The following is a 57,671-nucleotide window of genomic DNA, read 5'->3' as shown; positions in this document are numbered from 1 at the left end:
CACGGGCACGGCCCACCCACCACTCATCCTGGGTGGAGCCGGCTGGGGGAACACCGTGTGCGGGGACCAGGCGCCAGCGTGACGGACGAGGAGGCCATCGAGGGTATCTCCCCGGAGCAGTCCCGCTTCTTCCTCGAAACGATGGTCGCGGGGGCGCCCGTGGGCCTGGCCTTCGTCGACCTGGAGCTGCGCTACATCCACATCAACGAGGCGCTCGCGGAGATGAACGGCCTGCCGCGCCACGCGCACCTGGGCCGCAAGGTCCGCGACGTGGTGCCGGACCTGTGGCCCGTCATCGAGCCGCACTACCGACAGGTGCTGGAGCACGGGCAGCCGGTGCGCAACCTGGAGATTGTCGGCGCCACGGCCAAGGCGCTCGGCGTCCCCCGCAGCTTCGTCGTCAACTACTTCCCCGTGCGAGACGCGGGGGGCGCGATGCAGGGCGTGGGCATCACCGTCGTGGAGACGACGGAGCACAAGCTCGCGCAGCAGGCCAACCGGCTGAATCAGGAGCGCTTCCGCTCGCTCGTGGAAGCCACGGCCCAGCCGGTGTGGACCACGGATGCGCAGGGGGAGCTGACCGAGGCGGCTCCCCGCTGGATGGCCTTCACCGGACAGTCGCGGGGTGCCCACCTGGGGCTCGGCTGGCTCGACGCCATCCACCCCGGGGACCGCGGGCGCTTCGTGGCGGAGTGGCGCTCCGCCTTGAAGACAAGCGAGCCGTACCGCGGGGAGGTGCGCCTGCAGCACCGCGACGGGACGTGGCGGGACGTCATCCTCCGGGGCGTGCCGGTGTTCGACGACGACGGCCTGGTGCGCGAGTGGATGTCCACGGCCGAGGACGTCAGCGAGCGCAAGCAGGCGGAGCAGGAGCTGCGGCAGACGACTCGCGCGCTCGAGGCGAGTGACGAGCGCTACCGGACCTTCCTGGCCCAGAGCACGGAGGGCATCTGGCGCATGGAGTTCGACGCGCCGCTGGACACGCGCCAGCCGGAGGACGCGCTGGTCGACGCCATCATCCGCACGGGCCACATCGCGGAGAGCAACGAGGTGATGGCGCGGATGAGCGGCTTCGACTCCGCTCGCGAGCTGGAGGGCGTGTCGCTGCGCGAGCTCATCCAGCGCGCGGGGGGCTCGGCCGACGCCATCCGCGCCTTCGTCCAGAAGGGCTTCCGGGTGCAGGACCTGGAGACGCGCCAGCGGGACAGGAAGGGCCTGGAGCGGGTGCGGCTGTCCAACTTCGTGGGCGTGGTGGAGGACGGCTGGCTCGTGCGGGTGTGGGGGACGCAGCGGGACGTGACGGAGCAGGCCCAGGCGCAGCGGGCGCTGGAGCAAAGCCGGATGCAGGCGCGCCAGCGGGAGCACCAGCTGCGCACCATCACCGACGCGCTGCCCGCACTGGTGGCCTACCTGGACCCGGAGGAGCGCTACCTGTTCTGCAACCGCGCCTTCGAGACCTGGTTCGGCGTGAAGCCCAGCAGCGTGGTGGGCAGGACGCTGCGCGAGGTGGGCGGGGAGCTGCTCTATCCCGTCTTCAAGGCCTGGGTGCGCCGCGCCTTGTCGGGAGAGCACGTGGCCCACGAGACGGCGCTCAGCCTGCGCGACGGCCGGCAGATCCATGTCCAGGCCACCTTCGTGCCCAGCGAGGACGCGCGCGGCCGCATCCAGGGCTGCGTGGTGCTCATCCACGACATCACGGACCGCAAGCGCACGGAGGCCGAGGTGGAGACCCAGCGCGCGCGGCTCTACGACGTGTTGATGAACGCGCCCGCGTCCATCGCCATCCTCTCCGGGCCGGAGCAGACCTTCACGCTGGTCAACCCGAACTTCCAGCGGCAGTCACAGAACGCGGAGCTGGTGGGCACGTCCCTGAGGGACCTCGCGCGGGAGAGCGAGCAGGGACAGGCGTACTCGCTGGCCATCGACGAGGTCTTCGCGTCGGGGCGCCCGATGAAGCTCACGGAGATGCCGCAGCTGTTGAACCTGAACGACAAGGGGCTGGAGCAGCACTACTTCAACATCGTCTACCAGCCGCTGCGGGACGCGCGGGGCGAGGTGGACTCGGTGCTGTCGTTCTCGCTGGACGTGACGGACCAGGTCCGGGCGCGCTATCAGGCCGAGGAGCTGGCCGCGCACCAGGCGAGCCAGCAGAAGTGGCTGGAGTCGCTGCTGCACCTGACGCCGATTGCCCTGCTCATGATGGAGCCGGGTACGGGGAAGGTGCTCTTCGCCAACCAGGCGGCCCATCAGCTCGCGGGCGGAGAGCTCGCGCTCGGCGTGCCGGTGGAGCACTACGGCACCGTCTACAACGTCATCGACGAGCACGACGCCACGCTGCCCAACGAGCGCATGCCGGGAGCACGCGCGGCGCGGGGTGAGACGCTGCGACGGGAGCCCATGCGCTGGCGGGTCGCCTCAGGACAGGTGCGCGACATCCTGGTGGACTCCGAGCTGTTGCCCGCGATGCACGGCCATCCGGCGACGGTGGTGCTGGCGCTCCAGGACGTGACGCGGCTGAAGGACACGGAGGTGCGGCTCCAGGAGGCGGTGCGCCTGCGCGACGAGTTCCTCACGGTGGCCTCGCACGAGCTCAAGACGCCGCTGACGCCGCTTCAAATCAAGCTCCAGGGGCTCGCGCGCGAGGCTGGCTCCTCCACGTCCGAGGAGCACCTGCGGCAGAGCGTGATGCGGGCGGCGGAGAGCACGTCGCTGCAGGTGCGCAAGCTGGCCGCGCTCATCAATGATTTGCTGGACGTGACGCAGCTCGCGGGCTCGCCCTTGCCGTTGGAGCTGGGGCGGGTGGACCTGTCCGCGGTGGCGCGCGAGGTGGCGGAGCAGCTCCGGGCGCAGGCGGCGCAGGCGGACAGCGTGCTCGAGGTCGAGGCGCCGGTGGCGGTGGTGGGACGGTGGGATGCGCGCAGATTGGAGCAGGTGGTGCGGGGGCTGGTGTCCAACGCCATCAAGTACGGGCCGGGAAGGCCCGTGCGCATCCGGGTGGAGGAGCGCGCGGGGCGGGGACGAATCCTGGTGAGCGACGAGGGCATCGGCATCGCGTCCGAGGACCTGGAGCGCATCTTCGAGAAGTTCGGCCGCGCCGTCCCCGCGCGCAACTACGGGGGACTGGGGTTGGGCCTCTTCATCAGCCGCCGGATTGTAGAGGCACACCAGGGCACCATCCGCGCGGAGAGCCGGCGGGGCCACGGCGCCACGCTCATCGTCGAGCTGCCGCTCACCGGGCCCGAGCCCACCTCGCCGCCGTCGATTCACTGAACGGCGCGAGCCTTGCGCTTCAACGACAGTTGAGCCGGGGGCCTGCGGGGGTCTGCCGACAGCCGCAGATGCCCAACTGGCCCGTCGACTGCCACACACACTCCAGCACGTTGAGACGACAGGACAATCCCTGAACCTCCTCGCACGCGGGCAGCGGGTCCAGGGAACTCGACGACGCCTCGGTCTCGTCGGCCGGCTCCATGCCACCGCCACACCCCGCGAGCATCGACACAGCCAGCAAGCCACGAATGACAAACGCCTTCATGCCACCTCCAGGGACCGCGCATCCGCCAACCCCCCAAGCCTATCCCGCGCGTTCGAACCCCTGACGAGCAATCTGGACGCCCCACCCCAACCATCGACTACCTGACACTTCACCAGGAGGTGTCTGCCTTCACCCGCCACCACGAACCACACCGAGGGTTTCACGCGAATCGGAGAAAGCATGCGAGGACTTCTCGGAGGACTGTCGCTGCTCGTCACCCTGACGCTGCTCGGCTGTGGAGGGGAGGATTTGAGGCACTCCCTCACCTGAGTCAGCTACGACCGAAGGCTTCGCGGAACACGGCGTGCTCGCGGCCCGTTTCCCTGCCCGAGCGCCAGTGTCGTCGTCCGCGGCGACCAAGTGGACGAATGCTGTTCACCTCGCGAGGTGAGGGGGGCCCTCGGGACGGCGGCCGATTTCCTACCAAGACAGCTCAGCCTTGGCCTTCAACATCTTCATGAATCTCGAGAACTCTGTCGCTGAAGCAAACTGCAGCTTGTTGCAAGAGACCTCCGCGCCGCTTTCAAGAATCTCATTCCATTCGGCTTTGCCGGTAAGCGAGGGCAGCACGTCAACAACGGCTCGAACGCCGCGAAACTCAATATCAGCATCTATCTTGCTTCGTCGAACGTGAAGCCGACCAATACTGGCTGCCTTTCGTCTGGCTGCGGCCGCGTTCACCGCCTTGATGAGGACGATATTCTCCCAGACATCCACGGCCGCCCGTCTGGCACGCGCCTTCGGGACGATCACCAAGACGATGTGGGCCGAAAACCACTTCTCTCGCGCACGCTTAGCCACGGTGGCCACGACAGGACTCCTTACATGCCCCGGCCAGTACCGCCATGACTCCCATCAACAGCGTCATTCGGTTCGTCACAGCGTCTCCAAGGCAAGACCTCAGGTGGAACTTCACCAACGTCGTCCACATGAGCGGCGTGGAGCGACCGTGTCGGAGGGGGCCCACGTCTCTGTCCGAGCGCCACCGTCTTCACACGCAAGAGCCTACCAGGCGCCTGCTGAGCCACTCACTCCATGAGGAAATCCTTCAGCCCGCTGACGTAAGCCGCCTGGAGTCAGACGGGAACCGTCCGAACGATGGGCAGATCCCTCACGCGCGTGCCCGTGAGGGCGAAGAGCGCATTGGCGATGGCGGGGGCCACCGGCGGCACGCCCGGCTCGCCCACGCCACCCGGGGGCGCGTCGCTCTGGATGATGTCCACGTGGATGGCCCGGGGCGCCTCGGCCATGCGCACCAGCTTGTAGTCGCGGAAGTTCGACTGCTCCGTCGCGCCGCCCTTCATCGTGATGGCGCCGTAGAACGCCAGGCTCATGCCGAAGATGACGGAGCCCTCCATCTGCGAGCGGACGCGGTCCGGGTTCACCACCAGCCCCGCGTCCACCGCCACCCACGCCTCGTCCACGCGCGCCCGTCCCGCCGCGTCCTTCTTCATCGACACCACCACGCCCACGTAGCTCAGGAAGCTGCGGTGCGCGGCGAGCCCCAGCGTGCGGCCGTTCTTCTCCCGCTCGCTCCAGCCCGACATCGCCGTGACGCGCTCGATGACCCCGCGCAGCCGCGCCGCGTTCACCGGATGAGCCTCCACCGGCGCGCCGTAGTTCGGCAGCGCGCTGACGCCCAGCTCCGCCACGGACACGAGCCGCGGAGGCCCAATCACCTCCAGCAGGTTCTCCCGCGGGTCCATCCCCCGCGCATGCGCCAGCTCGTCCATGAACGAGCCCACCGCGAAGCCGTGGAAGATGTTGTTCACCGAGCGCAGCCAGCCGATGCGCACCTTCGCCAGCGCCTCGCCCATCTCCGCTCGCACGTTCGGAATCGCCAGCGCCAGGTCCAGCACGCCCTGGTTCAAGTCCCTCGCCACCGGCCCCGTCACGTCCTCGGAGAACGTGGAGCGGATGGCCGGGAAGGACGTGCGATGCAGCCACGCCGTGGGCTTGCCCGCCGCGTCCAATCCACAGCTCAGCCGCTGCGCGCTGGCCGAGTGGTAGTAGTCATGGCGGATGTCGTCCTCGCGCGTCCACTGCACGCGCACCGGCACGCCCGCCATCTTCGCCAGGTGCACCGCCTCCGCGACGAAGTCCGCCTTCGACTTGCGCCCGAAGCCACCGCCCAGCAGCGTGACGTTCACCGTCACCTTGTCCTCGGGAAGCCCCGACGCCTGCGCCGCCTCGGTGCGCGCCGCCTGCGGATGCTGCGAAGGCGCCCACACCTCACAGACCCCATTCGCCACCCGCGCCAGCGCCACCGGCGGCTCCATGGGCGCGTGCGACAGGTGCGGCGCGTAGTACTCCGCCTCCACCACCCGCGCGGCGCTCGCGAGCGCCTTGTCCACGTCCCCCACCGTGCGCGCAGGCTTGCCCGGCACCCGCACCGACTCCAGCAGCGCCTCGCGATACTTCACCGAGTCATATTCGGCGTTGGGACCGTCCTCCCAGGTGATGTCCAGCGCCGCGCGGCCCCGCATCGCCGCCCACGTGTTCTCCGCCAGCACCGCCACCCCGCCCCAGCCCTGGAAGACATAGGGCCGCTTGGGCACGGGCAGCTCCAGCACCTGCTTCACGCCCGGAATCGCGAGCGCCTTCGCCGCGTCGAAGCGCACCACCTTCCCACCGACGACGGGAGGCCGCGCCACCACCGCGATGAGCATGCCCGGCAGCTTCACGTCCGCGCCGAAGACGGCCGTGCCCGTGACATAGGCCGGCCCATCCAACAGCGGCAGCTCCTTGCCCACGTAGCGCAGCTCCGACGAGGGCCGCAGCGCCACCGACTCCGCCTTGGGCACCGGCAGCTTCGCCGCGTCCGCCACCAGCTCCCCGAAGCCCAGCGAGCGGGAGCTCCGCTTGTGGAACACCGCGTGCTCCCTCGCCTCGCAGTCCGAGGCCGGCACCTTCCAGCGACGCGCCGCCGCGGCCACCAGCATCTCCCGCGCCGTGGCGCCCGTGCGGCGCAGCGACTGGTACACGCCCCGGATGCTGCTGGAGCCATCCGTGTTCTGGTCGCCGTACACGGCGTCACCCACGGCCTGCACCACCTTCACCCGCGCCATGTCCGCGCCCAGCTCGTCCGCCACCACCACCGGCATCGAGCTGCGGATGCCCTGCCCCATCTCCGAGCGGTGGCAGACGATGGTGACCTGCCCATCCGAGGCGATGTGCACGAAGACGTTGGGCTTGAGCTCCGCGGGCTTGCCCTTCGCGCCCGGGGCCGCGCCCGCCAGCGTCACGGTGGGCACCACGCCCAGCGCCAGCCCTCCCACCGAGAGGTTGAGCCCTTCGAGGAAGGAGCGCCGGGAAATCAACTCAGGCTGTTGGCTCATCGCGTCCTCGTCACTTCGCGTCGGGCGTGCCCGCGGCCTTCTTCACGGCCGCGCGGATGCGCGTGTACGTCCCACAGCGGCAGAGGTTGCCCGCGAGCGACTGGTCGATGTCCTGGTCCGTCGGCCGCGGCTTCTTCACCAGCAGCGCCGCCGCGCACATCAGCTGTCCCGACTGGCAGAACCCGCACTGCGGCACGCCCAGCTCCACCCACGCGCGCTGGAGCGGATGGCTGCCGTCCGGCGACAAACCCTCGATGGTGGTGACGCTGCGTCCGTCCGCGCGGCGGATGGGCGTCACGCACGCGCGCACCACCTGCCCGTCCAGGTGCACGCTGCACGCGCCGCACAGCGCCTCGCCGCAGCCGTACTTCGTCCCGGTCAGCCCGAGCACGTCGCGCAGCGCCCACAACAGCGGCATCTCCGGGTCCACGTCCAGCACCTGGTCCACGCCGTTGACCTTCACGCGAATGCTCATGGCCGCGCCTCCTCGCTGGGGCACTCCGCGCCCGTCTCCACCCACGCGCCCACCAGCGCGCCGAACTGTTCCTGGGTGCCCGGCGCGGGCTCCCGCCCGGAGCCCGGCGTCCAACCCCACGCCACCAGCTCGTCATGCGCGTTGTGCTCGACGATTTGCGCCAACGTCTTGCCTCCGTTCCTCGCGGGGTCCTTGAGCTGCTCGCACACCTGCCGGGGGCTCTTGCCCACCCAGGCCATGGACAGCGGCGCCAGGTGCCAGTTCGGCGCCCCCGGCACGCGCGTCAGCGCCTGGTTGCGGTCCTGGTGACAGCCCGCGCACTCCATGCCCACGACGCCGAAGCCCTCGGGGCCTCGCGTCACGGGCGGGTCATGCGGCTTGAAGCCCATCTCCTGGAAGGGGCTGTCCCCATCCGGATGGCAGTTCGCGCAGCGCGGATGCAGGAGCACGCGACTGGCTTCGAGGAACAGCGCCCGGGAGCGCTGCTTCGGGTCCTCGATGCGCTGGAACATGTCCAGGGAGCGCAGCTCGCGGGCGTCGACCCGCGGAAGCGGCTCCCACTGCGCAGCCTCGGTATCGGGCTGACGCCGACATCCTCCGGCGCCCGCGAGGAAGAACACGGAGGCCATGACCGGAAGGGCGAGCTTCATCGCGACAAGGTTCTGGCATGTCGCCCCCCTGCTCAAGCCGAATGTTCCACGGACTCCCGCCACTGAACGTGGAGGTGGGAGTCACACGCCCCTTTCCCGCTTCACCGTGTGGCGGGGTCGCGAGGTCGACGCGTCTTGCCCACAGGGCGTCGCGCGCGCCGTGCTGGAGGCGTGGGAGGCGCCTCGCCAGGCCCCTTCCGGGTCCGCTCCGACAGCACGGCCCTCGGCGCTCGCTTGAGGCTCGGCGCCCGGGGCACCGAGGGAGCCACCACGAACATCATCCAGAGGAAGTCATACATGGGCGAGGACCTCAGAAACCTCGAAACAGGGGACGACCCTGGGACAACCCGGCCCACGGGATGGCGCACGCGACCAGCCCCATCGCGACGAGCAGCCCCAGGGCCCAGGCACGGTGCCGCGTCACCGGCACTTCCGCGCGCTGGCTCAACGCGGACCCCATGTGCGCGGCGACCAACGCCAGCAGCATCAGGGTCGGGTGTTCGATGCCGAAGAAGCGCAGCGTCGGGTGGGACAGGCTCTCGCGCAGACCGCCTTGCAGCGAGAAGGGCGTGAACGGGCTCAGGCCCGAATAGAGCACCATTCCCAACAGCATCTGCGTGTCGAAGGCGGACACGCAGAACACCTGGAGCCGCCGGTCCCCGGGCGTCCACGCGCGCCCCCCGCGCCAGCCCCACAGCGCCCTGCCCAGCGCGAGCACGCCCAGCAGCACCACCGCCCAGCGCACCCACGAATGAAGCAAGAGCACCACCGGGTACGCGCTCACGCTCACCTCTCCGCCATGGCGGGCATGGACTCAATCCAGCGCTGGAGCAGCCCGAGCCCCTGCTCGTCCACCACATGGGTGCCGATGGGAGGCATCTGGACGGGAAGTCCGCGAGCGCTCATGCGGTGGAACAAGGTGCTGCGCTTCACGTCCCCCGGCGCGATGCGAGGCACGGCGTCTCCGAACAGGCCCGTGGTGCGGAAGATGGAGCGCACGCCCACCGCCGTCTTCCACGCATCCGTCAGGTGCACCGAGCCCAGCTCCGCGGCCTCCAGGCGCAACAGCAGCCCGCCACCTCCGCCCAGCGCCAGCGGGTTGGTGTTGTGACAGGACACGCCGCAGTTCATGTGCAGGTAGCCCAGCGCCGCGCGGTCCACCTCGCTCCCCGGGATTCGCGGCGGAGGCTCGGGGGGATGGGTGAGCAGGCCCTCCTCCACCAGCTTCGCCAGCGTCAGTCCCCGCGCCGCCTCGTGCCCGAGCGCCACGGCCTCGAAGCCGAGCACCTCGTCCTCGCGCCCGCCATGGCACGTCAGGCAGTCCACCTGGCTCGGGATTTCATGGCCCGGGGTCCCCGGCACGTTCTTCTCGCCGTCGGTGAGCTCGGTGGCCTGCTGGCCATCGTCGCTCCACCGGTACGTCGTCCGCAGCCACTTGCCCTCGGGCTTCTTCCACAAGAGCCGCGTCTCGATGGGCTTCCCCTTCCAGCGGAACTCCTTCCAGAGCTTCGTGCCGGGAGGAAAGCGCCACTCGTCCGGGCGCGACGTGTCGATGCGGGTGCCAGGCGGCAGTTGGATGAAGCGCGACTTCTCCAGGCCGTCGCTCCAGAGCTGGAGCCCAGGCTCGAAGGCGCGAATCCCGGCGGCCACCGCGCGCCTCTCCCAGCCCTTGCCACCCTCGCCGTACAGGCCCGTGCAGGCCAGGTGCTGCAGCCCTCCGCCCTCGCAGACGATGCCGCCGTCCACCGCCTTCCAGCCGGCGCTCCCGCGTGAGGAGCGACGCTCACACCCTGGAGCGAGGAGGACGAGGACGACGAGGCAGACGATTCGCACGCCGCCACACTAACGAAGGGCGCGGGCCGCATCGTGCGTCTTGGTGACGCACCCCGCGTCGCCCGCCGGCTGCCGCACAGGGTGCGTGGACAGCACCAACGAAGGGGCCGGCCGCGTCGCCCCGCCTCACTGCCGCACGGGGTGCTTGGACAGCTTGCGCTGGAGGCTGCGGCGTTGGATGCGCAGCAGGCGGGCGGCCTGGGAGATGTTCCCGCCACAGTCCGCGAGCACCCGCTGGATGTGCTCCCACTCCGCGCGCGCCAGCGAGGGCACCTGGTGTTCCAGGGCAGCGGCCTCTCCGGCGGGCAGCGTGGCGCCCGCGAAGGCCAGCAGGATGTCGTCCACGTCCACGGGCTTGGAGAGGTAGTGCGTGGCCCCACGGCGCACGGCCTCCACCGCCGTGGCGATGCTCCCGTAGCCGGTGAGGACCACCATCGTCGTGCGCGCATCCAGCGCCTTGAGCTCGCGCACCAGGTCGAGCCCCGAGCCATCCGGCAGCTTCAGGTCGATGACGGCATAGCCGGGACGCACCGACGGCGCCAGCTCGAGCGCCTCCTTCGCGCTGCCCACGCCGTGCGCGGTGAAGCCCTTGCGCCCGAAGGCGCGCACCAGTCGCTCGCGATAGGGCTCGTCGTCGTCGATGACGAGCACCACCGCGGAGGTCTCAGGCCGCTGCATGGACAGGCTCCCTCCGGCACGGCAGCACGAGCGTGGCGCGTGTGCCCCGCCCCTCTTCCGTGTCCAGCTCCAGTCGTCCGCCGCACAGCTCCGCGAACGTCTGCCCCAGGAACAGCCCCAGCCCCATGCCCTGCCCCGCCGGCTTGGTGGTGAAGAACGGCTCGCCCACGCGCTCCAGCACCTCGCGGGGGATGCCCGTGCCCAGGTCCTCCACCACGAAGGCGGTGCCCTCCGCGTCGCCGTGCACGCTCAACGTGACGGGCGCCTGCGACGCCTCGCTCGCGTGCAGCGCGTTGCGCACCAGGTTGGCCAGCACCTGCACCAGCCCGCGCGTGGGGAAGAAGAGCGACACGTCGGGCCCTTGCGTGAAGCGCAGCCGCGAGAGCTCCCCGGCCGAAAGCTGCTCGCGCAGCAGCCCGAGCACCGCGCCCGTCGTGGTGCGCTCGGGCACCTCGCCGTAGGTCTGCCCCGCGCGCGCGCTCATGCGCTCCAGGATGTCCCGGCAGCGCTCCACCTGGTCGCGGATGAGCCTGGCGTCCTCGAGCGCCTCGTTCGGCTCCTCCTGGATGAGCGCCTCCAGCTCGTTCGCCGCGATGGCGATGGTGCCCAACGGGGAGCCCAGCTCGTGCGCGGCGCCCGCCGCCAGGGTGCTCAGCGAGGCCAGCTTCTCCGCCCGCGCCGCGAGCAACTGGGCGCGCACCAGCGCCTCCTGTCTGTCCCGGAGCGCCGCCGACACCCGCGCCACCATCAGCGCGATGAGCATCACCGTCAGCGCGAAGGCGACCCACAGCCCCAGCACATGGCGAGAGTGCGGCGGCATGGGGCTGGCCACATGCGCCACCTCGACCAGCGGCACGTGCCATTGCATCAGCACCATGGGCCCCAGCACGGACAGCATGCACAGGCAGACAATCCAGCGCCGCCCCAGCACGAGCGCCGCCAGCGACACGTGCACCAGGTACAGCATGGCGAACGGGTTGTCCGGCCCCCCGGAGAGCGCGAGCATCGCCGTCAGCAGCATCGTGTCGAACGCGAGCACGCCGCCCAGGTGGTGCGTCTTCACCACCGGCCCCCGGCGCAGCCACAGCGTCAGGAGCAGGTTGGACACGCCCGTCGTCGCCACCAGCGCGAGCAGCGGCACCACCGGCAGGTCGAGCATCAGCACCCGCACGGCCACGATGATGGTGAGCCCCGTGCCCGCCACCGCGTGCCAGCGCAGGCGCGCGAGCCACCGCAGCGCAATCGCGCTGGACGACAGCAGGTCCACCATGTCCTGCGCGGAGCGGTGGAACGCGGAGCGAGGCGGAGGTTGTCTCGACGCCGGCGAGCCACGCGGGGCCGCCTGCGAGTCGGAGGGCGGGCGGAACACGCCTCCTTGTAACCCGTAAGCCCCCCGTCCGCGAGCGCGTCAAGTTGACGCAGGGGCACCGGGCCAGGGAGGAGGAACACGACGCCCCGCTTCCCTGGCCGGTGCGGGGCTTCGGTTAGATGTAGCCCATCAGCTCACCACGGTCCAAGGCCTCGCCCTTCGACGTGTACGAGGAGTACCAGGACGTGTTCTTGGTGCCGTACTGGTCCTTCTGGAAGTGGGAGTGGGGACCGGTGGCGTTGCCCGTGCCGCCCAGGTTGCCGACCTGGCAGCGGTTGCACGTGCGGTCATACGAGTCACTGGTCTTGATCCAATGCCACTGACGGAAGGACCAACCGCTGCCGAGGTTGAGCTTCGCCTCGTTCTGGTTGCCGCTGCCGTTGCCGTTGCACACCACGCCCGAGGTGCGCACCGTCACGTTCCAGTAGACGGTGGCGGACACGCCCGTCTGGGCCCCCCAGTAGTTGCAGCGCGAGTTCGCCACGTCCACGGCGCCGTGGTACGTGCCGCTCGAGTAGTACGTGGTGGCCGTCACGGTGCTCGGATAGGGCGCCACGGCGGTGTACGCGAGCGCGGCCGTGGGAAGTGAGACCAGGGCCGCCAGCGCCATCAGGCGCGACTTGGAGCTACGCATCGTTGTTCCTTTCGGGCCGACTGTGCGGCCCCCAGAAGGACTGCTGCTCAGCGAGCCTGACGCAACCGCTGCTTCTCCCTCAGGAGCAGGCTCCACTCCTGAAGACCGGTACTCAACGCGCCAATCCAGGCGTCGACCTCCGCCACCAGCCGAGGGTCGACACTGCGCAGCGCCCGAAGCTCCGGCACCGCGCCCTGGAACCCCAGCCGCGCGAGGCTCTGGAGGATGGCCGTCCGCACCCCCACGTCCTGTTCGGCGCGATACAGCGCGCCGAGCGTCTGACGCGCGCGCGCCATCTCCGACGCGGGCACCCCACCCAGCGCCGTCGCCGCCGACGCGCGCACCTGCGCGTCATCGCTACCCAGCAGCGTGTGCAGCGCCCCGGCGGAGCCCGCGCCGATGGCCGCGGTGGAGATGTTGCCCAGGATTCTCGCCGTCACCTTCGCGTCATGGGACGCCGCGGCCGCCGCCACCGCCAGGTCCGACGACGGCCCGTGCATGCCCGCGTAGACGAACTGGTTGTCCTCGATGAGGTTCGTGGCGGCCTCCTCGCGGACCTGGGGCGAGGCGTCCCGCACCAGCCGCGAGTACATGTCCCCGGTGTGCTCCTCCGCGCTCGTGCGCCGCAGCGCGCGCGTGGCGGCCGCTCGCACCGCCGGGTCCGCGTCCCCGAGCGCGCGCTTCGCCACGAGCTGGAGCGTGCCCGGACTCTCGCCCCGGTCCGTCTTCGCCGCCAGGGCCGCCGCCAGGTGCTCCACCATGACGGGCTCCGTCTCGCGCTCGAAGGCCGCGCGCAGCTGCGCCTCGGGCAGCGTGACGGCGGACTCCTTCAACAGCTCGCGCAGGTAGCGCCGATACGCGGGCGACTTCGACTGGAGCCCTCGACGGATGGAGTCCATCAGCCCCTCCACCGAGCACGTCTCCGGCTGGAGCTCGGGGGGCGGCGCGGCCGGGGCCGGGAGGGACAGCAGGAGCGACGACAGGGCCAGCAGGCCAAGGGCCCGGAGAGCAGGCGAGGTGCGCGTCATGGAGAGCTCAGTCGTGATGGAGACAGCCGAGGGGGTCCTGGTCCGCCAGCGCGTTCCACACGCGCTCGAAGTCCACGACGCCGCTGGCGTAGATGCGCTCGAAGTCCTGGTACAGCGGCTGGAAGCGCGGGTCGATGAGCGCCATCTTCGCCATGACGGGCAGCGCCTCCTGTCCCGCGGCGCGCGCGGAGAAGCGGAACAACGCCCATCTCACGCACACGTCCTGCTCCGGCTCGAAGGCGCGCGTGAAGGTGTCCAGCACCTTCGTCCGGTCCTCGGACAGGGCCAGGTTGTGCGCCGCGGCGCCGCGCGCGTCGGGGCTGCCCTCGGTGGTGAGCACCTTCGCGTAGCCGTCCGTGGCGTGCGCATCCAGCACCGGCGCCGTCTCCATCGGCGTGGAGAGCGCCATGTAGCGCACGTGCTCGTCGAGCGACTGCGTGCCGATGGTCAACAGCGAGTCCAGGTAGGGCGCCGCGTTCGCCGTGCGCTCGTAGTCGTTTTTCATCACCCGGGCGATGGTCCGCGCCGCCGCCCACCCCGCCTCACCCGAGGCCGGGTCCTTGGCGAAGTCCGAGAGCTTCGACAGCGCGTCGGGGGAGAGCTGCTTCTGCGTGTCCAACGCGGACAACACCCCCGCGCGCCGCTCGGGCGACAGCTCCACGTCCAGCCCCAGCTCCAGGATGCGTCGGGACACCTCCGGCAGGTGCACCGCGTCCGAGTCCTTCAACGCCATCGCGAAGACCTTGAACTCCTTCGGCCCCGCCTCGCGCGTCCACTCCAACACCTCGCGCGCCTTGCTCGCGTCTCCGCCGATGAGCTCCGTCAGCCGCTCCTTGAGGTACATCCGGACCAGCGGGTCTCTCGACGCGAGCAGCGGCGCCGCCCACTCGCGGAACGTCTCCACGCTCACACCGTCGTTGAAGCGCTCCAGCTCCCGCCAGCAGGTGGTGGCGTCGTACCGGGGCGCCGCCTCGACGGCCTCCTCCTCTTGAGCCGCCACCAGGGCCCGCCCACCCGCGCGAGCACCCCGAAGCAGGGCACCCCCGTCAGGCGCGACGCCAACACCCGACACCGGATTCGAGGGCGCAAGACTTCCGCGCCAGAAGGTCACCACCCCCACGACCAACACCAGCAACAGCCCACCCACGAGCACGGCGACCACGCGATGGCGCGACAGCCGGCCCGAGGAGGTGGAGCGCGAAGACGATTCGGGACGCATGCCGCGCCGACCCTACTACGTGCTCCAACCACCCAGACCTTAAAATCTCAGAAATCAGATAATTACAGTATTCCTTCGAAGATACAATTCGCTCTGCCTTTCCACGACACGGCGGAACGGCTCATGGCGCAGAGGAAGTGAGCACGGAGGTGGTGGCCGTCATCAGGTTGCCGGAGGCGTCCTTCGCCAGCCCGTACAGCTTGATGGGTCCCTTCACCGCGGGGAGCTTCACGCGCCACGAGCCCGGAGTGGCCGCGGGCGTGGCGCGCAGGCGGATGACCTCCCCGCGCTCGAAGCGGGTGGCCGCGCCCCGGAAGTTGTACGCGAAGGAGATGTCCAGCGGCCGGCCCTGGGGGTCCTTCACCTCGAAGGCCACGTCCGCCCAGGTGCCCGAGGTCTCCTTCTTCACGCCCTGGACGACGAGCGCGCCCACCTCCGGCAGGGGCGTCTGCGGCTTCTGCCCGGTGTACGCCTCGCGCACGGCGTGCCACGCGGGCCGCGTCGACTTGCCCGACAGCATGCCGAGCCACAGGCTGGTGTGGTCGAACGTGGAGCTGAAGTTGAAGACGAAGAGCCCCAGGCAGTCACCGGTGCGCACGTGGGGCGCGAGCAGCGTGTTCCACGCGTCGACGATGACGGCGTACTTCTCCCGGTCATCGGGCTCGCGCGGGACGCCCCGCTCATCCTTGGGCGCATCCCACTCACCCTGCGCGCCGAACTCGGTGATGAGCCAGGGCTTGGTGGCGCCCTCCTCGCGCAGCGCCTCCGGCAGCGCCTGGAGCCCTCGTCCATAGACATTGAGGCCGTAGGCATCCAGCGACGGGACGAGCTTCTCCCACCACTTCACCGCGAGCACCCACGCATCCACCGAGATGACGGGGTGCGCGTCGTCCACCTTCTTGATGTCCCGGACCACGCCCTCCAGGAAGCGGGCGTAGGCCTCCTTCGCCGCGTCGTTGGGGCTGTTGAGGATGACCTCGTTGCCCACGCCCCACGCGAGCACCGCCGGGTGGTCCTTGTAGCGCCGCACGCTCTCCAGCGTGTCCTCGCGCTGCTTCTTCATGCCCGCCGTGTCGGTGAGATAGTCGAACGAGTCGTCGTCCTCCGCGCCGGGCTGGCCATGCCGCATCCACAGCCCGACGAGCACCTTGAGCCCGTGCTTGTGCGCCGCGTCCAGCAGGGCCTGCGTCTGCGGCCCCACTCCCCAGGTCCTCAAAGTATTGACGCCGAGCGCCGCGAGCCGCGCGCAGTCCTGCTCGTACGCAGCCGAACCCGCGCTGCCGCTGAAGGTCACCCCCTTGGCGACGTAGGGGCGGCCATCCACCTGCAAGCTCCAGCCGCCTTCCCCTTTCACCAGGGTGGTCCGGGCCTCCGCCACCGGACCGAAGGACAGCACCACCGCGAACAGCCACACCAGGACGACGCCAGGACAGCGAAGCGTAGGGGCCATGGGCGCGGAGGATAACGCCAGACAAATCGCGGGAAGAAATCCACCCGGGTCCGTTCAGCACGCCAGCAAAGGACCAATCACAATGAACTTCTTGCGAAACATCCGCCGGGACCGGCGGAGAGTCTGGGGTCTGGCGGCCGCGCTGGTGCTGGGCGCCTGTGGCGACAACGGCCTGCCGGAGACCGCCCGGCCGGCCGGAGACGCGCAGTTGGAGACGGGGACGACGGCGCAGCCGCTGGCGTTCTCCTCGCCCATGGACTTCTCGGAGCTGCGCGGGCTGCCCGCGGCGCCCGCCTCCATGGACACCACGGTGAGCGAGCTGCTCGCGGTGCTGCCCGACCCGCGCTTCGCCGACCTGCGCGGCGTGCTCCAGACGCGCCACCAGCCCACCGACAAGGTGCGCCTGCTGACGTCCTATGCGCGCGACTACCCCGTGTTCCTCAAGGGCCACCAGGCCCTGCTGCCCCAGGCCGACGGCGTCATCTCCTCCCAGAGCCCCGTCGTCACCTGGCAGACGCTGGCCGCCAACGCCTGCTCCTCCACCCACGCGTGCGCCAACCTGTTCGAGCCCACGCAGCAGGACACGGGCACCCTGGACCACAAGGTCATCGTCATCGTCGCGCCCCTCGTGGAGCTGGCCGCCCCGGTGCAGACGGGCGGCGCCACCCTCGTCGTCGCCTCCGGCGGCTTCACCTCGCGCGGCTTCTCCGTGCGCACCACGCCGGGCGCGCGCGCGCCGCAGCAGGACGCGGACCCGATGGACCGCGTCGTGCCCCCGGGCCGCGACGGCCTCAACGGCGGCAGCTTCGTGCTCTACACCAACGTCCTCAACGGCGTGCGCGTCACCACCTCCGGCCAGAAGGGCGAGGATGGCTGGACGGGCGTCGACGCCACGGGCTCCCCGCCCACCACCACCATCACCGGCAACTACGGCCCGGACCCGAAGGTGAGCTGCAGCGGCACCCCCACCGCGCAGGCCGGCCACGGCAGCAACGGCGGCAAGGGCGGCCACTCCGGCGACGTCGTCATCCGCTACACCTCGCTCATCGGTCCCGGCGTCGTCAACGAGCCCCACAAGGCCTCGCCCATCACGCCCGAGCAGTGCTTCCAGGACGAGGACGGCCCCTGCCACAGCCTGAAGTGCCGCTGGAACCCCGCCATCGCGCTGTGTGACTCGCGCACGGAGGCGGACAACACCCAGTGCAGCGACGGCAAGGACAACGACCTCAACGGCTACACCGACTGCGAGGACTACGCCTGCTCCAAGAACCCGCACGTCACCGTGTGCGCGGACGCGTCCTGGGGCCCCATCCAGCGCGAGGCCTCCGCCGAGTCCTGCAGCGACGGCAAGGACAACGACAACGACGGCAAGACGGACTGTCTGGACCCGGAGTGCAGCCAGCGCGGCTTCTGTCAGCAGAGCCGCGCGGCAAACAGCGAGTTCTCCGAGGAGGCGTGCCAGGACGGCCACGACAACGACGGCGACGGCTTCGTCGACTGCGCCGACTTCGGCTGCAAGAACTTCGCGACCACCTGCGGCACCGCGGGCGAGGGCGGCGACGAGGAATGCACGGACCTCATCGACAACGACGGCGACGGGCTGGGTGACTGCGCGGACCCGGGCTGCCACGGCAACGCGTACTGCGGCCTGGGCCCGGTGCTCCTGCTCACCACGGGCCTGGAGGAGACCACAGACGCGGCGTGCTCGGACGGCACGGACAACGACGTCGACGGTGACGTGGACTGCGCGGACAAGGAGTGCCGCTACAACCCCCGCGTGCTGAACGCCTGCGGCAGCGAGCGCACGGTGCTCAACTGCTCGGACGGCATCGACAACGACGGTGACGGCAAGGTGGACTGCCAGGACCCCGGCTGCGCCGGCAACCCCTACGTGAAGGTGTGCGAGCCGGACACCTACCCGTTCCTCCAGGAGGCCACCGCCGCCACCTGCTCGGACGGCGTGGACAACGACGGTGACTACTACTCGGACTGCTCCGACTTCCAGTGCAGCAACAGCCCGCTGGCCGGCAACGTGTGCGGCGCGCAGGAGAACACCTTCGCCCAGTGCACGGACGGCCTGGACAACGACAACGACGGATACAAGGACTGCTCCGACTCCACCTGCCGCAACAGCCCCTTCTTCGGGGACCTGGCGTGCCGGAATCAAATCCAGACCTGGCACGACGTGAGCCTGGGGGACTCCTACAACGGCCGCTACGTCGACACCCGCGCGGAGCTCGTCACCACGGCGCCGCTGTCCGGCAAGAAGGGCATCGCCGGCAAGCGGCTGTCCCGGACGGTGCAGGTGGTGGTGCAGGAGGCGCCTCCGGGCAGCTGCGAGTTCTACGACGACTACCTCTGCGTGCCTCGCGACGAGACGCGCACCTGCTACGTCGGCACCAAGGCCAACGACGGCGTGGCGGGCGCCGCGGGCACCGCCGGCACGCAGAAGGTGCTGCGCTCGATGCGCCGAGACGTGGACATGCTGCGCGCCCTGCTCGCGCCCCAGTCCTGGCGCGTGTCGCAGTCCCACGCCAACGCCCTGTTCAAGCGGGGCGAGCTGCAGCGCGCGGGCTTCCACTACCTCCAGAACATCATGGAGATGGGCGGCATCCTCGCCCAGGCGGGCCTGGTGTGTGACGAGACGCCCGCGGCGGGCCGTCCCTTCGCGGACCTGTACCTCTACGGCTCGCTGTGCCCGCTGATGGCCCACGACGTCACGCGCCTGAGCTTCCTGCAGAGCCAGCGCAACTTCTACGGCCTGGCCAAGGACACGCCCTTCAACCCCCACCTGCGCTACGAGCAGCTGCGCGCGGAGTTCGACTCGCTCTACGACGTGCTCGACAGCTCCGTGAACCAGTGGCTCACGCTGGCCAACGGCACGCAACTGTCCGCGTGGATGTCCCAGAACCAGGCCGCGCTCAACGCGGACGTCGGCGTGCTGGAGGCGGAGAAGGTGGTGGCCGACCAGCGCATCACCGTGGCGAACGCCTCCATGGCCGCGCTCCAGCAGTCCATGAACAACCGCAAGGCGGCGATTCAGCTGATGACCGAGAACATCCAGGCCACGGACCAGCGAATCACGGACCACTACAACACCAGCAAGGGCTTCGGTGAGTTCCTGCTGGACCTGGTCGGCACGGTGGCCGCGGCCTACGGCGGCGAGTTCCTGGCGGACCTGGCGGGCAAGGCGGCCGAGTCCCTGTGGAGCGAGGTGAAGAAGAGCTTCCAGTCGGAGTCCAGCGGCACGCCCGTGGCCGGCGCGGGCGCGCCCAGCAGCGAGAGCGGCTCCATCCAGACCCTGCTGTGGGACGCCATCAAGACGAGCGCCACCAACGCCGCCGCGAGCAAGCCCTTCAAGGACAAGCTCAAGAGCGGCGGCACCGAGCTGTGGGACATCGTCTCCGGCAACCAGAAGAAGCCCGCGCGCAGCATCATCTCCGACGAGGTGAAGAAGGAGATTCTCTCCCAGTCGCAGGTGGAGATGACGCTGGACCTGATGGACCTCCAGGCCCAGGTCACCAAGGCCCAGGCGGAGTACCGGCTGGCGCTGATGGAGCGGGACCTGGTGACGCTGCGCCAGCGCAACTCGGTGGCCGCGCGTGACGCGCTCAACGACATCCTGGCCTTCGGCAACGGCACGGAGCTGCGCAAGTTCGACCAGCTGCTCATCGGCCAGCAGGTGTACGCCCGCGCGCTGCGCACGCTGGACCAGCTCTCCATCCGCTACTGGGAGCTCATCCGCGTGGCCGAGTACCAGTACCTGCCCTTCGACGCGTCCACCGGCGACAGCGCCATCCCCGCGACGTTCCGCGAGAACCACGACTTCAACCTGGCCAACTACCCGGACATGAAGACGCGGCTGGTGCAGCACCTGGACAGCCTGCCCACGCACACGGTGATGAGCCTGACGCCGTACTACCGCCGCCTGGCCGCCACCGACTTCCACCCGCTCACCGTCAACGAGTCGGAGCGCATGAAGGCGCTGGGAGATCTGGTCACCGCCGGGACGACGTACCGGGCGGCGCGCTTCCAGGTGACGCCCACGGACGTGACTGCCTCCACCGTGCTGTCGCTGCGCAAGGGCCACCGCGTGCGCAACGTGCGCGTCAACGTCGTCACGGCCACGGGCGCTTCCGTGTCGGTGCCGGCGGTGCTGGTGCGCGACACCATGGACGGGTTCAAGCTCGGCAACTACTTCGCCGAGTTCGAGCTGGTGGACCGGGACGAGTACACCTCCGGCGGGACGCGGCAGGTGCTCCACTACGTGCCCTTCACCGCCTGCGTCTCCGGCCCGCCCGCGTGCGACGTCGCCGACCCGGCGTGCTCCACCCCGTTCCAGGGCGCGGCCTTCACGGACGCGTGCAGCGTGGCGCCGGGCGGCTCCACGCCGGCCAACAACTCCTTCTATGACCGGAGCCTGTTGGGCGAGTGGACGCTGCTCATCGACACGGCCAGCTTCACGGGCCTGGGCGATGTGCGCGCCGCCGAGGTCGTCTTCATGACGGCCGGCATCACCATCTAGTCGTCTTGACTCCGGGTGCGGGCTCGCGGACCTCCGCGGGCCCGCATCCGCCAAAAGGGGTGGCTCCCTGGAGCGGGCCGGCGCAGCATGCGCCCCATGGAGACTCCCAAGCGAGTGCCGACGGCGCTCACCATCGCCGGCTCCGACAGTGGCGGTGGCGCAGGCATCCAGGCGGACCTGAACACCTTCTCGTATCACCGGGTGCACGGCACCACCGCGCTCACGGCCGTCACCGCGCAGAACACCCGGGGCGTCACGCGGGTCGACGTGCTCCCCGCCGCCGCCGTGGCCGCGCAGGTGGACGCCGTCATCGACGACCTGGGCGTGGGCGCGGTGAAGACGGGCATGCTCGTCAACGCGGAGATCATCTCCGTCGTCGCGTGGCGGCTGAAGTCGCTCAAGCCGGGCCCGCTCGTGGTGGACCCTGTCATGGTGTCCCGGGCCGGCGCGCGCCTCATCGACGACTCGGCCGTCGGTGCGCTCAAGGAGCACCTGCTCCCGCTCGCGGACGTCGTCACGCCCAACCGGCACGAGGCGCAGCTGCTCTCCGGGATGGACCTGCAGACGCTCGAGGACATGAAGGAGGCGGCCCGGCGCATCCACCAGCTCGGCCCGCGAGCGGTGCTGGTCAAGGGCGGCGGCATGTCGGGCGAGCTGCGTGGCCTGGACGTCTGGTTCGACGGGGAGCGGATGGAGACGTTGTTCCTTCGCTCGGTGAAGACGCACAACACGCACGGCACGGGGTGCACCCTGTCCGCGGCCATCGCCGCGTGGATGGCGCTGGGGCAGGCGCCCTTCGAGGCCACCCGACGCGCCAAGACCTTCGTCACCTCGGCCCTGGAGCACCCCCTCCCCCTGGGGCAGGGGCATGGTCCCTTCAGCCACTTCTCTCCGCTCGAGCCCTCCTGAGGGGCCGGGTGGAAATGGGGCGGAAAATCCCTTGGGAAATGGGCGGTCGATTTCCCGCCGGCCTGTTCGACCCTGGGGCGGGAGACTTCACTCCCCTTCGTCACCGTGAGGATGGACCCATGAAGTACCTGCTGATGCTGTTCGAGAACGAGAAGGCCTGGGACGCGCTGCCGCAGGAGGAGGCCCAGAAGGTGCTGGAGGAGTACGCGGCCTTCAGTGAGTCCATCGAGAAGAGCGGGAACAACATCGCGGGCGAGGCGCTGCAGCCGACGTCCACGGCCACCACGGTGCGCGTGCGCGACGGCAAGCGGCTGACGACGGACGGGCCGTTCGCGGAGACGCGCGAGCAGTTGGGCGGCTTCTTCCTGGTGGAGGCGAAGGATTTGGACGAGGCGATTGCCCTGGCCTCGCGCATCCCCGCCGCGAGGTCGGGCTGCGTGGAGATACGCCCGGTGATGGACTACTCCGACGTCATGGGCTGAGGCCCGGCGTCGGAGCGGGTCGTCCATGGCGGACGTGCGGTCCATCGTCGAGCAGACCTATCGCGCCGAGCATGGCCGCATCGTGGCCATGCTCATCGGCGCGATGGGTGGAGACTTCGCCTCGGCGGAGGAGGTGGTGCAGGAGTCCTTCGAGGCGGCGCTCCAGCAGTGGCCGCGTGAGGGGATTCCGCGGGAGCCTCGCGCATGGCTCCTGCGCGCCGCGCGCAACAAGGCGGTGGACCGGGTGCGCCGGGGCGTGCGCCTCGGCGTCCGGGTGGATGCGTTGGAGGTGGTGGCGAGGCTGGAGCAGGAGCTGGCCGCCACGCCGAGTGGTGAGGACTGGGAGGCGCATCCGGACGACTCGCTGCGACTGCTCTTCACATGCTGCCACCCTGCCCTCGCCGTGGACGTCCAGGTGGCGTTGGCGCTGCGCACGCTGTGTGGGCTGACGACCGAGGAGGTGGCGAGAGCGTTCCTCGTGCCTCCGGCGACGATGGCGCAGCGGCTGGTGCGCGCGCAGCGCAAGATTCGCGATGCGCGCATTCCGTATGTCATCCCGGAGTCGGACGCGTTGGGGGAGCGCACCCGGGGCGTGCTGCATGCCATCTACCTGCTCTTCTCGGAGGGGCACTCCGCCACGCAGGGCTCGGAGCTGGTGCGCGTGGACCTGTGCGAGGAGGCGCTGCGGCTGGCCCGGCTGACGTGCGACCTGTTGCCCCGCCATCCCGAGGCCACGTCGCTGCTGGCGATGATGCTGCTCCACCATTCCCGGCGGCACGTGCGGGTGGCCGAGGACGGTGGACTGGTCCTGTTGGACCGGCAGGACCGCGGGCGATGGGACGCGGCGAACATCGCGGAGGGCCTGTCCCTGCTCGACACCGCGTTGGCATTGGGCGCCTTCGGTCCGTACACGGTGCAGGCGGCCATCGCGGCGCTGCATGCACAGGCGAAGCGGCCGGAGGACACGGATTGGGAGCAGATCGCCGCGCTCTATGAGCGGCTGGCGAAGCTGACACCGGGTCCGGTGGTGGAGCTCAACCGCGCGGCGGCGGTGGCGATGGCGAAGGGCCCGGCACAGGGGCTGGTGTTGGTCGACGACCTGGAGTCGTCCGGACGACTCACCGAGCACCACCTGCTGCCCGCGGCCCGCGCGGAGCTGCTGCGCAGACTGGGGCGCAGGGACGAAGCCGTGGCGGCCTACCGTCGCGCGCTCGCCCTGGTGCGCACGGAGCCAGAGCGCCGCTTCCTCGAGGAGCGACTGCGGGAGGTGCTCGCGGAAGTGCCGCCGGCTTGAGCGCGTCACGGAGTCACTCGACGAGGAATGCCCCCGCGCCCCGCGCCGGCAGTCGCCCGCCGAGAGGACGCCACACCGCGCCGAGGAGTCGCGGCAAGTGGACGGCCCCACCCTGGGCGCGACACCGCGCCGATGATGGCTTCGCAGGCGGTGAGCGCCGCCGCATCGACCATCGGCGGGACAGCGCACCTTGGGGTCGCGACCAGGGTCACCGTGAGACGTGGCTCGACGGCACGCCAATCCTTGGAGGCTGTCGGCAGGCACGCCGGCCCCAAGCCGCGCCTCCCGGCGAAGCACCGGGACGCCTGCGTCAACCACGGCGTCCCAGCACGCCCCCCGCGCCTCAGTTCCACAACTCGCGGGAGAGCACCTCCACCATTGCGAGCGCGACCTCCGGCTGGGGCAATCCCAGCGCGCGTAGGACCGCCTCATCGGTCGGCGTGGAGACCTCGGCGCGCAGCGCCTCCACGGCCCGCTGACGTGCCGCGCGCACCGTCTCTCGCTCCTCGGGCGAGAGCTTCGCCTCCGCCCAGCGGTCCACGGCCCACGACAGGTCCGCATGCCGCGTCTCGTCCTCCGCGATGCGCACCATCGCCTCGCGCACCTCCACGTCCTCCGCGTGCAGCGCCTGATGATGCGCCAGCAGCGCGCCATACGTCTCGCGCACGCAGCCCTCCACCGCGTTGTCCAGCGCCACATCGAACAGCGGCCGAGGAGCCAGCGGCGCCACCACCGCGCGCTCCGGCGTCACCCCATGTCGCCGCGCCAGCCTGCCGCACACCTGCGTATGCGCCACCTCATCCAGCGCGCTGCGCAGCGCCGCCTGTTGCAGCTCGACCGCCGCGCCATGCAGCGCCAGCTCCTCGCGCAGCCGCAGGAAGGCGGTGATGGAGGCCTCCTCCAGGTGGGTGATGAGCGCGAAGTGCTGTCCCAGCTCATCCACGCAGTCCACGGTTCCGTCCGAGCGAAGCCCCGCGGGCCTGCGCCCCACCGAGCACCCCTTGTCGCCGCGCTCCAGGACGTGCGTGCGCTTCTCGACCACCTCGCCGGAGGGCTTGACCACCAGCAGGTACTGCGTCAGCTCCGTCCCCTCGCCACACGCGAACCCCTTGGTGGCGATGACGCTGAAGGTCCCATCGGCGTTCGTCTTCACCGCGCCATGCTTCAGCTCGGTGCAGCTCACGTTGTAGTCCTCCGCGAAGACCTGGAGCAGCGCCTCCGTCGGGGTGTCGATGCTGCCCAGCAGGGCCGCGAGCGCGTTGCGAGACGTGTGCGCCTCGACCGAATCTCCTCGCGTCGTCACCAGATAGTACGCATAGCAGCCCACCTCGCAGCGGGAGCGGAACCCGTCCTCGGAGGCCAGCGCGTCCAGCTCCGCGTTGCACACCGCGGGCTGCGTGGCGGTCTCGCACGCCGTCCCGACGGACGCCAGACGCTGCTGCCGCGGCGAGCTCTCCAGGTCCGTCACGATTCGCAGCTCGATGAAGTCCGTCGGGCTCGCGGGGGCCAGCCCCTGGAGCGACACGCGACCGTTGTCACAGGGAGGAGCCGAGAAGCCCTCCAGGGAAATCCCCCCGTCGCCACAACCGGTGAGCACCAGGGGCGACGCCAGGGATGCACTCAGCGCACGGGCGAAGAGCCGGCGCAGTTGATTCGAGTTCAAGCAACACTCCTCTCTGGGTACGACCTCACTGCCAACAGCAATGGCGGTGCCAGCAGCGTCTCATTCGAGAAGCCGCGGTGACAGTCCGAAGCGTCTCCGGTGTTTTCCGCGAGCGCACTCAGAAACCTGAGGGGCGCGCTGTCTCGAATTGATCAACCTCCGAGCCCCCGGCGTCCAAGCGGGCTCACCCAGACGCTGTCCTCGAAAGAGGCGGCACATCGCAGGCCACACACCCCATGTGGAAACTCCGCTTCATCCCGCTGCTCTGTCTCCTCACCCTCACCGGCTGCACCGAGCCCACCCCACGCGAAGCCTCGCGCCAGCAGCCCATCCCGAACCGATACATCGTCGTGCTCCGCCCCCAGGCCCACACGAAGGCCCCAGGGCAACAGAAGCCTCGCGAGTACGTCGCGAACCTCGCCAAGGCGCACGGTGCGACGGTGCTGCGCACCTATGAGCACGCGCTCCAGGGCTTCACCACGGAGCTCGACCCGACACGCCTCGAATCGCTGCGCGCCGATGAGCACGTGGCCTTCATCGAACAGGACGCCCGGGTGCGCCCGCTCGCCACGTCGCAGACAGCGGCGTGGGGACTGGACCGCGTGGACCAGGAGGACCTGCCTCTCGACGGCCACTACCGTCCCGCGCTGAGCGGCGCCGGCGTCCACGCGTATGTCCTCGACACCGGCATCCGCTCCACGCACGCCGAGTTCCAGGGACGCCTGGGCGAGGGCTTCGACGTGGTCGACCCGGAGGGCGGCGCGGAGGACTGTCACGGTCACGGCACGCACGTGGCGGCAACCCTCGGAGGCTCCACCTGGGGCGTGGCGCGCGCCGCGACGCTGCACTCCGTGCGCGTCATCGACTGCGAAGGTGAGGGCACGGTGTCGGGCATCATCGCCGGCATCGACTGGGTCACCGCCCATCACCAGGCCCCCGCGGTCGCCAACCTGAGTCTCAGCCTGGAGGTCTCCGAGGCCCTGGACCAGGCGGTCCGCAACGCCGTGGCCGCTGGAGTCACCGTCGTCGTGGCCGCGGGCAACCACAGCGTCGATGCGTGCGACTACTCTCCGGGCCGCGCGGCGGAAGCCCTCACGGTGGGCGCCACCCGGCTGACGGACACGCGAGCGTCGTTCTCGAACTACGGCCGCTGCATCGACCTGTTCGCGCCGGGCGAGGACATCCTCTCCGCCGACCTCCCGGACGACACGGCGACCGAGGTCCGCTCCGGCACCTCCATGGCCACACCACACGTCGCCGGCGCCGCCGCGCTCTACCTGGAGACCCATCCCCGCGCCACGGCGACGCAGGTGATGGACGCGCTCGCGGGCGCTGCCGTGGCGGGGCGTGTGAATGAGGCCGGCCCAGGCTCCCCCAACCTGCTGCTCCAGGCGGGCTTCCGACACGTGACGGGAGACCATCACCGTCCCTGGGCGCAGGTGATGACGCCGTTCCCCTGGAGCACCGTGCGTGGCACCTCGCGCGTGCGCGTGCTCGCCTGGGATGACGTGGCGGTGCGCCGCGTGGACCTCTGGGTCAACGGCCTCCTGCGCGCCAGCGACACCACCCTCCCCTTCGAGCTGGACTGGGACACGCGCGAGGAGCTGAACGGCCCCACCACCCTGGAGGTCCGCGCCTACGACACCGCGCTCGGAGCCTGGCGCGCCACGCCGGTGACGGTGACGGTGCGCAACCCGGACGTCGCGGACTTCGATGCGACGCTCCTGGCGCCCCGCTGCACCACCCTCGCGTCCGCATGCGACACGGGCATGCTGGTTCGCGGCATGGGGAGCGTGGGGCCGGAGCTCCATGCCCCCAACACGCTCGGCGGGAGCTGCGCCGATGGCAACGGCGGCACCTACGGCGTCACTCCGTCGCTGGAAGGCCTGCGCGTCGCCAGCCAGGATGGAGGCCCGCTCACCGCCGGCAGGCCCGTGACGCTCACCGCGAGCGTCATCGGCTTCCTGCCCTACTTCGAGCGCGTGAACCTCTTCCACGCGCCCGACGCACGCCATCCCCAGTGGACCCACGTGGCCACGCTCCCGGTCGAGGTAACGGGAGAGAACAAACTGTCCGTCACCTTCACGCTGCCGGAGGGTGGGCTCCAGGCGATTCGCGGCGTCATCGGTGACAACGCCACCGGGGCAAGCTGCGTCGCGAGCGAGTGGACGGACCACGACGACCTCGTCTTCCCCGTGGCGCCCTCGCGTCGCTGAAGCAGGCCACGACCCGGCGCGCCGTCACCCGGCGGCGCGCCGCGGTCTCTCAATGGGGGGCGCGTCGAGTCCGTGCTCTCGTCGAGCACCCGCACCGCCACCGCGCGGCATCCGCCGCACACCACACCCGCCCGCTCCCAATGGACCTGGTCCTCGAGCTCGCGAGCATCCTCGGGCCCCTCTTCCAATCGCCGCACCAGCGCCGCGAGCGCGTCCTGCTCACCATCCTCCGACGCCTCGGCGGACTCCAGCACGTCCTGCTCGCCCTCCAGGACCAGCTTGAAGCGGTAGTACACCTCGCGTGGGTTCAGGGCGCGCCCACACGTCGCGCAGTGCCGAAGTCGGGGTCCGGTCATCGCAGGTGGGCTCCCTCGCTCGGGTGCGCAACAGCCATGGCATTCCGCAACCCCCAGCGTGGCACACTGCCACGCTCTCCCGACACTGCTTCCCTGAATCCAGGGAGATAGTTTGAGGCACGAGGATTGCTGGCGACCCTGGGTCCCACGTCCCCCAGGGTCCTCCCCTTCGTGTCTCATCCATGAATCACCCGTCTCGTCCCGAAGTCGCGGGGGGCCCCGGCGTGGCCTCCGAGCGAGTCCCGTTCGTCTTCCCGAAGCCGAGGCGCTCCGGGGCCCTCGCCGCGCTGCTCTTCGCGCTCACGGCCTGCGAGAGCACGCCGTCCGACAAGGGCTCCGGGCCCGTGGTGGAGGAGGAGACGGCGACACCGGTCGTCACCATCGACGCCATGGACAACGAGCAGCACGTGCTGCGCGGTGGCTTCCAGATGGACGCGGGCGTCGTGCGCGTGGAGGTCTACGAGGGCTCCATCCTGCTCGGGCTGGCGGTGCTCGAGGACGGACGGTGGAGCATCCCGTGGCAGCCGGGCCACGAGAGCGAGTCGCTGGAGGTCGTCGCCTATCACGACAGCGGGATGGAGGTGCGCACGCGCCTGGAGTTCCAGCGCCTGGGCTTCGGCACGCAGGACAGCCTGTACGCGGCCGAGGCGCTCCTGACGCTCCCCACGTCCCCGGACACGACGACGCGCTACACGCTGGATGGCTCCACGCCGGGTCCGACGTCTCCTGTCTATACGGCGCCGTTGGTGCTGCTCAACCGACGCGGGCAGCCCACGCCGCTCAGCCTCATCCCGACGAACCCCGCCGAGTCACCGGAGCCCTGGCGCTGGAAGCCGCCCACGGCGCCCTCCACGCTCGCGACGGTGGTGCGCGTGCGGCAGTTCGCGGGCGAGACGCCGGTGGACGCGGGACAGGCGCGCACGTACCTCATCGGGCAGCCGCGCGCATACACGTTGCCGGTGTTGTCGTTGGCGACGGACGCGGCGAACTTCTTCGGTGACGAGCAGGGCATCTACGTGCCGGGCCGCGTCTACGCCGAGACGCCGGGGCCCATGGAGGGCTGGGGCACGGGCAACTACATGCAGGACGGCAAGGACTGGGAGCGCCCGGTCCACGTCGAGTGGTTCGACGCCGTGGGCGCGACGGTGTTCGCGCAGAACGCGGGCGTGCGCATCCACGGCTCGGGCAGCGCGGCGATGCCGCAGAAGAGCCTGCGGCTGTACGCGAAGGAGGAGTACGGCCCGGAGCTGTTCCAGGCGGACGTGTTCCCGGACCATCCGCTGCGCGAGTTCAAGCGGCTCATCGTGCGCACCTCGGGACAGGACCAGGTGGGCTCCAAGCTGCGCGACTGCGCGCTCCAGGGCTTGCTGCGCGAGACGTCCCTGGCGCTGCAGGCCTGTCAGCCCACGCTGGTGTTCCTGGATGGCGAGTACTGGGGGCTGCACGAGCTGCGCGAGCGGTATGACGAGTACTACCTGGCCACGCACCACGGGCTGAAGCGCAAGGACATCGTCATCCTGGAGGCCGACGGCCTCCTCGACACGGGCGAGGATGCGGACGTGCTGCCCTACCAGGAGCTGCTCACCTACGTGCGCGAGCACGACCTGTCCGTCCCCGAGCACTTCGCGTACGTCGCGGCGCGCATCGACGTCGAGGACTTCATCGACTACCACATCGCGGAGGTCTACTTCGGCAACGAGGACTGGCCGGACAACAACGTGAAGTTCTGGCGCCTGCGCGGTGGAGAGACCTCCGGCGACACGGGGCCCGGGGATGGACGGTGGCGCTGGCTGCTCCACGATTTGGACGCGGCCTTCATCGGAGGTCCCGAGGCCAACTCACTCGGCCGGCTGCTGCGCGACGAGCGGCTCGGCGAGTCCTTCGTCGTGCTGTTCCGGAGCCTGATGAAGTCACCGGACTTCAAGGGCCTGTTCGTCTCGCGCTTCCAGTGGCACCTGGAGAACACCTTCGCACCGGAGCGGGTGCTGGCCCTGCTCGACGAGGCCGCGGCGCGGCTCGCGCCCGAGATGGCCGAGCACGTCGCGCGGTGGGGTTACCCCGCCTCGGTGGAGTCGTGGCACGCGGAGGTGGAGCTGATGCGCGAGTGCGCGCGTCGCCGACCCGAGGCGCTCCAGCGCCAGCTGCGGGAGGAGCTGGGCGCGCCCTGAGCCCGTCTTCCTCATGCCGCGTCGACCCGACCTGGATGCCCTGCGGGGGTTGCTGCTCGTCCTGATGACGCTGACGCACCTGCCCACGCGGCTCAACGCGTACACCAGCCAGCCGTTCGGCTTCGTCTCCGCGGCCGAGGGGTTCGTGTTCCTGTCGGCGTTCCTGGTGGGGGGCACGCATGTGAAGGCGTGGGACGCGCCGGGGAAGCTGTGGCGTGGCCTGCGGCGCAGAGCCCTCAAGGTCTACGCGCACCACGTCGGGCTGCTCTGCTTCGCCTTCACGTTCATCGGGGCGGTGGGCTGGCTCACGCACCGCCCCGCGGTGCTCAACCTGCTCGACTTCTTCCACCAGGAGCCGCTCACGGCGCTGCTGAGCAGTCTGGTGTTGCTGTACTGCCCGCCGCTGCTGGACATCCTCCCGCTCTACGTCGTGCTGCTGTTCCTGACGCCCCTCGTGCTGACCGCGGCGCGCCATGCGGGCTGGGGGAAGGTGGTGTGCCTCAGCGCGCTGGTGTGGCTGTGGGCGCAGCTGGGGCTCAAGCGGGAGCTATACGGCGTGCTGGGGGCCGTGTCCTGGCTGCCGATGAAGGTGGACCACTCCGGGGCGTTCGACTTGTTCGCCTGGCAGTTCCTCTGGGTGCTCGGCGTGTGGCGGGGGAGCCTCAGGGCCCGGGCCGCCGGGATTCCCGCGCCACCGCCGCGCCTCCAGTGGGTGTTGGCGTGGGGCGTGGTCGTCGTGTTCCTGCTCGCGCGGTACGAGGTGCCGGGGTTCCAGTGGCTCACGAGCTGGCCCGTGCTGCTCGACAAGTGGACGCTGGCGCCGCTGCGGCTGGTGAACTTCCTGGCGCTGGCACTGCTCGCGGACCGGGGGGCGCCGCTCGTGTATCGCTGGCTGCGGCCGAGGGTGCTGGAGCTCTTGGGCAGCGCGTCCCTGCCCGTCTTCAGCGCCCATCTGGTGTTGTGTTTGTTGAGCCTCGCGCTCATCAACGAGAGTGAGGCGCCGCTGGACAGCCTGGAGGAGGTCGCCGTGCTGGTGGTGACGTTCGCCGGGATGGTGGTGGTGGCGCTGCATCACCAAAGGCGCGCGGCGCCCCTCACGGGCTGAGCCGGGCGCGACCGAGTCAGAGCACCTGACGAAGGCCGAAGCGGCCCCGGGCGCGGAGGGAGTCTCCGTCCGTGGCGACGACGGGGGTGAACTGCCCCTGGCTCGGCTCGTAGGCGTGCACGCAGCCGTCCTCGAGCTGGTAGACCCAGGCGTAGAGGTTGAGCGCGCGGTTCGCGAGGGCCTCGGCGACCGTGGGATGGGAGCGCAGGTTCTCGAGCTGCACGAGGACGTTCTCACCGACGGCCGCATCGAGGAGGGCATCTCCGCTCAGGTGGGCGTAGCTGGCCTCGACGATGCGCCGGGTGGACTCCGCGTGGCGCAGCCACTGGGCCATCTGGGGGAGCTTGTCGAGGAGCTGGGGCTTGAGCAGACCGTGCATGGCGCCACAGCGGGTGTGTCCGCAGACGATGATGTGGCGGACCTTGAGGGCGGCGACGGCGTACTCGATGGTGGCCGCGGTGCCGTTGTTGGCGGTGCTGTAGGGCGGGACGATGTTGCCGGCGTTGCGGATGATGAACAGCTCGCCGGGCCCGGCGCCCGTCACCTCGTTGGGGAGGACGCGGGAGTCGGAGCAGGTGATGAAGAGGACCTCGGGGTTCTGCGCCTCCGCGAGCTTCGAATAGAGGTCTTGCTTGGAGCGGAAGACCTCGGTCTGGAAGTGATGCAGTCCCGGGATGAGTTTCTCCATGAAGGCGCAGCCTTCACCAGGAGCAGCGCCTCCGACAACCCCATTGCGTGTGCCACGCGGGTGACGGTGAACATTTCCACCGGCCTGCGCGAAAAAGCCTCTCCACCATGAATGCACACGCAACGGCCGTGGCATCATCGACAGGCAGCACACGAAGCGTCAATCGCGTTGGGAGGAACCATGCGTACCCTGTTGACCCTGGGCCTTGCAGTCCTTGGCTTCCAGTTCGGCTGTGGTGTGGATGATGCCGACACGGAAGCGCAACCCGATATGGCTTCACAGGAGGCCCCGCTCCTCATCTGCCTATCGGAGTACTTCATCAGGTATTACAGCGATGCAACCCTCACTACATCGGTCGGCACGGAGCGGTGCATCTGTGGAAGGACACCCGTGCGCATTGGGCAAAGGAGCCCGTACTTCATCGAAACTGACGGTGGGGAGTGTCCTGGCATTGCGCCGGAAGCCCGGGCGGAAGGGACGGACACCACGCTCGAGATTCCTCCCCCCACGGCGACCATGAATTGCGAATGGATGGACGAGACCGAGAGAATCGAGTGCACAGCGAGCGCGAGCGGCGGAGTGACGCCCTATACCTACCAATGGCAAAGGGCGCACAACCTCGACGTCGATCCCGCTCCAGGCAACTGGCCCTGGCGCAATGGCAGCACCACCTTCAGCGAGCCTTGCAAGTTCGGCCTCTTCCCGGGCGGACGGTATTACTACAAGTACATCCGCTTCCGCGTCCTCGACGCCAACACCTACGTCTCGAACTTCGTTGAACAGAGCTTCCGCTGCTGGACGCCGAATCCGTAAACCCTCGGGATGATCAGGGCACTGAGCGGAGCCCGCCTCGTGCCGCCGTGGCAGCAGCGCGCCGTCAGGGAGGCGAGCATCCTCCCTGACGGACTCACGATATTGCACGAACCGGGAATCGAACCCGTGCCGGGCGGTGCGAAACACCCAGCAGAATCGCACCCTTACCGCGCAACCTCCCGAAAACTCACGGGTTCGATCTCCCGCCCTGTGCCGATTCATCCCACCTTGTCCCAGCGCGTTCCGCAGGTTCATGCGACATACGTGCAACATGCGGCCGGCCGCTGAAGCTGAGGTTTGGCACTGGGGAGCGCCCGATTAGTGGGTGCTGGCCTCGTCGGAGACCTCGACGCCACGGGGTCGCCGAATCCCCAGCTCGGCCATCGCGCTACCCGCCTTCTTCATGAGCGCGAGCAGTTCGGCCTCCGCTTCTGCTTTGCCGAAGACCCCTTCGCCCCCAATCCATCGGCCCAGGTCCGTCGTCAGAGACCTCGCTGAGGGGTAGCGGTCATCCGGAGACCGTTGAAGCAGCTTGAGCAACGTCAGGCCCAGCCCCTGCGGCAGGTTCGCCGTCAACGCCACCAGGTCCGCCTGCGTGTAGGTTGCCGCGCGCCAGATGGCGTCCCCCACCAGGGGATGACAGTCGGCGAGATGCGCCCGCTTGATGGCACGCCGGACGCGGACCCGCTGACGCCTCGACAAGGAGTCCTTCACCGCATCCGTCACCTCGTCCGGAGCGTCGAGAAGGTTCTTCCCGGTCGCGAGTTCGAGCATCACGACACCGAGCGCGAACAGGTCCGAGCGCGCGTCGACCCGCCCCGTCAGGAGCATTTCCGGAGACGAGTAGAACGCGTCCCCCTGCGGTCGGTGCACCGTCGACGAAACTCGGCCCGGCAAGCTCGATAGGGCGAGACCGAAATCGGCGACCTGCACCCCACCCTTCCAATCAACGAAGAGGGTTCCGAGGTCGATGGCGCGATGGACGATGTTGAGGGGCCGCCCCTGCTCGTCCTTCGCTTCGTGGGCATGCTCCAGCGCCGCGGCAACCTGCGCTCCCAGGTAGAGCACGAACAGTGGAGAGAAGGTGTGCCCACACTCCCCTGCGAGCGCCAGCAGCTCCCGCACCGAATGCCCGGACGGGTGCTCCGTGATGACGTACGACGCCCCTTCCGCCTTGTGCAGTCCGTGGACACGAAGGATCGCCGGGTGGTCGAGGAACATCGCGAGGCGCACCTGCTCTTCGAGCTTCTGCCTCGCCCTTTTGACGCGCCTCACATCCTGGCTCGTATGCGCCGCGACCGCTTTGAGTAGCACTCTCCCCCGTGGATGGTTGCCCTCCAGTGTCCGGCGCCTCGCGACGAACAGGCTCAGCCCGTGATGAGCCTCACCCAAGCTGTCGCGGAACTCGTACTTGAAGCCGTCCTTCTCGAAGAGGATCGCCCCCCGTGGAACGCCGAACTCGATTGCCGCCATGCGTGTCCCTCCACTTGCGCGAGGCCCGAACGCCACGCGCTGCGGAGACCATGCTACCCATGAGATGGGGTATCTAAGGAAGGCCCTGGTAGGTCTGATGCCGTTCGTCGACGACTCTGGCGAAATCGACCACCTACCTGTTACGTCCTGCACGCAGACTCAAGGCCATCGGGCCACGACGATGCCGCCATTCCAGTTCCGCGCTTTCACCCGCCCATCCTTGTAGGCCAACACGGTTCCCTCCACGACGAAGCAGATGGGTTGCTCATCCTGCCCAGGCAACTTCACCCGGTCATAGCGAACGACGAGCGCGGGTCCATCCGCACGCCCCATCTTGTCGGACAGGTAGTAAGCCTTCCCATAGAAGCGCGTTCCGACGGGCGCGACTTCCCGCTGCCGCTCGTCGTTGGTGCCCTTCGGGACGACGCCCACGACGTCCCCTCCTGCGGTAAACCAGACCTTGTCGTCAACTCCGTGCCGGTCATCGAGGACCAGCGAGAATCGATCACCGTAGGTCCAGCGAAGGCTCTCCAGCATCGCCTGTTCGGCACCAGCAGGACAGGTGAACGACTCAGGCCGTATCTGGGCACCAGGGCAACCCGCCGCCAGCGCCGCGACGAGTGACGACGACGCGCACTCAGCGGCAGCAACGAACTTCTTCGACATGCGGGCTGCGCGGCCCTGGGTTGGCGACTCGGCCGGCGGGGTCATCACGGTTGAACCTTCCTTCTGTGCAGCGACAAGAGCCAGCCCCGGGGTATCCAAAGAAAAGGGGGCCGAGAGTGACATAGCAGGGGGGCCCATCCTGGGCGGCGAAGAATCTGGAGCGGTGGGAGCACGAGGCACCGAAGCAACGCCCAGCCCCATTGGGGGTTCGCGCTTCGCGGCCGGATAACGCCACAAGGCAACGCCCACGACGAGAGCCACGGCACCGACTATCGCGACGCCCCACCTCCCAGCCCTGCGAGAGCTAGCAGTAAGGCCGCCTTGCCACTTGCGGGGGGTGTACTCCGGAGGCAACGAATCGGCAGTTCCCTCATGCACGGCAAGAGCGAGCTGACGCTGCTCCGAGGGCGCATGTGCCGGAACGTCGTAGCCAGGAACCGGGTCGTCGCGGAGTTCCGCCAGTTCTCGCCGAAGCGATTCGGTATCAACCGGACGCCGCGACGGGCACCTCGACAGAATGCCCTCGACGAGTTCGCTCAGCGCCTCGGGGATACGCGCATTCACCAGCCGAGGAGCCGGGGGCGCATAGCGAGGGTCGTTCAGGTCGAAGCGCGCGTGAAGCTCCATCGGGCGAGGGTCGGTCAGCAGTTCGTGCAGCATGACTCCGACCGCGAAGATTTCATCGGCGACCTGAAAGGCATAGCGGGCCCGATGCTCGTCCTTGTGCTCTTGCAGGAACTTGAACTGCTCAGGCGCACGGTAGCGGTCGGTGCCTGGGGGAAGCCCACCGTCCGTCAGCTCTTCGGCGAGTGTGTAGGTCGCGCAACTGAAGTCGATGATGACGGGCTCGCCGTCGCTCTTCCGGACAAGGACGTTGGACAGCTTCAAGTCCCGATGCAGGACGCCCCGGCCGTGCATGTACGACAGGGCGCCGACGACCTTCTCGAAGACACGAATGATCTCGCGAAATGTTGGATGCTTGCGCTCAGCCCACTCCGCGAGCGTCCAGCCGTCCACGTAGTCGAGCGCAAGGTAGACGTTGCCAGTCAACGTGTAGCCATACCCTTGAGGACGGACAACGTTGCGGTGCTCCAGCATCAGCAACGCCGTCAACTCCCTCAATGTCCGGGCATGGGTTTGCTTGGAATCACCACTGGCCTCGCGATGCCGGGCAACCTTGAGCGCCGCACTCTTGCCGTTCTTCTCGCCCAGGAAGACGAATGCAAACCCTCCACTTCCAAGCTCCCTTGAAACCTGCCATCCATCGATAAGCGTTTCGAGAGGAGTCATCGGGCTTCCCCCGCACCCGACTTGGGAAAGCGCACGTTCGGAATCACGAGGTGCCGGCCGCCATCGCCCCGAACCTCAACGGTAAACACGAGGTTCGCTTTCGGCTCGGGCAGCTCAATGACCGCAAGAACTCTTCTGTCCTCGCCAGGAAGAACAGCACCTTTCATTGCTGATACAAGGCGTGCACGCAGAGGCATTCCTACACGACCAACGAACGTAGCCTCTCGCGGTGTCCATTCCGGTCGACCTGCCTCGTTCCTGATGGTCACATCAACCAGGGCCCAGCCCTTACCCTTGTAGGAGAAGGTCAAACTAGAGGAGAGCCCCTGAGCCTCGTCGGCAACGTCCTTGACCTTCGAAGCAGTAACGCCGCTGTCGTCCACGAAGCCAAGCAACACGAAGTCTTCCGGCCTCGGTGCTGGCATGGGCGTGTCCGGATGACAGGGAGAGTTCAACGACTCGGGCCGCTGCGCATCGATGCGCGAGTCCACTTCCGCTGGGTCGGTCACGAGGACGAAAGCGGCCCGTGCTGGTGAGCTACCATCGGCGAAGAAGACGCCCATCTCCTGCCGCTCATCGCCCCGGAGGTCGGCAAGGGGCTGGACGATGACGGACCGCTCCCCCACGTCCAGAACACGGAGCCGTGTCTCGTCGAAGGTCAGGGAACTCTTCTGGATGGGAGCAGAGAAGAGGATCACCGTTGAGGTATCCCCCGCGACCCGAATAACGGGAGGAGTCTCGGAGGGAGTGCGAGCGACGGTCACGGAGCGCTCCCGCCGGACTCGCCCCTTGGGAATTGGCTCAGCCGCAGCAGCAACCCCCGACACGAGCACGAGAGAGAGCGCCAATCTGAAAGGTTGGAGCAACGGTGCGTGACCTCCCAAATGGGGAGACTACCACCGCGGACGTGCGCGCAGTCGGTCTCTTTCCTACAGACGAAGCGCCTCTTCATGTGGTTGTCGGCACACCTTGGAGCCTAGAGATGCCACTGGCCAACGGCACCCGAACAGCCCTGGAGGCACGACCAACAGCAGGTCCGCCTTCGGGTCGACGTCCTGAGTAGACCGGTTCGGAAACGGGACTTGGTCCGATGAGCCACGAAACCGAGCACACGGTGCGAGCCAAAGACGACCTGGCCCCCTCCCCTCATTGCTGCCACCGGGGCCCCGTGCCTAAATCCCGTGTCGGGCGGCTGCGGTGAGTACGCAGTTCACGGCGTTGCGAGGTCCCAGACCAACCGCGCCGATGCCGCAGTCGCCCACTCTCAGTCCGCGAGCTTCGCAACGGCGACCCCGACCCCGAGCCCGAGCACCAGGGCCACGGCGGCAACGGTGAAGGACACGTCCCCGGCCTGTGCGCGTAGCGATTCGTTCTCGGCCCGGAGTCGCTCAATCTCGGCGGCGGTCCGCACACAGCGACTCTCGGACAACCAGCAGCCGCCCTCCACCTCGACGGCTGCCGCGCCCCCATCAGGAAAGAGCTGAGCACGCTCCACGCCGATGACCTCGGAGCCCGCCGCAGGAGTCGCGACGAGCACCACCAGCACGAGCGCGCCGAGCTTCACTTGTCGCCCCGCTTGTTGAGCTGCTCAAGCACGGCAATCGCCGCGGCCTTGCCCGCGACCTGGCCGGCTGCAATCTCGCCCGCGTGCTCCGCACTCTCAATCGCGGCATCCCCGAAGAGAAGCCGCTTGATGAGCGTGAAGCCACCCGCCGCCGTCAGGGCCACCTTCACGGCGGTCAGCATCAGGGACAGGGAGAACGGCGCCCCAGCGGCGAGCGCGTTCGCCACGGCCCCCGCGAGCGAGACGCCCAGCACCAGCAGCGCGCCGCCCCGGTCCGTGTTGAAGAACGGGACGACCAACCCGCCGAACCGTCGCAGGAGGTAGACGAGCAGCACCACCACCAGGGAAGCGACGAGCGCGTAGTTCTGGCTCGTCACCGCGTCGAGAAGCATCTGAGCGAACACCTCGAACTGCTCGGGGTTCGGACCGACCATACCCACGTCAACCATGTTTCCTCCGAGTTAGAAGCCCAGCCGAGTCAGTTCGGCCGCGAGCTTCGGGTTTGCGGCACGCCACTGCGGCGACTTGCGCTCTTCGTCGAGCCGAGCCCACACAGCGGAGACCGAGCTGCTCTCCACCAGCGTCCGAAGCGGCGTGAGCTGAAGCGCGCTCACGTAGCCCGGCCACTGGACATGGGGCGCGTCGCCGAACCTGCCGCCCCAGACGAGTCCCGCCTTCGTCGCTTCCTCGCCGAGCACGCGGTACGCCGGCAGGCGCCAGTCGGGTTGGACTCCCGGCCGCGCGTCGCTGTCACAAACGAAGTCGAAGGCGAGGCCGTAGTTGTGCGCGGACAGGCCCGCCGCAGACGCCTTGCCGCCCTTGCCCGCGAGGAAGAGGCGCCGCAGTTCGGCCTGCTCTTCGAGGCTGCGGAAGCCGTAGGTCGCGACGTAGCTCACGCCCCGGGCCTCGCAGCGCGCCACGAGCTGAAGGGCGACCGACACGAGTGGCAGGTAGACGCGGTCAAGCTCGACCCGCTTGAAGTTGGCCCGGGTCATCGGGAATCCCCCGACGCGGCCTGGGGCCTGCGCAGAAGCTCAAGCTCGACGGTCTGCCGGACCTGGACGGGGAGACCGACGGCGAACTCGTCGCGCCACCGCCGCAGGGCGCCCAGTTCTACCGCAAGGGCGTTGATGCGCTCGTCCTGGCGGGCGACCTTCTCGACGAGCGAGCGAATCTCCCCAACGAGGGACTTCGCAGCCCAGGTGAGGACACCGACGCCTGCCGTTCCGAGCAGGGAGCCGACTACGAGCTGTATGGACTGGGTCTCTTCTGCGGTCACGACGTCACCAGGGACTAGGGGGGCCCCTGGTAAATGCGTGTGACTTCTGGAAGTGGCGCAGAGCAACGATCACGACAATAGAGGGCCGAAGCAAATCAAGGAAACCAGAACATCACAGCAAAACCTCGCCTTTCCACGGCATGGGGTCGCCAACGTTCGAAGACCTTCTGGGCAACCCTACGCAGTCCAAAGTAAAAGAAGTCATGGCCAATGACCAACCAGACCAGGACATCGTGCGGCACCGAGCAGACCTCCAGAAGCAAGGATGGTATTTAACTGACGTGATTCTAGGGGAAGGGGGAGGTGGGAAAGCAGTACTTAGCATCAAGTTCGACGCGCTCATCCCATTATTGCTACTTCAGGGCGGCCCGCACATGGCCCAATCACCGGGAGACTTTCACAAGATTGGAGCAACAGTTCTACACAGACTCATCACCACAACACGAAGTCCCTCGCCCGACATCGGAGTATTCAAATCCTCGAAACATGCGGGCGGACGCATGAAGCGCGAAATCAAAGCGCTCTCAGGCTGCAAGCACCCAAACCTCGTCCAGATTTACACTGCCGACCAAAGCGACGAACCAAACTGGTATGTAATGGAATATTTCCAGAAGGGAGACCTCACGCGAAATGCGGAGCACTACAAGGGAAATCCACTTGAAGTTCTCAAACGCGCACGCGAACTTACTGAGGCTCTCGCTGTTGTCCATGCAAACAAACTGATCCACCGCGACATCAAGCCAGAAAACATCTTTGTCGCCGACGATGGGCGATGGGTTCTTGGCGACTTCGGAATAGCTTTCGAATCAGGCAGAACTCGACACACCGAGCACGGCGTCCCAATGACCAAGGACTGGCGCCCTGACTGGGTTGTCTCACGTCGCCTCGAAGAGTACCCACCTACCGTAGACCTCTTCCTGCTCGCCAAAGTCATTTATGCGCTGATCGCAGGTCCTGGCCAAAATCCGCCCGCGTCACAGATTGACGAGCCAGAGTTTGACCTACGAGTACGCTTCCCCAACAGCCCTTTCATATCGGAAGTTCATCAATTCATCGCTGGGCATGTTGCAACCCGCGAAAGAGACATGCAGAGTTCGACTGCTCGTGACTTCATCGCCCGGCTCGACGAGCTAATATCGAAATTCTCCAAGAAGACAACGCAACACCATGTCTTCTCCCATATGGCCACACACCCATTAAACTTCACGGACAAGGAGCACATAACGCAACTTCAGGACATCCCCATCTACCTTCCGGAAGGCACTAGACTCATTAGGGTCGCAATTCGCCTACTTGAGGCTCCGGATCAATACTCCCCACAAATCTCGCTATCAATCACCAGCATAGAGACCAATACCGCAGTCTCAAGCTTCTCCAAGAAAGTATTCCTCCCCTCCCCTCCAGAAAGCCAACTCGGCACATGGCTCACACTTGAGATGGACTTCCTCAGCACCAAGCCGCTTCGAGCCAACTGGTATCAATTTGACCTGCTGAAACTCAACAGCGCCGTTGTTACCGCGCTCATTCTGAATGCGGAAGCACTATCATAGCCAATATGGACGCAATTACTCCCAGAGCTTGAAGTAGTGGGTGAGCAACCCGTTCACGACGCAGGCTTTCACAAAGCGAACGGCAATCTACATCACGTAACCGGCCGCCGCAGGTTAAACATCAGCAAGAACGCATCGCCGCCTCTAATCAACCCAAAGCTCCATGAATCCCAAAGACTCCACCATTCGCGACGCAATGACCTTCGCCGAAATCCCCAAAGAACTCCCACGGATCATGCATGTCCTAAACGAGCAACTCGGACTAATTAAACACACCACACCAAGCCTACTGCCCGACTTCTCCAGATCCAGCAACGTCTTCTGCATGTCTGACTACTCAGGCGAGGACGGCAAGTCCATCTACCAAGCCTTGGGCTTTCTGATTACCGATGACATGGCTAACGAAAACTGGACAAAGACGAGACAGCAACTCCGTCTACTCCGATGGAGAGATGGCTCAACAATGCAGTATAAGTCCCTACCGAAAGACAAGATCAGAATGTCCGTACTCCCTGACTTCCTTGATGCCAGCAACTCGCTAAACGGCTTGTCCGTCACATTCCTCATACATAGGAATGTCAGATGGCTGTTCGGAAGAGATGACGGCCTTCCCGGTCGACACTTAGAGAGCATGGGATACTCAGGATGGAAAGATCGCATTGCAGAAAAGATGTTCCGAGTCTTGCATTTCCAAGCCTTGCTTTTAGCTGGGCTCACTCATAGCTACCAAAGAACACTATGGCACACCGACAGAGACAGCATCACGGTGGGCGACAAGGAGTCGCAGATCACAAGCATATATGGTCGCATCTCCGAGATTTATATGAAGGAACCAAGACGGCTAATGGGGGTTTCGCAACGATTTGACCACGATCCCCATTTCAACTTTGGCGATCTGCTCTCCCTCCCCGATCTGATTTGTGGAGCTTTACTGGCGTACCATGAGGAAACAGAGGAAGGTCAGCAACTCACGCCTGGGACCGAGACCAAGGCAGGTAAAATCCTGCATTGGTTTGCCAGCAATGAACATCCCCTCAAGCGATTCGTCTTCCGCATCCACGGGGAGACGTTGAACTTCGGAGTACAGAGACTTGAATTCAGCAGAAATCCACAGGCCCCCGGTTCTTGACTTAAATGGAAGCACACATCTACTCGCGGGGCTTGAGGTTGTGCGCGAGTAGTCCGTTCACTATGTAGGTCTTAGCGAAGCGCACCGAAATCTGCATCACGTCGCCGGCAGCCGTAGGCTCGTCTTTCGCCACACGGCCCGGCGCGAAGCCTTCAATCATCTCGCCTGGGTTCAGTGCATCCGTGCGAGTCCAGCCACGCTCCACCGTACGCCACCGATGGTCGGGCGTCACCACGAGCACGCGGCCGTCCTCCATGTACAGCCTGGAGCGCGGCGCCTTGTGGCGGCTGACGTGGGTGACTTCGAACACGCCCCCGTCCTTCTCGTGCTCGTGCATGGTGAGCACCCGCATGCCGGGCCGCAGCATCCCAGCGGGCAGCTCCGCACCGTTGCTAAGCATCACCAGTTCCCAGGGCGCCACACACGTTCCATGGTCGCCTCCCCCGTCGTCACCGCCGCTTGAAGGCGTCGAGGCCGGGCCCGTCGCACTGCGAGCCATGTTCGTGTTGTAGGCGTACGGAGGAAAGAACCACCGCTCCGCACTGAAGCCGCTCGCGTTGTGGATGCGGACCTTCAGGTAGAGCAGCTTGTTCGAGAGCGAGTCGCGCAGGCGATTGAGTCGGTCGCCGTACATGAACGAGAACCCCGCGCTCACCGCGTTACTGGCGTCGTCGTCCTGCACTCCGTTCTGATACTTCCGGTCCGGCAAGGGGACGGAGGTGCCGTAGAGCCACTGAGGGACGTTGTTGTCCCCATACGCCCAATAGAAGCCCACCTCCATGAAGCGCAGCGCGTCCAGGTTGTCGCCCTGGGACTGGGGCTGAATGGAGGCCCGGTAGTGAGCCCAGGTGAAGTTCGAGGCGCCGCCACTGGCCCCGACAATCGCGCTGCCCTCCACCACCTGGATGTTGAGGCGCTCGATGTTCGGCACGCCGTCGTTGTTGCCCCGGTAGTAGACGCGGCTCCCCGTGTCCGCGAGGGCCTGCACGGAGCGGAAGAACCCGTCGCTCAGGTAGTAGCGCCCCACCTGGACGTTGTTCGAGGCGACCTTCAGTGTCGTCCCCACGTTGTCGAGCTTCGCGCCCGCCGTGGGAATGCCGCTGCCGTCCTCCGCGTAGTTCGAGGTCTTCAACGTGTTCGCGGCCAACAGGTCGAAGGTGACCATCTTCCGGAGCGAGACGGCGTCGAAGTAGAGCCGCTTGCCCACGTCGGCCGGCATGACTTCCGTCTCCCAGAAGAGCTGAAGCCCCGTGCATCCAGCCGGACACGTCCCCGTCAGCGACACGCGTCGATAGGCCGTCCCCGCCGTCCCCAGTTCCACGGCCGACGTCTGCCCCGAGTAGGCGCCGCTCGCGTCCTCCCAGAGCAGATAGAGCGTGCCCATGCCGCCCACGGTGGCCGACGACGCCTTGACGTAGACCTCCGCGAAGAACTGGTCCCCGGGCGAGCACTTGAGCCGGCCACCAGGAGCTGAGGAGCCGTAGCCGCCCGTCCAGTTCAACCCCACCCAGGCCCCGGCGCTCGCCAGCTCCACGCGGCGCACCCACCGCCCCGAGCGCGCGTTGACCGGGTCCTCGACGAGCTTGTCGCCCTCGGGGAGCTTGCCCACCGCGCGCAGGCCCGCGTCGTTGTACCCGTTGGGGATGAGGTTGTCGGTCGGCGGGTGCAGGAGGTGCTGGTAGCCGACGGCGGAGTCGCTCAGCGACGCACCTTCGAGCTTCTTCGGAGCGACCTCAAACTGAGGTGACGCGTTGCCGCGGTTGCCGAACCTGTCCCGGGGAACGACGCGCACGAAGTAGGCCGTCCCCGGCATCAGGTCCGCCACTCCGAAGGCCGTCGTGTCGAAGGTGCCGCGCAACGTGGAGCTGCTGGGTGCGAAGCCGCTCGTCGTCGAGACGTGCAGCTCGTACGACGCCACGGCAGGGCCACTCAGGGCCGGCTTGAGCGAGACGGTGAAGCCGTTGACCACGGGCGACACCGTCACGTTGAGCGGGTCCAGCGGCGGGAGCGTGTGAGCCGGCTCACTCAGCCCGGGGCGCGCGTCCATCTCCAGCCAAACAGAGACACCGAAGGCAGGCTTGCCCCGCGTGGTGAGCGTGGTCCGCGCGTCGCCTTCCGCCGTGAAGGCATGCCGGAAGCCCGTCACAGCCAGGTTCTGGTCATCGGAGTAATGCACGCCGTTCGCGCGGAACCGGTAGAGGTCCCCCAGTTCCACCGGCAGGAAGAAGTCGGCTTCAATCTCCTGGTCCGCGAGCGGCTCCTTCAAGTCGGACAGGGCCGCTTCCGCCATCTTCCGCGCTTCGAGTTCACGGTCGATGTTGCTCGACGCGTCCTCGGCAAGCTGGATGAAGCGCACGCGATAGGCTTCCTGACTCGCGGCGTCCTCGACGACGACGCTCTTCCGCTTCGGCTGCCCCGTAACGTCCAGGTCTCCCGTGTCCGAGTAGATGACTTCGACCCTGTTCCGCACCTGCGCCACGTTGATGTCGAGCTTCGAGACGTCGCGGTAGTCGCTGGGGCCGAAGGTCCACGCGAGCATAGGACTCACGCGCTGGGGCTCGCTGAGCATCAGGACGAAGCTTCCGCTCACCTCTCGCCAGCGGTAACGCACCTCCCAGCCAATCTGTTGGGCCAAGTCGCGGAGCGCGTCCAGGACGCTCGCCTTCTTCTGGGCGTACTTCCGAATCTTCCAGCCGGGGGAGACGGGCGTGTGCAGCAGTACACCTGTCCCGTTGTCGGCGAGGATGCTCTGCATCGCGACTTCCAACGCGACACCGGCCGCGTCGTCCCCGTAGGGCCGTTCAATCTCAATGAACGTGTCCTGGAGCCGGCCCCCGAGGTCCCTCCCACGGAAGACGAGCGGATCGCTCCCGAAGTCCACCTCGTCGATGTGGCCATGGAACAGCATGCGCCACTCGCTCGCGCTCGGAGCCATGCCGACGGGCGACACCGCCGCTTCGACGATGAACTCGCGACCTGGCCGGATGAGCGGCGCGTTGCTGGCGTTCATCTTCGAGTCGGCCCGGAGCGGCGACAGGCTGAAGAGGTCCACCTGCCGCTTAAGCGTCACTGTCGCGGCCGAGACGGGCTGGTCAACGTCCTCGTCGACCTCCACGGCGTCGAGGAAGTCGCGCCCTTCGAGCTGACTCAAGTCCACCCACGCACCTGCCCCGTTGCGGACCTTCACCCTGACGTGGGACGCATGCCCCGCCGGATTCGTGAGGACCGCGAGCCCCTGAGACGACACGCCGCGCATGCTGACTAGACCTCCCGCAGAGTGAATTCGAGTCGCTCGCCGACGACGCGCGTCCCGTTGTGACTGAACTCGACGAACTCGCCGTCGCGCACCTCCCCGAGCACCTTCACTTCGGTGGCCAGGAAGCTCCCGCTCGCTACGAGGAACGGAAGAGCGCTCCAGGGGCGCGCGGCGTGCCACGCGACGAGGTGAGGCACCCACGCGTCGGGCACCTCGAAGGGCAGCCCCACCACGTCGTCGAAGCTCACCGCGTTGGTGGCGCCCGTCACCGCGAGCGCGCCGGAGACGACCGACAGGCCCCCGGCATTCGACGAGGGCACGCCCTGGGTCCACCTCTTGCCGTCGCTCCGGTTGATGACGTGGAGCCACGCGCCCGCCGAGCTGCTGAAGACGTAGTGCAACGCCGTCCAGCGCGCCCCGAGCTGCATGGACCACGAGGCCGACGCACCGACAGCCAGGTTCAACCCACCGCCGAAGCGCGCGCCCTGGAACACCAGCCCCGTGGCGCTCGCCTGATTGAGCCCGCGACTGGTGAAAGCGTCACCGTCGAAAGACACCGCGTGCCCGTCTCCAGCAATCAGCCCACGTAGGGCGAGCACCTCGTCGCGCGGCAAGGGGGGCGTCTTGAACTCCCACTCCTGACGAACAGCACGCCGCCCCAGGCGATAGGCCCCACTGAAGGCGCGCGAGTCCGTGCCGATGCTCACCTGCCTACGCCGGCCCTCCACGACGGGCACGGGGATTCCGTTCAGCGACAGGAAGGTCATCTCAGTACCTCCCGCTCAGCCACTCACCGTTGCCGCGGCGTCGGTGGGCCTCGCGCTTCATTTCGATGTAGACGTGCCGTGCCGTCGCTTCCGGGTCGTCGACGCCCTGCACGACAATCTGCCCGACACTGACGTTTCCGCCGCTCACCGGAACGACGGGGCTCGGCGTCACGGGCGACGCACCAGGGGCCAGCGGTGCCCCTCCTATCGGGTCCTGCGCGTTGAAGCGCGCGAGCGCGACCTTGAAGCCCGTCGGGACGTTGGTGAGGGCCTCCGTCGCGCGGTTGGTCGCTGCGGCGTTCTCCCAGGCGGCAACACCAGCGGCGGCATTCGCAGCGGCGGCGTCATAGCTGGAGTCCTTCAGCGCATCCAAGGCACCGTCGACCTGGTCCATCGGCACCTTCATGCTCTCCAATCCCCGCGCCATCTTCTTGAAGGCACCACCGACGAAGGGGATCTTGCCGAGCGTTTTGAACACGCTCGCGATGAACCCGATGATGGCGTTCCAGACCGTCCCAATTCCCTTCACGACGTAGAGGATGCCCATCGCCACCACGCGGATGACGGCGAAGAGTCCCTTCATAATGGGGCCGCTGAGCAGGGTTAGCGGCTGAAGCAGCGCGACGAGAATCTGGCCGAACACCGTCACGATGGGAGCGAGCCCCTCGAAGAGCATGCCGAGCACTTCGAAGATGGGCGTAATCGCCTCGATGGGCTTCGAGAACATCTCCAGCACCGGCACCAGCGCATCCAGCAGCGGCGTCACCATGTTGAACACGGACGCCAGCAGCGGCAGGACGGGGGCCAGCACGCGCCCAATCGTGTCGGCCACGTACTGGATGAAGTTCGTCACCATTTGGAGGAGGCTGCCGAACGTCGATGCCTGGGAGAGCAGCTCGGCGACGACGGCAATCAGTCCGCCCCAGACACCACCGGCCGACATGCCCTGCTGGAAGCGGTCGACCAGCTCGTAGACGCGCCCGAATGCCTGGGTGAAGCGGCTCGTCAGGGCCCGCTTCGCTTCGTCGGCCGCCTTCGCGAGCGCGTCGGCGAGTTCCTTCGCTTTGCGCCGCGCCACCTCGGCGATGATGGACGCGGTGTTCCCGACGCTCGCGAGGAACTTCTTCGCGTCGAACTTCCCGACCTCCACACTCCCGACTTCAATCTCGGGTGACTCCGTGGGCGTGCGCAGCTTGCCCTTGCCGCTGAGGTCGAAGACACCAGCGAACTTCTCGCGAAGAAATGCAGCGGCATCTCCTCCCATCATCTCCACGCCGTCAAAGGCGTAGCTCGCCCCGTAGGACACGCCCTCCCAGACGGACACCATCCCATCGCGAAGCGTGCCGACGGTGCTGTCGACGAGCCCCTTCAGCCCGCCGAGCACGGCGTCGCCCGTCAAGTCCTTCAGCCCCTCCAGTGCGCCCGCGACACCGTCGAGACTCAACGCACGCGCGAGAGGCGCCGCCAGTCGAGCCAGGTTGCGCACCACGAAGGCGAAGGTGTCGAGCTGACGCCGGGCCCACATGCCGACGACAGCCGACAGTCCTGTGAAGACTTCCTCGAAGAACCTCGCGACGCGCGACGCAACGTCCGTCACCGCCCGCCACATGGCGACGAAGGCGTCACGCATCCCCGTGCTGCTGTCGTGCCATGTGTTACCGAGCGCGCTTGTTGATGGGCGAGTGAGCCGACTGGCTGATGGAGGCCGGAATCCCGAGTCGGTTCAAGGCCCTACGGCCGCCTGGCGGCGGTGCCCTCCGGGCAGCCTTGAGCCGCCTCGTGCTCCGGCTCAGGCTGCAACCGTCGATTCCCCAAGGGGAATCGCCTGGAGACGCGCCCATCATCGGCGGTGACACCCGGTCGCGCACGCTCGTGATGGACTCCAGTGGTTCCGCACGCTTGCTGAAGGTGCCCATCAACGAGCCGGTCCGTGGAACGCCGTGGAACCATCAAATAGCGTGCGCATTAACACATGCCTTGTAGAGCGTGCCCGCGAGCATGACGACGCCCGTCACCGCCAGCGCAACCGCGGCGAGTGGCGCGCCCACGGTCAGGATGCGAGCGGCAGCGTTGCGGAACGCCTTCGCGAAGCCCTCGTCGACCTGCTCGGCCCCCTTCACGACCTTCTTCAGGTTGCCTTCGACGACGGGCGTCTCGGCGCGAAGGAACGACGAGAAGCGCACCACTGACTTCCCGGCTCCATCCAACGCGGGCACGACAAAGGCCAGGAAGCTCTCGGCCATCTGCTTCACCGCGCCCGCCACCTTGCCCACGGCCCCGCCTGCGAGCCCCGCCGCCGTGCCCCAGAAGAGGAAGCTCCCCATGGAGGACTTCACGGCCGGGTCCAACCGTTGGAACCACCCAAGGGCCAGCTCCAACGCGTCGGAGAGCCGCTCCAGGTGAGGGAGAATCGCGTCGCCAATCTCCGCGCCGACGTTCTGGAAGACGAGCGCGATTCGGTCCATCCGCTCCGTCACCGAAGCGTCGAAGGCAGCCGCAGCGGCGAGCGCCCCGTACAGGCCCGCGCTCACAATCGCGCCAATCTCCCCAATCTTGTTGCCGAGCTGCTCGACCTTCCCGGCGGTGGCGGCCACGTCGGAGACAATCTTCCGCATGGACTTGGAGAACTCGCCGACGGCGGCCGTCACGACGACATAGACGTCCCCGACTTTGAGACCACCACCCGCCATGACGAATCACCTCCGACGCAAGCGTCGAACCGACTGCTGTCCTTGTGGAGACGTGCCCGAGGCGGTTGGCGAGGAAGAGCGGCGCTCCAACTCCTCGGCCTCTTTGCGGGCGTAGGCCACCAGCCCGACGACGTCTTCGTAAGCCATCGCCCGCACTGTGTCGGGCGGCACCTTTAGAAGAGACGCGACCCCGTAGAGCAGACTCGCCTCGGGGTCGCCGTCTATTTTCCCCGCATCTTCTCTTCGGTGACGTTGAACACGTCCGTGAGGTCGGTCGCGAAGTCCTCCAGCCACGACTCGTCGAGCAGTTCGTCGACGTCGTTGACGGAGAACATGGGGCGCCCCGTCTCCGAGTCGTGAATCACGCACACGGCGATTCGCGCCAGCATTCGTGCGCCGGCCCTGTCGCCCGTCGGCTCGTTCTTCTCCGTCATCTCTCCGGCCGCGCGGGCCTGCTCAATCAGCCGCAGCCGATCGCCCATCGTCGGTTTGATGATGTCGACCTTCACGCCGTCGACCTCCACCGACTTCACGACGCGACGGTTCTTCGCGAGCAGCTTGTGCTTGTTCGACATGTGCTTTCCCTTCCGGCAGTGGTTCAGGGGATGCCGTAGCCCCAGGCGATGGCGCCGCCGTTCCCCGTGGGGAAGGCGTGGCCGATGAACTTCACCGTGCGCTCGTAGAGGGCCCCAGGCGTCAGCTTGTGCGACAGCTCGGGCACCTTCACCCAGGCGCGGAAGACTTCGGAGCCAGCGCCCTTGCTCACCTCGACGAGCAGCGGAGCGCCATCCTCGAAGCGCACGTCGAGCGCCGTCAGGCCCACCAGCTCACCGGAGAAGTCCCGCAGTGACACCGCGCGCCGCTTGTACCCATCTCCCATGACTTGCAACTCGACGACGTCGTTCGTCACCGACAGGGAGATGGAGCGCACCAGCGCCACCGGGTAGACCGGGAGCGAGGCCCCCGAGACACGCACGCGCGTTGAAGGCCCCGGAGCGTTGGCGAGGTGGATGAAGCCGAAGAGCGCGTCGACGACAGCCTCGGCATCCTCCCATTCGTCACCGTCGGGCGAGGTCTCGACGAGCACAGGAGCCCCAGGGTCGAGCCGACGAAAGGCAGGGGCGACAATTCGGAACACGCCACTCGCCACGAGGGCGGCGTCGGCATTGAGGAACTCTTCCGGCTCGCCCGCGATGGACAGGGAGCCGACGTGCGCGGGGATGACCGACATCAGACGGCCACCGGGGCGCCGTTGCCCAACAGCTTGCACGAGAACTCGACAACCCCACCGGGCGTCATCTTCTCGTCGTAGCTGTTGACCACCATGGGGATGCGCTTGCCCTTGCTGCCAGCGGCGGCGCTCGGGTCGAAGACGAACGTCACGTAGACGGTGCCCCCCGTGTCGCGTGCGTCGCGCAGGACGGACTGCGGGGCGTCGCCCTCCATGAAGTGGCCGGAGAGGTCCGCGCTCGTGTCCTTCAGCGTCTGGACGCGGGACTTGTAGCCCGAGCCTCCGAGGTAGTTCGTCTCGGTGAAGTCGCCCGTCTCGCTCAGCGACGCGTCGGTGAGTCCATCCACGCGGTCAGCGGGCAGCGCGGCATTCGTGTCCGAGCGCACCGACACGCTATCGAGGTGGGCAGCAACAGGGGTGGACATGCGGGTGCCTATCGGCTCGGGAAGAGCCGCGAGAGGGTTGAACGAATCTGGGCCGCTACTGCCTTGCGGAACTTCGCGCGGCCCTTCCTCGCGGGCTTGCGCAGGAAGTGGACGGGCTCGGCGAAGCGCTGCTCGCCCCAGTGGAAGCCTTCGTGAATGGCGCCGGCCGCGTCGTGCGCGTAGCCGGCCGTCGCGCTAACGCTCGACTTCTCGCGGTTCACCTCCGGGCCATCGACGAACCCCGAAGTGCTCAGCGGCGGCTTGCCATCCGTGTCCCGCTTACCGACGGGGACGAGGGCCCGGCTCGCCTGGAGCACCGTGGACGCGTGCGCGTGGGCCAGCGGAGCCAAGTCGTCCAGCACGGGCCGCTCGACCTTGCGCAGCTTGTCGAGGAGTCTGAAGTCCAGCGCGACTTTGAGTGCCATTGCCCCCTGTAAATGCGTGTGACTTCCGGGAGTGGCTCAGGCGCCCGAATCAACGAAGGACGCGTCCACGGTGAAGGTCCACCAGTGGCGGTCGCTGCCATCCGTGCCGATGTAGCTGGGGCTGCCCTCGTCGACTTCCATCAGCACGTAGGGCGCGGCATTCGCGAGGTGCAGCACGTGGAGGGCCGCGAGAGCAAGGGACTGTCCCGCCCGGAAGCTCTCGCGGTCCGAGCGCACGCGAACCTGACAGGTGACAGTCCGGTACACTTTGCGCCCGCCGAGGTAGCCCTGCGGCGCGTCGCCTCCCGTCTGGAGCACGAAGCACGACACGTCCGGCACCGTCGCGTCGTCTGCCTCCAGCGTCGGGCCGAGGAAGAGGTTGGTGCCGACGCTCAAGCCCAGCTCAGCCGCAGCGAGGAGAGTCGCGACGTCGGCGGCGGTGTCGCGAGCCATCAGAGCCAGACCTTCCGGTAGCGCACCACACCCCCACCGTCCACGTGCTCGTCAACAGCGGCAGGGCGGCGGGCGTGGTTGAAGTCGCTGGTGTCGTCTCCCTTGAACCACAGCCGGTGACGCAAGGTGAGCGGCGCGGCGGTGTAGACGACGAAGGACGCGACGAACTCGGCGCCGTTGGCGTCGCGAATCAACTTGCGGCTCGGCTGGATGCGCGCGGGAGCCTCATGGGCGGGCCCCAGGAGCGGAGCCCCCCAGGCGTCGCGGCCCGTGACTTCGGCGTAGCGGACGAGCTGTCGGAAGTGAGTCTCGGGGCCGCCCATCAGCTCGCCCTCCACAGGACGTGCGGCGCGACGAGCAGCTCGGCGCGAGGGCTCGTAAGGCGCTGGCCTGCCCCTCGCTCCCGGTAGCTCACGGACCAATCCCCGAGGCTCTCGGCGGACACGTCGGCGTCGCGCCCCCGGCCCCGGTAGAGCGCGCAGGCTTCGAGGATGGCGGCTTCCTCGACTTCGGCCGGCAAGGTGACGGGGCCCAGGGACGCGTCGCCGGCCACCTGGCCAGGAGTCACAAAGCCGCCCGTGTACGTCACCGCCAGCGCCCCCGGATGGCCCTGGCGGCTCTCGACGGTCAGCGTGACGAGCCCGCCGACATGCGCCGTCTCGGGCCACACTCCAGAGAGCCGGTAAAGGAGCCCCCCGGCCGCGAGGTCCCCGGCGATGGTGTAGGCCCCAGGGTCGAGCAGGTCGCCCCCCTCCCGGACGCTGATGACCTCGACGAGCGGCGGGCGGGCGAGCAGGACATAGGGGCGCGCGTAGCTGGCGGGGTACTCCGTCACCGTGGCCCGCTCGAAGGCCCGGCCACACAGGGCGGCGATGGCCCCGCTCGCGGCACTGATGCAGCGCTCAACGTGTGGGTCAACGCCTACGCCCAGGTCGGCGGCCACGGTGGCGGCAAGGCAGAGGTCTGTCGGACGGGCCATGGAAGGGGCTCAGGAGGGCCTAGGAGCGACGAAGCCGGGGCCTGGAGGGGTGAGGAGCCCCGGCTTCGTCTCGTGGCGCTAGACGGCCGGAATCTCGTCGGGGCCGCACAGGACAATCAGGCTGGACACGCCGAGGGCCGGAGGAATTGACATACTGCGGAAAGACTTTCAAAAATCACCCCGGGCGCTAGCCCATGGCGCCCCGTAAACGAAGCAAAACGGAGGGCGGCACATGAAGAAGCTCGTGATGATGGCCTTGGTAGGTTTTGCATTGGGAGCTACTGCGTCCGTCGCGTCCACAACCACGGAGAACCAGAAGAGAGAGACCAACGTCTGCTGCTCGGACTGTGAGCCGGGTGCCCCGTGTGAGCGTTTCTGCTGGCGCGACTGCTGAGTCGATGAAGACCCGGCCCCTGTGCCTTCTTGGGCACAGGGGCTGAGTCATCGCGGGACCTTTCTGCGCCCCCTAAGGACGGGCAGCCTCAGTCGGCGAGCATGCTCCTCGTCAGGGTGGACTCGTAGACGAGTTGCAGGCCGCACTCCCCGACAGCCGTTCTCACGTCGGATGATGCCCATTGTCAGACGGCCGGAATCTCGTCGGGTCCGCACAGGACAATCAGGCTGGACGCGCCGAGCGTCGGGGACGTGCCGCCCGTGAGAGCCACCGTCTCGACGACGCGCAGGTAGCGGCGCGCAGTGGGCAACCGAACGTTGACCCGGGCCACGGCGCTGGAGGTGGTGAGAGGCTCGACGGCGGCACCGGGCAGGTCCGTCCACCCACTCTGGCCATCCGCGCTGTCCTGGAGCTTCGCGGCGAGTGACAGGGTCGACGGAGCACCCGTGGCGGCGCCCGACGAAGCCGTCAGCACGCATGAGTCGAAGCCCATGCGGTCGACGGCGGCGCTGTTGCGAGTCCCCGCGCCAACGGCGGCGGGCACAGTCCCGGGACGAATGCCGACGAGCACGCCCGCGTCGGTGGAATTGGCGTTCATGGTGGGGCCTCTCAGGTGCCGTAGGTGATGGAGCTGAACGCCTTCGGCTGGCGGACCTTGAAGTCCCCCTTCACGATGGCGCGAACGGTGGTCTCGTCGAACTCGGCCCGCGTGTCGTGCTCGGACAGAATCAGGTCCTCGTCGATGCCGTAGATGAACTGACGCCAGTCGGCCGAGAAGGTGACTCGCGTCGACGGGACGCGCGTCGTCATCACGAAGGGGAAGCCCCGAATCGTGCCTCGGTCGAGCATCTCCTGTCGGAACACCCAGACGCCGGAGTTCTGGAGCTGAAGCAGGGCCGTCGCCCGCGTCGGGTGAAGCACCCAGGCCGCGTTGCCCATGCGGACATGCGCGGTCAGCGGCAGCTCCACCGCCTTGTCGATGTCGGCCAGGTACGCCGCAGGGGTGACCCCCGTCGAGGCGAAGGTGTGCGCGGCGTCGAGCTGCGCGAAGAGTCCCTTCGGCGCCGCGCCCGTCCCATCGCCGTTGAAGCCCGCGTCGTCGAGCCCGTCCGCCACCGTCGCGCGGATGTCCTCGCCCACGCCCGCGTCACCGACTCCCGGGGTGCGCAGCAAGTCGTTGCTGATGTCGGCCAGCACCATGCCCTTGTGCGCCTTGAGCACCACTTTGCCGTACTTGGGCGCGCTCTTCGGCACCGTCTCGCCTTCGCCCACCCACCGGAACTCGGAGGTGCCCGTCTGCCGCCCCATGTGCAGCTCGCCCTTGAACGCCTGAGTCCTCACGCCCAGCTTGAGCAGCGCGGCCTCGGGTCGAAGGAACTCGATGACCTCGCCGCTCTGCTGGATGGGCACCAGCACACCCGCCGAGTCGAACTTGCTGAGCTGAACGGCCTTCTGCACGTCGGCATTGCCGAAACGCTTCGCGGCGTCGACCAGCTCGACGGCCCCCGTGCGGCGGCCCGCCGCGATGACACTCTTCGCGAAGGCGCCCAGGTTCTCGACGCTCGAATAGACGCCTCCCGGAAGTGCTCCCTTGCCCGAGTCCACTCGGCCGGGCGCGCTTCGTGCGGCGGCGTCCATCAGCTCGCGCGCCACCTCGGGCCCCAGTGCCTTCACCATCTCCGCAACCTGCTCGCGCGTCATTGCTTCACTCCTCGGATGTAGCCCTTGAATGCCTCGACGAAGCGCTTCGCGGCGTCGGGGGCGTTGAAGTCCTCTTCGTCCTCTTCCTCGTCGTCCGGCTTCGGTGCGTCAGAGGGAGCCTCTTTCGTCTCGGGCTCGGGCTCGTCGGCCGCTTCCGGCTCTTCGTCCTCGTCGTCCGTCGACTTCGCTTCGGCGCGTGCGTCGAGCAGCTCAACGACGCGCTCGGCAATCCGCTCGACGATGTCTTCGCCCTCGTCCTCGAAGGACTTCGCACGCACTGCCCGCGCGTTCCCCGGAATCGTCACGATGGAGACTTCGAGCAGCTCTTGCGCGTCGCAGTCGTAGCCGCCCCGCTCGTTCTGCCGGTACTGGCCCGGGAGCATGAGGTAGCGGACGGAGACGGCATTCAGGATGCCCTTGGAGACCTTGCGCTCGACCCGCTTCGCGAACTCGTCCTCGTCGTCGAACTCGACGTCGACCATGAGGGCGTCACCCTCGACGTAGACGCGCCCCTTGCCGATGGGCAACTGCGGCTCGGCACCCGACGAAGCGGCCTCGGCGCCGTCGTCGTGGTTGAAGAGGACGACGCCGTTGGCGTTGTAGCCATCGACGCGCCAGCCCTTCACGTTGAGCCTGTCGGAGTAGCGGTCGAAGTCGCCGTCACTCGCCCGGAACTTGTAGACGCGCCGCCCGCCGACGGACTCGACGGCGCTCAACGTCGCCGCGTCCTTCCGGACGGCGCTCAAGCTCAGGGAGCGTGTAATGGGTCGTGTCATTCCCCCTGTAAATGCGTGTGACTTCTGGGAGTGGCTCGGCGCTCGCTTACGGCTTCGGCATTCGCTTCCGCTGAGCTGCCCTCGGCGGGCGTCGGTGTCTGCCCCGGCTCATTGGGCTTCTGGCCCGGCAGCAGCTCGGCGAAGCCCTTGCGCTCGGCGTGAGGCTTGAAGCCCGCTTCGGTGCGCCACTCGTCGAAGGTGAAGGCGCTCGGGAGCGTCCCCATCACCCGCAGGCGGTGCTCGCGGTCGGCCGGCACGGGGGAGTCGTAGGAGAGCAGGACGTCGTCGTTGAAGCGCGGGGCCAGGTACTTCTGCACGGCGGCCAGGAAGACTTCCGCGCGCGGCTTCGTGGCCTGCTCGGCGAGGTGCTCGCGCGCGGCGTAGCTCGTCGCCTTGTTGCTGCTCGTCACGTCGCCCACAATCTCCGGGGGCACGCGGTACACCATCCGGATGTAGTCCATCAGGAAGCGGCGCAGGTCGACGAGCTGCATGTCGCGAAAGGGCGTGTCGAGGCGCGCGAAGGTCGTCTTGCCGCTCGTAATCATCACCCGGCCGGCATTGGCGGGCCCTCCGTACTCGCGCGCGAGGCTTTCCTTGAAGGCGCGCGCGGGCCCGGCCTGTCCCTCGTTGAAGCCCTCAATCGCGATGACGGCGCCGGGCAACATGTTGTTGAAGAAGGCATTCTTCGTGAACCTCGCGGCGTGCTCGTCCGTGTCGACCTCGTCACCCAGCGCGTAGGCGATGCCGATGCCGCGGCCGAGCGGGTCCGCCGGGTTCAGCCGCTTCACGTAGACGACGCTCGCGGCGGGCAGTGAGAACATGCGCCCACCCGCCGTCACCGTGTACGTGCGTTCTGACTTCGGCTTGCTCAAGTCGGGGAGCGCGAGCACGCAGTCGGGAGGCACCGGCCACAGCCCTACGGGCACGCCGGCAAGCTCCTCGACCACGCAGAAGAACTCACCCACCAAGTCGTAGTGGAGGCAGAACAGCTTCGCGAAGTCCCGCCCTGTCATCAGGTCGTTGGGGTCCGCGAGCAGTCGCAACAGCGGATGGTCCGCCAGTTCCACCGCGCCTCCCAGCTCCAGGAGCGACTTCAACCGCTCCCGCCGGACGTCGCCACAGGCCCGCCGCAGCGACACGTCGACGAGCGCCTTCCGCGTCGCGGGGTCCTGCCGCACGAAGGCACGCCACGTCACATCCGCGAAGGCGTCGCCCACCGTGTCGACGATGGTCCCCAGCCACGGCATCTCCGCGTAGGCCGCGAGCAGCGCGGGCACTTCGCGGCGCGGCGGGGCCGACGTCCATCGGCTGAGCTCGAGGCCCGTTCCCTTGCGCTTCCCACCACCGCTCAGCGCGGCGCGCATCCTGTCGAGCAACCCCATACCCATCACCTCAGACAGCGAAGAACTGCTCGGAGAACACAAGGTCGTGGACGCCCCAGCAGAAGGCATCGGCCCGGTCGTCGCGACGGCCCGCGATGCCCGTGAATTTGCTGAGCTGCTGTTCGAGCTTCGGGAAGGTGCCGACGAACTCGACACGGCCCGCTTCGGCCAGGGCGGACACGGGCTCAGCGCGCTTGCTCTTCGCGCTCGTCGCCCGGACGGGCTTCACGTTGACGCTGACGCCCATCTCGCCCGCGACGGTGGATATGAGCGTCTCCACCATCTCCCCGCCCGTGTTCACCTCCACCACGAGCGCGTCACAGCCCCACTCCAGATAGGCGCGGATGGACTTCGTCGCCCATTCTCGAGGACTGGCCCGGCACGACAGGTCCGCCAACACCGACACGCGCTTGAGCGGGATGCCATCGGCACCGAACAGCGCGCTCGACTTGACCCCTTCGACGATGATTCCCGTCTCGTCGGAGCCCGTCTCGCTGGTGGGGCTCGGGTCCACGCTGACGATGCGCCGGTCCAACTGCTGCGCGTACTCGTGCGGGTCCGTGTCGACGCGCCGCCACTTCGCCGAGCCGAAGATGGCCCCCGGCGTGTCGAGCAACAGGCGCCCGAGCACCTCTTGCTGTCCCCAACGCGTCCCCGCCAGCGCGCGCATGTTCGCCACGGCAGTGGGCGCCAGGTTCGCGGCGTTGCTCAGCGACGAGCCCGTGTGCAGCACGACGCCCGGCTTCAGCTCCTGGGTCTCCGTGTTCGCGAAGAGCAGCTCTTCAATCTTCTTCAGTGGCCGCGGCGTCCCCGTCAGGAGGAGCTGCGGCGGGTCCTCGCGCGAGCCGATGCGCAGCACCAGGGGAAGCTGGTCCACCGCCGCCATGTCATGCTTCCAGCTCGCCGGCTCGTCGCCCCAGCCCCAGCCTGCATTCGGGCCGCGCAGCCGGTCGGGCTTATCCGCCGAGTAGCAGATGGCATAGACGCCATTGGGCCACGTCACCCGGCGCTTGCTGGGCTCGTACTTGGGGGTGAACCAGGGCGGCGACAGGGCGAGGATGCCGGACGCCCCGCGAATCATCGTGTCGCGCACGTCCGCCGCCGTCGGGCCAATCAGCGCCCCGACGCTCTTCGCCTGCCACGCCTTTTTGATGACCCACCGCGCGCCGCACCATGTCTTCCCGAAGCCGCGCCCGGCCATCACGAAGCACGTCGCGAACTTGTCCGGAGGGGTCTGCTCGCGGCGCGCCCAGAAGTCGAGGTCGTAGACGAGCAGCTCGACTTCCTTGTCGTCGAGCCCGCCGAACAGCTTCGAGAGCTGCGCGCGGGAGCCGGCCGTCAGGACCATCCTCGACGCGGGCGACTCGTGAGGCGCGAGCCCTTCGGCGAACTTCCCCCAGGCCCCAGTCAAAAGGCTGCGCATCACTCGCCCCCCCTTCTCGTCGGGAGGCACAGGGGAAGCGGCCTCGGCGGCGGGCAGCTCGTCGGGGAGGAACTTCCCCAGCCGGTCAATCAGCAACTCGCGCAGGGCGGCAGTGTCGGCGGCCTGGTCCTCGGGGCTCTTTGCCTCGACGTTGTCGCGCCGGCCGTACAGCTCCGGGAAGCGGCGGGACAGCAACCACTGGACGTGCTTGGGGTTCGTCGTCGCGGCGGCCTGGAGCGTCTCCGTCGCGCTCTGCATGAACTGGTCGTGTCCCTATAAGTGTGTAGTCGGCAAGGACGGAGGCGCGGAAAAGAGGGAAGCTCCTCGGTGAAACCAAACCGAGATGGTCCTCCTTTGGCGAGGAGGCCGAGGAGTTCCCCGACGTGGACG

The 57,671-nt window shown here is 68.0% G+C and carries 49 protein-coding genes; 11 read left to right on the top strand and 38 right to left on the bottom strand.

From position 1 onward, the window contains the following. The first annotated feature begins 78 nt into the window (after positions 1–78). Positions 79–3,270: a PAS domain-containing protein gene (locus FL311_RS46065; protein ID WP_141323653.1), complete on the top strand. Its 3,192-nt coding sequence runs from the start codon at positions 79–81 to the stop codon at positions 3,268–3,270. A gap of 19 nt (positions 3,271–3,289) precedes the next feature. Here FL311_RS46065 and FL311_RS04330 read toward each other — a convergent pair whose 3' ends face one another. From FL311_RS04330 to FL311_RS04270, 13 genes are all read right to left on the bottom strand, one after another. Beyond that, on the bottom strand, positions 3,290–3,535 hold the full coding sequence (locus tag FL311_RS04330; protein ID WP_141323651.1) for a hypothetical protein: 246 nt from the start codon (positions 3,533–3,535) through the stop codon (positions 3,290–3,292). A 420-nt stretch (positions 3,536–3,955) separates the two neighbouring features. Then, complete coding sequence (locus FL311_RS04325; RefSeq protein WP_141323650.1) at positions 3,956–4,345, bottom strand: hypothetical protein; 390 nt, start codon at positions 4,343–4,345, stop codon at positions 3,956–3,958. Between the two features lie 266 nt (positions 4,346–4,611). Then, a complete protein-coding gene (locus FL311_RS04320) occupies positions 4,612–6,873 on the bottom strand; it encodes a molybdopterin cofactor-binding domain-containing protein (RefSeq protein ID WP_141323648.1) in 2,262 nt (753 codons plus the stop codon). Positions 6,874–6,883: 10 nt separating this feature from the next. After that, positions 6,884–7,348: a (2Fe-2S)-binding protein gene (locus tag FL311_RS04315; RefSeq protein WP_141323646.1), complete on the bottom strand. Its 465-nt coding sequence runs from the start codon at positions 7,346–7,348 to the stop codon at positions 6,884–6,886. Beyond that, positions 7,345–7,998 (bottom strand): hypothetical protein, encoded by a 654-nt coding sequence (locus FL311_RS04310; RefSeq protein ID WP_046714905.1) that lies wholly within the window; start codon positions 7,996–7,998, stop codon positions 7,345–7,347. Before FL311_RS04310 ends, FL311_RS04315 begins: the two co-directional genes overlap by 4 nt. Positions 7,999–8,308: 310 nt before the next feature. Next, a complete protein-coding gene (locus FL311_RS04305; protein ID WP_194869050.1) occupies positions 8,309–8,782 on the bottom strand; it encodes a hypothetical protein in 474 nt (157 codons plus the stop codon). 2 nt (positions 8,783–8,784) lie between these two features. Continuing rightward, positions 8,785–9,831 (bottom strand): hypothetical protein, encoded by a 1,047-nt coding sequence (locus FL311_RS04300; protein ID WP_141323644.1) that lies wholly within the window; start codon positions 9,829–9,831, stop codon positions 8,785–8,787. A 126-nt stretch (positions 9,832–9,957) separates the two neighbouring features. After that, positions 9,958–10,509, bottom strand: a complete 552-nt coding sequence (locus tag FL311_RS04295) for a response regulator transcription factor (protein ID WP_046714908.1) — start codon at positions 10,507–10,509, stop codon at positions 9,958–9,960. Continuing rightward, positions 10,496–11,878, bottom strand: coding sequence for an ATP-binding protein (locus tag FL311_RS04290; RefSeq protein ID WP_228556667.1), 1,383 nt, complete (start codon positions 11,876–11,878; stop codon positions 10,496–10,498). Before FL311_RS04290 ends, FL311_RS04295 begins: the two co-directional genes overlap by 14 nt. 115 nt (positions 11,879–11,993) lie before the next feature. Then, positions 11,994–12,512, bottom strand: a complete 519-nt coding sequence (locus tag FL311_RS04285) for a hypothetical protein (RefSeq protein ID WP_141323642.1) — start codon at positions 12,510–12,512, stop codon at positions 11,994–11,996. A gap of 47 nt (positions 12,513–12,559) precedes the next feature. Beyond that, complete coding sequence (locus FL311_RS04280) at positions 12,560–13,540, bottom strand: HEAT repeat domain-containing protein (RefSeq protein ID WP_141323641.1); 981 nt, start codon at positions 13,538–13,540, stop codon at positions 12,560–12,562. Positions 13,541–13,547: 7 nt separating this feature from the next. Continuing rightward, the gene (locus FL311_RS04275; RefSeq protein ID WP_141323639.1) at positions 13,548–14,759 is read right to left on the bottom strand and encodes a hypothetical protein; all 1,212 of its coding nucleotides are present in this window, start codon (positions 14,757–14,759) and stop codon (positions 13,548–13,550) included. 121 nt (positions 14,760–14,880) lie between these two features. Further along, positions 14,881–16,209, bottom strand: coding sequence for a glycoside hydrolase family 2 TIM barrel-domain containing protein (locus FL311_RS04270; RefSeq protein ID WP_141323637.1), 1,329 nt, complete (start codon positions 16,207–16,209; stop codon positions 14,881–14,883). 82 nt (positions 16,210–16,291) lie between these two features. Here FL311_RS04270 and FL311_RS04265 point away from each other — a divergent pair, with 82 nt between their 5' ends. From FL311_RS04265 to FL311_RS04250, 4 genes are all read left to right on the top strand, one after another. Beyond that, entirely contained in the window at positions 16,292–20,734 is a 4,443-nt protein-coding gene (locus FL311_RS04265) for a hypothetical protein (RefSeq protein WP_194869049.1), read from the top strand. An 87-nt stretch (positions 20,735–20,821) separates the two neighbouring features. Continuing rightward, entirely contained in the window at positions 20,822–21,643 is an 822-nt protein-coding gene (thiD, locus tag FL311_RS04260) for a bifunctional hydroxymethylpyrimidine kinase/phosphomethylpyrimidine kinase (RefSeq protein WP_141323634.1), read from the top strand. A 119-nt stretch (positions 21,644–21,762) separates the two neighbouring features. Continuing rightward, complete coding sequence (locus FL311_RS04255; RefSeq protein WP_141323632.1) at positions 21,763–22,125, top strand: YciI family protein; 363 nt, start codon at positions 21,763–21,765, stop codon at positions 22,123–22,125. A 25-nt stretch (positions 22,126–22,150) separates the two neighbouring features. Continuing rightward, a complete protein-coding gene (locus tag FL311_RS04250; RefSeq protein ID WP_141323630.1) occupies positions 22,151–23,419 on the top strand; it encodes an RNA polymerase sigma factor in 1,269 nt (422 codons plus the stop codon). A gap of 343 nt (positions 23,420–23,762) precedes the next feature. Here the strand turns inward: FL311_RS04250 and FL311_RS04245 are convergent, their stop codons facing one another. Next, positions 23,763–25,082: a ferritin-like domain-containing protein gene (locus FL311_RS04245; RefSeq protein WP_141323629.1), complete on the bottom strand. Its 1,320-nt coding sequence runs from the start codon at positions 25,080–25,082 to the stop codon at positions 23,763–23,765. A 236-nt stretch (positions 25,083–25,318) separates the two neighbouring features. On the opposite strand from FL311_RS04245, the gene FL311_RS04240 reads away from it, so the two are divergent. From FL311_RS04240 to opgC, 3 genes are all read left to right on the top strand, one after another. Continuing rightward, the gene (locus tag FL311_RS04240; protein WP_194869048.1) at positions 25,319–27,298 is read left to right on the top strand and encodes a S8 family serine peptidase; all 1,980 of its coding nucleotides are present in this window, start codon (positions 25,319–25,321) and stop codon (positions 27,296–27,298) included. A gap of 538 nt (positions 27,299–27,836) precedes the next feature. After that, entirely contained in the window at positions 27,837–29,822 is a 1,986-nt protein-coding gene (locus FL311_RS04235) for a CotH kinase family protein (protein WP_141323627.1), read from the top strand. A gap of 13 nt (positions 29,823–29,835) precedes the next feature. Continuing rightward, positions 29,836–30,927, top strand: a complete 1,092-nt coding sequence (gene opgC, locus FL311_RS04230; RefSeq protein ID WP_141323625.1) for an OpgC domain-containing protein — start codon at positions 29,836–29,838, stop codon at positions 30,925–30,927. Positions 30,928–30,943: 16 nt separating this feature from the next. Here the strand turns inward: opgC and FL311_RS04225 are convergent, their stop codons facing one another. Continuing rightward, positions 30,944–31,615: a carbonic anhydrase gene (locus FL311_RS04225; RefSeq protein ID WP_141323624.1), complete on the bottom strand. Its 672-nt coding sequence runs from the start codon at positions 31,613–31,615 to the stop codon at positions 30,944–30,946. A 180-nt stretch (positions 31,616–31,795) separates the two neighbouring features. Here FL311_RS04225 and FL311_RS04220 point away from each other — a divergent pair, with 180 nt between their 5' ends. After that, positions 31,796–32,428 (top strand): hypothetical protein, encoded by a 633-nt coding sequence (locus tag FL311_RS04220; protein WP_141323622.1) that lies wholly within the window; start codon positions 31,796–31,798, stop codon positions 32,426–32,428. A 318-nt stretch (positions 32,429–32,746) separates the two neighbouring features. Here the strand turns inward: FL311_RS04220 and FL311_RS04215 are convergent, their stop codons facing one another. From FL311_RS04215 to FL311_RS04185, 7 genes are all read right to left on the bottom strand, one after another. Continuing rightward, positions 32,747–33,901 carry a protein kinase gene (locus tag FL311_RS04215; protein WP_141323621.1) on the bottom strand — a complete coding sequence of 385 codons (1,155 nt, stop codon included), beginning with the start codon at positions 33,899–33,901 and terminating at the stop codon, positions 32,747–32,749. A 159-nt stretch (positions 33,902–34,060) separates the two neighbouring features. Beyond that, on the bottom strand, positions 34,061–35,857 hold the full coding sequence (locus FL311_RS04210; protein ID WP_141323619.1) for a serine/threonine-protein kinase: 1,797 nt from the start codon (positions 35,855–35,857) through the stop codon (positions 34,061–34,063). Continuing rightward, a complete protein-coding gene (locus FL311_RS04205) occupies positions 35,854–36,723 on the bottom strand; it encodes a DUF2381 family protein (protein WP_141323617.1) in 870 nt (289 codons plus the stop codon). Before FL311_RS04205 ends, FL311_RS04210 begins: the two co-directional genes overlap by 4 nt. Positions 36,724–37,121: 398 nt before the next feature. Further along, positions 37,122–37,421 (bottom strand): hypothetical protein, encoded by a 300-nt coding sequence (locus FL311_RS04200; protein ID WP_141323615.1) that lies wholly within the window; start codon positions 37,419–37,421, stop codon positions 37,122–37,124. Beyond that, the gene (locus FL311_RS04195) at positions 37,418–37,870 is read right to left on the bottom strand and encodes a hypothetical protein (protein WP_141323613.1); all 453 of its coding nucleotides are present in this window, start codon (positions 37,868–37,870) and stop codon (positions 37,418–37,420) included. The genes FL311_RS04200 and FL311_RS04195 overlap by 4 nt, the downstream gene beginning before the upstream one ends. A 12-nt stretch (positions 37,871–37,882) precedes the next feature. Continuing rightward, positions 37,883–38,416, bottom strand: coding sequence for a M15 family metallopeptidase (locus FL311_RS04190; protein WP_141323611.1), 534 nt, complete (start codon positions 38,414–38,416; stop codon positions 37,883–37,885). Beyond that, positions 38,413–38,700, bottom strand: coding sequence for a hypothetical protein (locus FL311_RS04185; protein ID WP_228556666.1), 288 nt, complete (start codon positions 38,698–38,700; stop codon positions 38,413–38,415). Before FL311_RS04185 ends, FL311_RS04190 begins: the two co-directional genes overlap by 4 nt. Before the next feature lie 203 nt (positions 38,701–38,903). Between FL311_RS04185 and FL311_RS04180 the strand changes: the two genes are divergently transcribed. Further along, the gene (locus tag FL311_RS04180) at positions 38,904–40,250 is read left to right on the top strand and encodes a protein kinase (protein ID WP_194869047.1); all 1,347 of its coding nucleotides are present in this window, start codon (positions 38,904–38,906) and stop codon (positions 40,248–40,250) included. Positions 40,251–40,413: 163 nt separating this feature from the next. Next, positions 40,414–41,379 (top strand): hypothetical protein, encoded by a 966-nt coding sequence (locus tag FL311_RS04175; RefSeq protein WP_141323608.1) that lies wholly within the window; start codon positions 40,414–40,416, stop codon positions 41,377–41,379. A 19-nt stretch (positions 41,380–41,398) separates the two neighbouring features. Here the strand turns inward: FL311_RS04175 and FL311_RS04170 are convergent, their stop codons facing one another. From FL311_RS04170 to FL311_RS04095, 16 genes are all read right to left on the bottom strand, one after another. Continuing rightward, positions 41,399–44,635, bottom strand: a complete 3,237-nt coding sequence (locus FL311_RS04170) for a hypothetical protein (RefSeq protein ID WP_141323606.1) — start codon at positions 44,633–44,635, stop codon at positions 41,399–41,401. 5 nt (positions 44,636–44,640) lie between these two features. Beyond that, positions 44,641–45,402 (bottom strand): hypothetical protein, encoded by a 762-nt coding sequence (locus tag FL311_RS04165; protein WP_141323604.1) that lies wholly within the window; start codon positions 45,400–45,402, stop codon positions 44,641–44,643. 1 nt (position 45,403) lies between these two features. Then, entirely contained in the window at positions 45,404–47,032 is a 1,629-nt protein-coding gene (locus FL311_RS04160; protein WP_228556665.1) for a hypothetical protein, read from the bottom strand. A gap of 319 nt (positions 47,033–47,351) precedes the next feature. Next, on the bottom strand, positions 47,352–48,092 hold the full coding sequence (locus tag FL311_RS04155) for a hypothetical protein (protein ID WP_228556664.1): 741 nt from the start codon (positions 48,090–48,092) through the stop codon (positions 47,352–47,354). A gap of 221 nt (positions 48,093–48,313) precedes the next feature. Continuing rightward, the gene (locus tag FL311_RS04150; RefSeq protein ID WP_141323602.1) at positions 48,314–48,667 is read right to left on the bottom strand and encodes a phage tail protein; all 354 of its coding nucleotides are present in this window, start codon (positions 48,665–48,667) and stop codon (positions 48,314–48,316) included. 23 nt (positions 48,668–48,690) lie between these two features. Beyond that, entirely contained in the window at positions 48,691–49,323 is a 633-nt protein-coding gene (locus tag FL311_RS04145) for a hypothetical protein (RefSeq protein ID WP_141323600.1), read from the bottom strand. Beyond that, entirely contained in the window at positions 49,323–49,748 is a 426-nt protein-coding gene (locus FL311_RS04140) for a phage tail tube protein (RefSeq protein WP_141323598.1), read from the bottom strand. The genes FL311_RS04145 and FL311_RS04140 overlap by 1 nt, the downstream gene beginning before the upstream one ends. Positions 49,749–49,756: 8 nt before the next feature. Further along, positions 49,757–50,173 (bottom strand): hypothetical protein, encoded by a 417-nt coding sequence (locus tag FL311_RS04135; RefSeq protein ID WP_141323596.1) that lies wholly within the window; start codon positions 50,171–50,173, stop codon positions 49,757–49,759. A 36-nt stretch (positions 50,174–50,209) separates the two neighbouring features. Then, entirely contained in the window at positions 50,210–50,569 is a 360-nt protein-coding gene (locus FL311_RS04130) for a minor capsid protein (protein WP_228556663.1), read from the bottom strand. 56 nt (positions 50,570–50,625) lie between these two features. Next, positions 50,626–50,949 (bottom strand): hypothetical protein, encoded by a 324-nt coding sequence (locus FL311_RS04125; protein WP_141323592.1) that lies wholly within the window; start codon positions 50,947–50,949, stop codon positions 50,626–50,628. Beyond that, positions 50,949–51,605, bottom strand: a complete 657-nt coding sequence (locus tag FL311_RS04120) for a hypothetical protein (RefSeq protein WP_141323591.1) — start codon at positions 51,603–51,605, stop codon at positions 50,949–50,951. Before FL311_RS04120 ends, FL311_RS04125 begins: the two co-directional genes overlap by 1 nt. A gap of 578 nt (positions 51,606–52,183) precedes the next feature. Continuing rightward, a complete protein-coding gene (locus FL311_RS04115) occupies positions 52,184–52,597 on the bottom strand; it encodes a hypothetical protein (RefSeq protein ID WP_141323589.1) in 414 nt (137 codons plus the stop codon). Between the two features lie 11 nt (positions 52,598–52,608). After that, positions 52,609–53,700: a phage major capsid protein gene (locus tag FL311_RS04110; RefSeq protein ID WP_141323587.1), complete on the bottom strand. Its 1,092-nt coding sequence runs from the start codon at positions 53,698–53,700 to the stop codon at positions 52,609–52,611. Beyond that, complete coding sequence (locus FL311_RS04105; RefSeq protein WP_141323586.1) at positions 53,697–54,476, bottom strand: HK97 family phage prohead protease; 780 nt, start codon at positions 54,474–54,476, stop codon at positions 53,697–53,699. Before FL311_RS04105 ends, FL311_RS04110 begins: the two co-directional genes overlap by 4 nt. Beyond that, positions 54,473–55,858 (bottom strand): phage portal protein, encoded by a 1,386-nt coding sequence (locus tag FL311_RS04100; protein ID WP_228556661.1) that lies wholly within the window; start codon positions 55,856–55,858, stop codon positions 54,473–54,475. Before FL311_RS04100 ends, FL311_RS04105 begins: the two co-directional genes overlap by 4 nt. Before the next feature lie 10 nt (positions 55,859–55,868). Further along, positions 55,869–57,539, bottom strand: coding sequence for a terminase family protein (locus FL311_RS04095; protein WP_228556660.1), 1,671 nt, complete (start codon positions 57,537–57,539; stop codon positions 55,869–55,871). Between the last annotated feature and the right edge of the window lie 132 nt (positions 57,540–57,671).

It is taken from the genome of Myxococcus sp. AB025B, assembly GCF_006518215.1.
GTDB lineage: Bacteria > Myxococcota > Myxococcia > Myxococcales > Myxococcaceae > Myxococcus > Myxococcus fulvus.
This window is presented reverse-complemented; position numbering and strand designations above follow the sequence as displayed.

Coding starts and splice junctions, on each gene's coding strand:
- FL311_RS04195 (WP_141323613.1), bottom strand. CDS start 37,870: ATGGTTGACGTGGGTATGGTCGGTCCGAACCCCGAGCAGTTCGAGGTG.
- FL311_RS04170 (WP_141323606.1), bottom strand. CDS start 44,635: ATGCGCGGCGTGTCGTCTCAGGGGCTCGCGGTCCTCACGAATCCGGCG.
- FL311_RS04235 (WP_141323627.1), top strand. CDS start 27,837: ATGAATCACCCGTCTCGTCCCGAAGTCGCGGGGGGCCCCGGCGTGGCC.
- opgC (WP_141323625.1), top strand. CDS start 29,836: ATGCCGCGTCGACCCGACCTGGATGCCCTGCGGGGGTTGCTGCTCGTC.
- FL311_RS04295 (WP_046714908.1), bottom strand. CDS start 10,509: ATGCAGCGGCCTGAGACCTCCGCGGTGGTGCTCGTCATCGACGACGAC.
- FL311_RS04115 (WP_141323589.1), bottom strand. CDS start 52,597: ATGAACGCCAATTCCACCGACGCGGGCGTGCTCGTCGGCATTCGTCCC.
- FL311_RS04150 (WP_141323602.1), bottom strand. CDS start 48,667: ATGTCGAACAAGCACAAGCTGCTCGCGAAGAACCGTCGCGTCGTGAAG.
- FL311_RS04275 (WP_141323639.1), bottom strand. CDS start 14,759: ATGCGTCCCGAATCGTCTTCGCGCTCCACCTCCTCGGGCCGGCTGTCG.
- FL311_RS04120 (WP_141323591.1), bottom strand. CDS start 51,605: ATGGCCCGTCCGACAGACCTCTGCCTTGCCGCCACCGTGGCCGCCGAC.
- FL311_RS04180 (WP_194869047.1), top strand. CDS start 38,904: ATGGCCAATGACCAACCAGACCAGGACATCGTGCGGCACCGAGCAGAC.
- FL311_RS04255 (WP_141323632.1), top strand. CDS start 21,763: ATGAAGTACCTGCTGATGCTGTTCGAGAACGAGAAGGCCTGGGACGCG.
- FL311_RS04140 (WP_141323598.1), bottom strand. CDS start 49,748: ATGTCCACCCCTGTTGCTGCCCACCTCGATAGCGTGTCGGTGCGCTCG.
- FL311_RS04220 (WP_141323622.1), top strand. CDS start 31,796: ATGCGTACCCTGTTGACCCTGGGCCTTGCAGTCCTTGGCTTCCAGTTC.
- FL311_RS04310 (WP_046714905.1), bottom strand. CDS start 7,998: ATGAAGCTCGCCCTTCCGGTCATGGCCTCCGTGTTCTTCCTCGCGGGC.
- FL311_RS04100 (WP_228556661.1), bottom strand. CDS start 55,858: ATGGGGTTGCTCGACAGGATGCGCGCCGCGCTGAGCGGTGGTGGGAAG.
- FL311_RS04175 (WP_141323608.1), top strand. CDS start 40,414: ATGAATCCCAAAGACTCCACCATTCGCGACGCAATGACCTTCGCCGAA.
- FL311_RS04270 (WP_141323637.1), bottom strand. CDS start 16,209: ATGGCCCCTACGCTTCGCTGTCCTGGCGTCGTCCTGGTGTGGCTGTTC.
- FL311_RS04280 (WP_141323641.1), bottom strand. CDS start 13,540: ATGACGCGCACCTCGCCTGCTCTCCGGGCCCTTGGCCTGCTGGCCCTG.
- FL311_RS04225 (WP_141323624.1), bottom strand. CDS start 31,615: ATGGAGAAACTCATCCCGGGACTGCATCACTTCCAGACCGAGGTCTTC.
- FL311_RS04320 (WP_141323648.1), bottom strand. CDS start 6,873: ATGAGCCAACAGCCTGAGTTGATTTCCCGGCGCTCCTTCCTCGAAGGG.
- FL311_RS04165 (WP_141323604.1), bottom strand. CDS start 45,402: ATGACCTTCCTGTCGCTGAACGGAATCCCCGTGCCCGTCGTGGAGGGC.
- FL311_RS04315 (WP_141323646.1), bottom strand. CDS start 7,348: ATGAGCATTCGCGTGAAGGTCAACGGCGTGGACCAGGTGCTGGACGTG.
- thiD (WP_141323634.1), top strand. CDS start 20,822: ATGCGCCCCATGGAGACTCCCAAGCGAGTGCCGACGGCGCTCACCATC.
- FL311_RS04215 (WP_141323621.1), bottom strand. CDS start 33,901: ATGGCGGCAATCGAGTTCGGCGTTCCACGGGGGGCGATCCTCTTCGAG.
- FL311_RS04105 (WP_141323586.1), bottom strand. CDS start 54,476: ATGACACGACCCATTACACGCTCCCTGAGCTTGAGCGCCGTCCGGAAG.
- FL311_RS04125 (WP_141323592.1), bottom strand. CDS start 50,949: ATGGGCGGCCCCGAGACTCACTTCCGACAGCTCGTCCGCTACGCCGAA.
- FL311_RS04265 (WP_194869049.1), top strand. CDS start 16,292: ATGAACTTCTTGCGAAACATCCGCCGGGACCGGCGGAGAGTCTGGGGT.
- FL311_RS04210 (WP_141323619.1), bottom strand. CDS start 35,857: ATGACTCCTCTCGAAACGCTTATCGATGGATGGCAGGTTTCAAGGGAG.
- FL311_RS04155 (WP_228556664.1), bottom strand. CDS start 48,092: ATGGCGGGTGGTGGTCTCAAAGTCGGGGACGTCTATGTCGTCGTGACG.
- FL311_RS04160 (WP_228556665.1), bottom strand. CDS start 47,032: ATGCGTGACGCCTTCGTCGCCATGTGGCGGGCGGTGACGGACGTTGCG.
- FL311_RS04110 (WP_141323587.1), bottom strand. CDS start 53,700: ATGACGCGCGAGCAGGTTGCGGAGATGGTGAAGGCACTGGGGCCCGAG.
- FL311_RS04330 (WP_141323651.1), bottom strand. CDS start 3,535: ATGAAGGCGTTTGTCATTCGTGGCTTGCTGGCTGTGTCGATGCTCGCG.
- FL311_RS04095 (WP_228556660.1), bottom strand. CDS start 57,539: ATGCAGAGCGCGACGGAGACGCTCCAGGCCGCCGCGACGACGAACCCC.
- FL311_RS04145 (WP_141323600.1), bottom strand. CDS start 49,323: ATGTCGGTCATCCCCGCGCACGTCGGCTCCCTGTCCATCGCGGGCGAG.
- FL311_RS04250 (WP_141323630.1), top strand. CDS start 22,151: ATGGCGGACGTGCGGTCCATCGTCGAGCAGACCTATCGCGCCGAGCAT.
- FL311_RS04135 (WP_141323596.1), bottom strand. CDS start 50,173: ATGGCACTCAAAGTCGCGCTGGACTTCAGACTCCTCGACAAGCTGCGC.
- FL311_RS04190 (WP_141323611.1), bottom strand. CDS start 38,416: ATGACCCGGGCCAACTTCAAGCGGGTCGAGCTTGACCGCGTCTACCTG.
- FL311_RS04285 (WP_141323642.1), bottom strand. CDS start 12,512: ATGCGTAGCTCCAAGTCGCGCCTGATGGCGCTGGCGGCCCTGGTCTCA.
- FL311_RS04240 (WP_194869048.1), top strand. CDS start 25,319: ATGTGGAAACTCCGCTTCATCCCGCTGCTCTGTCTCCTCACCCTCACC.